44 protein-coding genes, 1 tRNA gene, 1 pseudogene and 1 riboswitch (1 of these 47 cut by a window edge) are annotated in these 57,671 nt (G+C 48.2%); of the genes and pseudogenes, 32 read left to right on the top strand and 14 right to left on the bottom strand.

Annotation, left to right across the window (positions count from 1 at the left end; genetic code table 11):
• From pgmB to RTV33_RS01230, 3 genes are all read left to right on the top strand, one after another.
• A protein-coding gene (pgmB, locus tag RTV33_RS01240) for a beta-phosphoglucomutase (RefSeq protein WP_312640693.1) crosses the window boundary here: on the top strand, positions 1-600 show its 3' portion. It extends 54 nt beyond the left edge of the window; 600 of the gene's 654 nt are visible here — the last part of the coding sequence; its start codon lies beyond the left edge, outside the window; the stop codon is at positions 598-600.
• Positions 597-2,273 carry an alpha-glucosidase gene (locus RTV33_RS01235; protein ID WP_312640691.1) on the top strand — a complete coding sequence of 559 codons (1,677 nt, stop codon included), beginning with the start codon at positions 597-599 and terminating at the stop codon, positions 2,271-2,273. The genes pgmB and RTV33_RS01235 overlap by 4 nt, the downstream gene beginning before the upstream one ends.
• 474 nt (positions 2,274-2,747) lie before the next feature.
• Positions 2,748-5,168, top strand: a complete 2,421-nt coding sequence (locus RTV33_RS01230) for a methyl-accepting chemotaxis protein (RefSeq protein ID WP_312640689.1) — start codon at positions 2,748-2,750, stop codon at positions 5,166-5,168.
• 186 nt (positions 5,169-5,354) lie between these two features.
• Here RTV33_RS01230 and RTV33_RS15610 read toward each other — a convergent pair whose 3' ends face one another.
• Positions 5,355-5,729: a CAP domain-containing protein gene (locus RTV33_RS15610; protein ID WP_396327201.1), complete on the bottom strand. Its 375-nt coding sequence runs from the start codon at positions 5,727-5,729 to the stop codon at positions 5,355-5,357.
• Positions 5,730-5,815: 86 nt separating this feature from the next.
• Between RTV33_RS15610 and RTV33_RS15605 the strand changes: the two are divergent.
• From RTV33_RS15605 to RTV33_RS01195, 7 genes and pseudogenes are all read left to right on the top strand, one after another.
• Positions 5,816-6,025: pseudogene (locus RTV33_RS15605) on the top strand (hypothetical protein); the annotation flags it as partial.
• Between the two features lie 1,024 nt (positions 6,026-7,049).
• Complete coding sequence (locus tag RTV33_RS01220) at positions 7,050-8,702, top strand: hypothetical protein (RefSeq protein ID WP_312640685.1); 1,653 nt, start codon at positions 7,050-7,052, stop codon at positions 8,700-8,702.
• 119 nt (positions 8,703-8,821) lie between these two features.
• A complete protein-coding gene (gene proC / locus RTV33_RS01215; RefSeq protein ID WP_312640683.1) occupies positions 8,822-9,658 on the top strand; it encodes a pyrroline-5-carboxylate reductase in 837 nt (278 codons plus the stop codon).
• 58 nt (positions 9,659-9,716) lie between these two features.
• Positions 9,717-9,818: riboswitch (purine riboswitch) on the top strand.
• Positions 9,819-9,940: 122 nt separating this feature from the next.
• Positions 9,941-10,726 carry an FAD binding domain-containing protein gene (locus RTV33_RS01210; protein ID WP_312640681.1) on the top strand — a complete coding sequence of 262 codons (786 nt, stop codon included), beginning with the start codon at positions 9,941-9,943 and terminating at the stop codon, positions 10,724-10,726.
• Between the two features lie 2 nt (positions 10,727-10,728).
• Positions 10,729-11,184 (top strand): 2Fe-2S iron-sulfur cluster-binding protein, encoded by a 456-nt coding sequence (locus tag RTV33_RS01205; RefSeq protein ID WP_312640679.1) that lies wholly within the window; start codon positions 10,729-10,731, stop codon positions 11,182-11,184.
• Positions 11,181-13,487 (top strand): molybdopterin cofactor-binding domain-containing protein, encoded by a 2,307-nt coding sequence (locus RTV33_RS01200; RefSeq protein WP_312640677.1) that lies wholly within the window; start codon positions 11,181-11,183, stop codon positions 13,485-13,487. Before RTV33_RS01205 ends, RTV33_RS01200 begins: the two co-directional genes overlap by 4 nt.
• Before the next feature lie 105 nt (positions 13,488-13,592).
• Positions 13,593-14,228 carry a DedA family protein gene (locus RTV33_RS01195; RefSeq protein ID WP_312640676.1) on the top strand — a complete coding sequence of 212 codons (636 nt, stop codon included), beginning with the start codon at positions 13,593-13,595 and terminating at the stop codon, positions 14,226-14,228.
• A 51-nt stretch (positions 14,229-14,279) separates the two neighbouring features.
• On the opposite strand, the gene RTV33_RS01190 is transcribed toward RTV33_RS01195, so the two are convergent.
• From RTV33_RS01190 to RTV33_RS01155, 8 genes are all read right to left on the bottom strand, one after another.
• On the bottom strand, positions 14,280-15,089 hold the full coding sequence (locus RTV33_RS01190) for an RnfABCDGE type electron transport complex subunit B (RefSeq protein ID WP_312640674.1): 810 nt from the start codon (positions 15,087-15,089) through the stop codon (positions 14,280-14,282).
• A gap of 19 nt (positions 15,090-15,108) precedes the next feature.
• Entirely contained in the window at positions 15,109-15,708 is a 600-nt protein-coding gene (locus RTV33_RS01185) for an RnfABCDGE type electron transport complex subunit A (RefSeq protein WP_312640672.1), read from the bottom strand.
• Between the two features lie 2 nt (positions 15,709-15,710).
• Positions 15,711-16,379 (bottom strand): electron transport complex subunit RsxE, encoded by a 669-nt coding sequence (gene rsxE, locus RTV33_RS01180; RefSeq protein WP_396327200.1) that lies wholly within the window; start codon positions 16,377-16,379, stop codon positions 15,711-15,713.
• A gap of 29 nt (positions 16,380-16,408) precedes the next feature.
• The gene (locus RTV33_RS01175) at positions 16,409-16,972 is read right to left on the bottom strand and encodes an RnfABCDGE type electron transport complex subunit G (RefSeq protein ID WP_312640669.1); all 564 of its coding nucleotides are present in this window, start codon (positions 16,970-16,972) and stop codon (positions 16,409-16,411) included.
• Positions 16,969-17,904, bottom strand: coding sequence for an RnfABCDGE type electron transport complex subunit D (locus RTV33_RS01170; protein ID WP_312640667.1), 936 nt, complete (start codon positions 17,902-17,904; stop codon positions 16,969-16,971). The genes RTV33_RS01175 and RTV33_RS01170 overlap by 4 nt, the downstream gene beginning before the upstream one ends.
• Positions 17,905-17,915: 11 nt before the next feature.
• Complete coding sequence (gene rsxC, locus RTV33_RS01165) at positions 17,916-19,226, bottom strand: electron transport complex subunit RsxC (RefSeq protein ID WP_312640665.1); 1,311 nt, start codon at positions 19,224-19,226, stop codon at positions 17,916-17,918.
• A 19-nt stretch (positions 19,227-19,245) separates the two neighbouring features.
• Positions 19,246-19,767, bottom strand: a complete 522-nt coding sequence (locus tag RTV33_RS01160; protein ID WP_312640663.1) for a Gx transporter family protein — start codon at positions 19,765-19,767, stop codon at positions 19,246-19,248.
• 68 nt (positions 19,768-19,835) lie between these two features.
• Positions 19,836-20,915: an FAD:protein FMN transferase gene (locus tag RTV33_RS01155; RefSeq protein ID WP_312640661.1), complete on the bottom strand. Its 1,080-nt coding sequence runs from the start codon at positions 20,913-20,915 to the stop codon at positions 19,836-19,838.
• A gap of 216 nt (positions 20,916-21,131) precedes the next feature.
• Between RTV33_RS01155 and RTV33_RS01150 the strand changes: the two genes are divergently transcribed.
• The 8 genes from RTV33_RS01150 to RTV33_RS01115 all read left to right on the top strand — a co-directional run bounded on the left by RTV33_RS01150 (position 21,132) and on the right by RTV33_RS01115 (position 30,768).
• Positions 21,132-21,566, top strand: a complete 435-nt coding sequence (locus tag RTV33_RS01150; RefSeq protein WP_312640659.1) for an FMN-binding protein — start codon at positions 21,132-21,134, stop codon at positions 21,564-21,566.
• 88 nt (positions 21,567-21,654) lie between these two features.
• Entirely contained in the window at positions 21,655-21,996 is a 342-nt protein-coding gene (locus RTV33_RS01145) for a DUF1622 domain-containing protein (RefSeq protein WP_312640658.1), read from the top strand.
• 178 nt (positions 21,997-22,174) lie between these two features.
• Positions 22,175-24,388: a formate C-acetyltransferase gene (gene pflB / locus RTV33_RS01140; protein ID WP_312640656.1), complete on the top strand. Its 2,214-nt coding sequence runs from the start codon at positions 22,175-22,177 to the stop codon at positions 24,386-24,388.
• 69 nt (positions 24,389-24,457) lie between these two features.
• Positions 24,458-25,189 carry a pyruvate formate-lyase-activating protein gene (gene pflA / locus RTV33_RS01135; RefSeq protein WP_312640654.1) on the top strand — a complete coding sequence of 244 codons (732 nt, stop codon included), beginning with the start codon at positions 24,458-24,460 and terminating at the stop codon, positions 25,187-25,189.
• Between the two features lie 395 nt (positions 25,190-25,584).
• Positions 25,585-26,748, top strand: coding sequence for a DUF3798 domain-containing protein (locus RTV33_RS01130; protein ID WP_312640652.1), 1,164 nt, complete (start codon positions 25,585-25,587; stop codon positions 26,746-26,748).
• A 120-nt stretch (positions 26,749-26,868) separates the two neighbouring features.
• Positions 26,869-28,464 (top strand): sugar ABC transporter ATP-binding protein, encoded by a 1,596-nt coding sequence (locus RTV33_RS01125; protein ID WP_312640650.1) that lies wholly within the window; start codon positions 26,869-26,871, stop codon positions 28,462-28,464.
• Positions 28,461-29,513: an ABC transporter permease subunit gene (locus tag RTV33_RS01120; RefSeq protein WP_312640648.1), complete on the top strand. Its 1,053-nt coding sequence runs from the start codon at positions 28,461-28,463 to the stop codon at positions 29,511-29,513. Before RTV33_RS01125 ends, RTV33_RS01120 begins: the two co-directional genes overlap by 4 nt.
• Positions 29,506-30,768, top strand: a complete 1,263-nt coding sequence (locus tag RTV33_RS01115) for an ABC transporter permease subunit (protein WP_312640646.1) — start codon at positions 29,506-29,508, stop codon at positions 30,766-30,768. The genes RTV33_RS01120 and RTV33_RS01115 overlap by 8 nt, the downstream gene beginning before the upstream one ends.
• Before the next feature lie 63 nt (positions 30,769-30,831).
• Here the strand turns inward: RTV33_RS01115 and RTV33_RS01110 are convergent, their stop codons facing one another.
• The 3 genes from RTV33_RS01110 to RTV33_RS01100 all read right to left on the bottom strand — a co-directional run bounded on the left by RTV33_RS01110 (position 30,832) and on the right by RTV33_RS01100 (position 34,201).
• On the bottom strand, positions 30,832-32,157 hold the full coding sequence (locus RTV33_RS01110; protein ID WP_312640644.1) for an MATE family efflux transporter: 1,326 nt from the start codon (positions 32,155-32,157) through the stop codon (positions 30,832-30,834).
• A 144-nt stretch (positions 32,158-32,301) separates the two neighbouring features.
• Positions 32,302-32,994, bottom strand: a complete 693-nt coding sequence (locus tag RTV33_RS01105) for a sugar transferase (RefSeq protein WP_312640642.1) — start codon at positions 32,992-32,994, stop codon at positions 32,302-32,304.
• The gene (locus RTV33_RS01100; RefSeq protein ID WP_312640640.1) at positions 32,927-34,201 is read right to left on the bottom strand and encodes a DegT/DnrJ/EryC1/StrS family aminotransferase; all 1,275 of its coding nucleotides are present in this window, start codon (positions 34,199-34,201) and stop codon (positions 32,927-32,929) included. Before RTV33_RS01100 ends, RTV33_RS01105 begins: the two co-directional genes overlap by 68 nt.
• Before the next feature lie 270 nt (positions 34,202-34,471).
• Between RTV33_RS01100 and RTV33_RS01095 the strand changes: the two genes are divergently transcribed.
• The 8 genes from RTV33_RS01095 (at position 34,472) to RTV33_RS01060 (ending at position 42,984) form a co-directional block, all read left to right on the top strand.
• Positions 34,472-35,938, top strand: a complete 1,467-nt coding sequence (locus RTV33_RS01095; protein ID WP_312640638.1) for an aminoacyl-histidine dipeptidase — start codon at positions 34,472-34,474, stop codon at positions 35,936-35,938.
• Between the two features lie 118 nt (positions 35,939-36,056).
• Positions 36,057-37,973, top strand: coding sequence for an OPT family oligopeptide transporter (locus RTV33_RS01090; RefSeq protein ID WP_312640636.1), 1,917 nt, complete (start codon positions 36,057-36,059; stop codon positions 37,971-37,973).
• 5 nt (positions 37,974-37,978) lie between these two features.
• A complete protein-coding gene (locus RTV33_RS01085) occupies positions 37,979-38,323 on the top strand; it encodes a PqqD family protein (protein WP_312640634.1) in 345 nt (114 codons plus the stop codon).
• 184 nt (positions 38,324-38,507) lie between these two features.
• Entirely contained in the window at positions 38,508-39,362 is an 855-nt protein-coding gene (locus tag RTV33_RS01080) for an S-adenosyl-l-methionine hydroxide adenosyltransferase family protein (RefSeq protein WP_312640632.1), read from the top strand.
• 54 nt (positions 39,363-39,416) lie between these two features.
• Positions 39,417-39,962: an ECF-type riboflavin transporter substrate-binding protein gene (locus RTV33_RS01075; RefSeq protein ID WP_312640630.1), complete on the top strand. Its 546-nt coding sequence runs from the start codon at positions 39,417-39,419 to the stop codon at positions 39,960-39,962.
• A gap of 118 nt (positions 39,963-40,080) precedes the next feature.
• Positions 40,081-41,787: an ABC transporter ATP-binding protein gene (locus tag RTV33_RS01070; protein ID WP_312640628.1), complete on the top strand. Its 1,707-nt coding sequence runs from the start codon at positions 40,081-40,083 to the stop codon at positions 41,785-41,787.
• A 5-nt stretch (positions 41,788-41,792) separates the two neighbouring features.
• The gene (locus tag RTV33_RS01065) at positions 41,793-42,620 is read left to right on the top strand and encodes an energy-coupling factor transporter transmembrane component T family protein (RefSeq protein ID WP_396327199.1); all 828 of its coding nucleotides are present in this window, start codon (positions 41,793-41,795) and stop codon (positions 42,618-42,620) included.
• A gap of 288 nt (positions 42,621-42,908) precedes the next feature.
• Positions 42,909-42,984, top strand: a tRNA-Ala gene (locus tag RTV33_RS01060).
• Positions 42,985-43,199: 215 nt separating this feature from the next.
• Here the strand turns inward: RTV33_RS01060 and RTV33_RS01055 are convergent.
• Both RTV33_RS01055 and RTV33_RS01050 read right to left on the bottom strand, forming a co-directional pair.
• A complete protein-coding gene (locus tag RTV33_RS01055) occupies positions 43,200-43,580 on the bottom strand; it encodes a DUF4363 family protein (protein ID WP_312640624.1) in 381 nt (126 codons plus the stop codon).
• Complete coding sequence (locus RTV33_RS01050) at positions 43,577-44,287, bottom strand: DUF421 domain-containing protein (protein ID WP_312640623.1); 711 nt, start codon at positions 44,285-44,287, stop codon at positions 43,577-43,579. Before RTV33_RS01050 ends, RTV33_RS01055 begins: the two co-directional genes overlap by 4 nt.
• A 148-nt stretch (positions 44,288-44,435) precedes the next feature.
• Between RTV33_RS01050 and RTV33_RS01045 the strand changes: the two genes are divergently transcribed.
• From RTV33_RS01045 to yfmH, 6 genes are all read left to right on the top strand, one after another.
• Positions 44,436-45,986, top strand: a complete 1,551-nt coding sequence (locus RTV33_RS01045; RefSeq protein WP_312640621.1) for a spore germination protein — start codon at positions 44,436-44,438, stop codon at positions 45,984-45,986.
• Positions 45,987-47,069, top strand: a complete 1,083-nt coding sequence (locus RTV33_RS01040; RefSeq protein ID WP_312640619.1) for a GerAB/ArcD/ProY family transporter — start codon at positions 45,987-45,989, stop codon at positions 47,067-47,069.
• Complete coding sequence (locus RTV33_RS01035; RefSeq protein ID WP_312640617.1) at positions 47,066-48,199, top strand: Ger(x)C family spore germination protein; 1,134 nt, start codon at positions 47,066-47,068, stop codon at positions 48,197-48,199. Before RTV33_RS01040 ends, RTV33_RS01035 begins: the two co-directional genes overlap by 4 nt.
• 36 nt (positions 48,200-48,235) lie before the next feature.
• A complete protein-coding gene (locus tag RTV33_RS01030) occupies positions 48,236-55,600 on the top strand; it encodes a GH36-type glycosyl hydrolase domain-containing protein (protein WP_312640615.1) in 7,365 nt (2,454 codons plus the stop codon).
• A 109-nt stretch (positions 55,601-55,709) separates the two neighbouring features.
• Positions 55,710-56,999 (top strand): EF-P 5-aminopentanol modification-associated protein YfmF, encoded by a 1,290-nt coding sequence (gene yfmF / locus RTV33_RS01025; protein ID WP_312640613.1) that lies wholly within the window; start codon positions 55,710-55,712, stop codon positions 56,997-56,999.
• Positions 56,992-57,671 (top strand): EF-P 5-aminopentanol modification-associated protein YfmH (gene yfmH, locus RTV33_RS01020; protein ID WP_312640611.1); only part of this gene is annotated, 680 nt, incomplete at its 3' end. The genes yfmF and yfmH, both read left to right, overlap by 8 nt.

The raw sequence follows: 57,671 nt of genomic DNA, 5'->3' as shown, positions 1-57,671 counted from the left end.
GAATATCATTATTTGGCGTGGAAGCAGATTGCGGATGAAAACGACATCCCGTTTGATAGAGAGATTAACAACCGCCTGCGCGGGGTGAGCCGCATGGAAAGCTTAGAGATCATACTGGAGTGCAGTGCGCAGCACTTCTCGCAGGAACAAAAGGAACAACTTGCCGGGCAAAAAAATGGGTACTACCAGAAGTATCTGATGCAGATGACCACCGCCGACCTCACCGATGAGATATGCCAAACGCTAGAGCATCTTCGGGCGGCTGGGGCTTTGCTCGCCATCGGCTCTTCCAGTAAAAATGCGGGTCTGATTTTACAACAGATTGGCCTTGAGAGTTTTTTTGATGCAGTATGTGACGGCAACAGCATAGCCTGTTCTAAGCCCAACCCCGAAGTGTTCTTGAAAGCGGCGGCGGCATTGGGGCTTCCCCCGCGCAGCTGCCTTGTGGTAGAGGACGCTCCCTCGGGTGTGGATGCCGCGATGAGAGGCGGGTTTGATTGTGCAGGTGTCGGATTTGCATACGACTACGCGCCCGTTACTTATCCACTCACGTCCTTTGCGCAGCTTATATCAATTGTGAACGGAGATGATTTGGAATGAAGCAACAGTGGTGGAAAAGCAGTGTGGTTTACCAGATTTACCCCCGCAGTTTTATGGATTCTGACGGTGATGGCATAGGGGATCTTGCGGGAATCACACAAAAGCTGGATTATCTCACAGAGCTGGGTGTGGATATGGTTTGGATCTCGCCGATTTTTCAGTCTCCGAATGATGATAACGGGTATGACATCAGCGATTACCGCGCGATTATGCCTGAGTTCGGCACAATGGAGGACTTCGACCTGTTGCTTGCAAAGGCACATGAGCGGGGGCTGAAAATTGTGCTTGATCTCGTAGTCAACCACACCTCGGACGAACACCCGTGGTTTGCGGAAAGCCGTAAATCCAAAGACAACCCTTACCGCGACTATTATATTTGGCGCGAAGGCAAAGACGGGGCGCCGCCGAATAATTGGGGCAGCGAATTTTCGGGCTCTGCTTGGGAGTACGATGCAGCCACAGAAATGTATTACTTGCACCTGTTTACTAAAAAGCAGCCGGATTTAAACTGGGATAACCCTGCTATGCGTGAAGAAGTTTACGCGCTGATGACATGGTGGCTGGATAAAGGCATTGATGGATTTCGCATGGACGTGATCAGCAATATCTCTAAACCCGATGGCCTGCCTGATGGAGTCATCCGGGAGGGGGAGCTGTACGCAGGCGGAGTAGATGCGTCTGCTCAGGGCCCCCGTGTCCACAAATATTTGCAGGAGATGAACCGCCGTACGCTGGCCGGACGTGATCTCATCACTATTGGTGAAACCGCCCGGGTAACCCCGGAAGATGCCAGACGCTACGCTAATTTGGATGGCAGCGAGCTGAGCATGGTGTTTCACTTTGAGCATGTGGGGCTGGAGGCTGTTGGCGGCGGGCGCTGGCATGATAACCGCTACCGCCTCAGTGACCTAAAAGCAGTGTTTAACAAATGGCAGACCGAGCTGGAGGGTGTTGCATGGAATAGCCTTTACTGGGAAAACCACGACCAGCCCCGTTCGGTGTCGCGTTACGGCAACGACAAAAAATACTGGTTAGAGAGCGCAAAGATGCTGGCGACCTGCCTGCACTTTCAGCAGGGAACCCCCTATATTTATCAGGGTGAAGAGTTGGGGATGACCAATACCCGTTTTGAAACTCTGGACGATTGCCGTGATGTGGAGGTGTTCAACGGTTACCGCCAGATGGTGGAGGAACAGGGTGTTTCGCCGCAACAGATGTTCCGCTATATCAACCATATCAGCCGCGATCATGCCCGTACCCCTATGCAGTGGAACGACAGCCCGAACGCAGGCTTTTCCACCGGCACACCGTGGATACCGGTCAACCCCAATTATACAAAAATCAATGCGGCAGCGCAGAGGAACGACGAAAACTCTGTTTTTAGTTACTATCAAAAGCTAATCCGGCTTCGCCGTGAATATCAGGTCATCATTGACGGGCATTTTGAACTGCTCGACCCAAGTAATGAGGAACTGTTCTGCTACACGCGCAGCAGCCAAGATGAAACGCTTCTGATTATTTGCAGTTTTGCAGACCATGGCGTGACATACCACATTCCGCAGGGCTTTCTGGCAGGCAGCTCCCAGCTTTTAATTGCAAATTATTCGGATTGCAGCTTAACCCAGCAAATTACACTGCGTCCATACGAATGCCGCGTCTACAGCAAAAGGTAAACGAAGTTTTTTACGATTATTGGAATCTACTATAGCAATAAAGGGAATGGGTGCCGCTGCTGCGGTCACCCATTCCCTTTATTGCTGCGCAAAAATTTGTTTATTCGACATATTTTTTTACCTAATATTTTCTTAATTCTATTAAAACAATAAAGAAATCGCGAAATATGTCGAAATATTATATAAAGACATATTTTGTTCAAGATTTTAAAGTAGAAGAGTAGCAGGCGTTTGTTTATAATGCTAAATTTATAGCTTGGAGAAGTGCCGATAACCCCCAAATTACTCTTACCAGCGGAGGTGAGGATCTAAGGAAGATCACTGTTAGGGGTGGTGACGTAATAAAAAATGTATTTATTCATTGCTGAATCAAGTCATTCTGAGGTGTATTCAGCCACAAGCATCTTACATACATTCCGGAGATAAAAGTGCATGAAGCAATGATATAAACAACAAAGTAAGGAAGGACTAAAAATGAAAATTTTTTCAAAAAAAATGAAAGCTCCTAAGAAGATGAAGGCTCCCAAAAAAATCAAAGCGCCGAAAAAAGTAAAGTCAATGAAAAAGATTAATATTTTATCAGGAATAAAATTATCAAAGATGAAGTTAGCAACAAAAATTGCATATACCATTACCGCTCTGTTAACGGTAATTTTTGTTGTACTGATTGGCTTCACGGTGCTTTCTGCACAAGACGTTATTGGTGAAACCATTTCGGCAGAGTTTAATGCAATATCCAAATCGAATGGTTTTCAGGTACAGCAGATTTTTGATATTGCTGAGACTACAACCCAAAATATGCAAGAGTACTTGACCAAGGTATATAAGCTTGAAGCCCAGCAGAAAGCCGATGCTGAACAAGCAGCATTAGAAGCTGAGGCCGAGGCTGCAGCTGCCAAAAGTAAGACCAAAGCTTCTTCAGCTAAAAATAAAGCTCAACCAATACCTGAAAAAGAGAAGTATTACAGCAGCATTTATAATATAGAGATCAGCCAGATCAAATCCGATGCTGAAAAATTTATTACAGAAACGGCAAGAAATACAGCGATCAATAACGACGATATCGTAGCCGTGGGTGCTATGTTTGAACCTTACAAATTTGATGAAAACATAAAAAGCTACGCTTTCTATGTTTCAGAGTCAGATACCAACTCTGCAATTCGCCCATTTGGAGTGTATTCGGAATACTCCAAAGAAAAATACTATGTAAGCGCGGCACAGAGCAAGGAAACTGTATTCACAGAGCCATATAAATTTAATGGTGTCACCATGGTTTCGGTTTCGTCACCCATTATGCTTAACAACGAGCTGCAAGGTATTATCTTATCGGATATTAATGTTACAAACTTTGCAAAGGTTGAGTCCGAAAATGAACGCTACCCGAGCATGTTTGCCACTATTTACGATAACAAAGGAGTTATCATATACGACAGTGAGGACATCAACAATGTAGGCAAAAACATGTCAGAGTTCTTTGCCAAAGAAAATGAGCTCACGGCTGTTCAAGCATCTTTTGAAAAAGGTGAAGCATTCTCAATTGAAACAACCCGTGAGGACGGCAGAAAAATAACACGCTTCTATAACCCGATCAAAGCCGGAAGCACCAATTGGTGGACTTTAACCGCGCTGGAAACTGACGATATGAACGAAGCTATAAAATCCACTACACTTGGGATGATAGTGATGGCGGTAGCGGCCCTTGTTATAATCGTTGGAACTGTTGCTTTCGCACTCAAGAAAATGCTCAGCCCAATTCAGGGTGTTGTAAAAGCCGCCGAAGAAATTTCCAACGGTAACTTTGATATTCACCTGGAGACCAAATCAGAGGATGAAATCGGCACTTTGATGAAAGCCTTTAGTAACACAGCGCAAACGTTAAAGTCAGTGATTGGCGATATTTCAACCGTACTGAACAGCGTAGCCGATAAAAACCTGGATATAAAAACCTCTGTAAACTATGTAGGAGAACTGGAACAGATTGAGAGCTCTCTGAAGAATATCATACACAACCTAAACGAAGTTATGGGTGATATCAATCAATCGTCTGATCAGGTTGCGAACGGGGCGGGTCAGGTATCGAATGGCGCGCAGGCACTGTCGCAGGGTGCAACCGAACAGGCTAGCTCAATTGAAGAGCTTTCAGCCACAATTACAGAAATTTCTGCACAGATTAAAAAGAATGCAGAAAATGCAAGAACAGCTCGCGAAGAATCTACACTTGCTGTAAAAGAGGTTGAGGCAAGCAACGAAAAGATGCGGGAAATGATTGTTGCAATCGATGAAATCAGCGACAAATCCGGTAAAATCGGCAAAATCATTAAAACCATCGAAGATATTGCGTTCCAAACCAATATCCTTGCACTAAACGCAGCGGTAGAGGCTGCAAGAGCAGGAGTAGCGGGAAAAGGCTTTGCCGTGGTAGCAGATGAAGTTCGGAACCTCGCCAGCAAATCGGCTGAAGCAGCCAAGAACACTACATCCCTGATTGAAGAGACCGTTAAGGCGGTTGAAAACGGTACAAAAATTGCAAATGTAACCGCAAACTCTATGATGGCTGTAGTAAACGGTGTTGGAAAAGTAACGGGGCTTGTGGATGATATTGCCTATGCTTCGAGCGAGCAGGCAGATGCAATTGCACAGGTAACCCAGGGCGTCGAGCAGATTTCAAACGTGGTGCAAACCAACTCTGCCACCGCCGAGGAAAGTGCTGCAGCATCCGAAGAGCTTACCGGACAGGCTCAACTACTCAAAGAGGTTGTCAGCCAGTTTAAACTAAAAGGTGAAGCGGAAAACCTAACAGGTTCATCATTTTCTGATTCCGAATCTACATGGAACTATAAAGAGGGGAACGCGAGTAAAGAGGCTGCTTTCGATTTACTCGAAAGCAAGTACTGAGTCGACCCATCCAAAGCAACCTCCAGCAATCAGTAATCCCAGCTGAACAATAAGTAGCTCAGTTTACCCTCCTTAAGCTGAGTAAAAATAAAGAGGTCGGACATGTTGATGTCCGACCTCTTTGTTTTTAGGTAAGTTTAGAAATAGCAAGGCCTTTCAGAGCCTGCCACCAAGCATAAGATTATCTTATTTAATGAACATTTGTGTCCAGATGTACTGCCCGTTGCTATTCTTAACAACGCCGACACCAATCTGCGTAAAGCTGGAACTTAGGATGTTTTTTCTGTGTCCGTCAGAATTCATCCATCCCTCCATGACCTTTTCGGGGGTGGGTTGTCCCATAGCAATGTTTTCGCCTGCTGCGGTGTAAGAAATACCAAACTGTTTCATCATATCAAAGGGGGAACCATAGGTGGGGGAGGTATGATCAAAATAGTTCAGGTCAGCCATATCCTGTGATTTTAAAGTGGCAACATCGCTGAGCTTGCTGTTTGCGGTTAAGGCGCTGAGCCCTCTTGAGGTTCTTTCTTTGTTGACAAGCTCTACAACACGGTTTTGCAGTTCGCTGAGGCTGGAGTTACTACCGTTGGAGCCATTGCCATTGGAACCGTTGCCGTTGGAACCGTTGCCGTTGGAACCATTGCCGTTGGAGCCATTGCCGTTGGAACCATTGCCGTTGGAACCATTGCCGTTGGAGCCATTGCCGTTGGAGCCATTGCCGTTGGAACCATTGCCGTTGGAGCCATTGCCATTGGAACCATTGCCGTTGGAGCCATTGCCATTGGAGCCGTTGCCATTGGAACCATTGCCGGAGCAGTTGTTATTGGAGTTGGGCTTGCTGGGGCAATTGTTGTTAAAACCAGGTTTGAAGCAGTTGTTGTTAGAACCGAAAATTTTAAAGCAATTGTTATTGGAGCCTAAATTGCTAAAGCAGTTATTGCCGGAATTAGAATTACCGGAACAGCTGTTGTCGGTACCAAAGTGGATGAGACAATTGTTGTTGGAACCAGAATTGCCGATACAATTATTATCGGAATTGGTTTTGTTGGAGGAGCTGTCATTCGTATCAGGCTTGCCCGAGGATGCCTGAACGTCTGAATTGCTTGCCCTGCTTGCATCTTTACTTGGAGCTTTGCTCGTAGGTTTCGAGCTTGCAGTAGAACTACGGGAGACTGACTCTGTTTGAGAGGACTGTGGCGCAGAATTGGATCTCGCCTCGCTGCTCGCAAGGCTTTCTGTATCCGACTCTACCTCAGTTTCACTTTGGTCTTGCACATCACGCGACGTTTCCTCATTACGCAGCACTTCCTCATCACGCTCAAACGAGCTTTGGCTACTGCTTGCTTCCCCCGGTGGAAGTACACCGTTGTTGTTGGTGAGTGCAAATATTCCCGATACCAGTAAGGCTAGTACACAAGGAATCACAATCAAAAGTTTCTTCTTCATTTTCGAATTCTCCTGTTCTAAGATTTGTAAATATAATTTACATACGTATCATCATAACACTAAACATGTAGTACGGCACACCCCAATATCTGGTGCGGTAAGAAGGTTCTGCCTCCTTATCCAATCTTTTAATAGATACCGCAATTTATTTTTTAGGTTTGTATAAATTTTTTTAAATAATCTGTCTATTTGGTATAATATCTGCGTGATATATTTTGTGGGAAATATTTACCTTTGGAGAAAATAATTGATTCGGTTGATTGACCCTGACTATAATGTTAAAATTAGTACAATAGCAGTGGAATAAACTGAGATTGCTTCTGCCATGTGCTGTCTGTTCCGCTGCCAGACAGTATCCAACACAACAAATGACATCCTGTAAGTGACATTTTTATATTTCAACCCAGACAGAAAGGCTACAGGTGTTATTTTGTTATGAAAAAATGTGTCGTTCTCATCGCTTTGCTTGCTGCTATGTTAAGCGGCTGTTCTTCGGCTTTGCAAAATCTGCCGCAATCATCCGATTCATCCCTATCGGTGGAGGAAATGCATTCGCAGGAAGAGGCCCCTGCTTCCTCCGAATCTGCTTCACCGCAGGAAGTGCAATCGTCAGAATCATCGTCTGCCGTATCTTCTTTACCGGCAGAGCAAAAGCCTGCCATACCGCCTGCCACAGAGCCGGAGGTATCCTCTGCACCCGAACCGGTTGTAGAGCCACAGCCCCCGGCAGACCCCGTGAATGAAAAGCTGAAAGCGCAAATCTACAAAGAATTCGGTGCAGGTACACCGCAGAAAAAGTTTATCTACCCTGTCACTTCCGATTGGACAACCTCAGTCACGAACTACTCTTACGATACTCCCCTGCAAGCGCACCTAAGCTGGAAGATCAGCTGGATTTTAGAGGGGATGTATTACGCGTATAAAGCGACGGGGGATGACATGTTTTTGCAGGAATCGGTGCAAATGTACGATACACTTTTGAAAAAACGTGACGACGTCATCGGCCGCCCCGCATTTGACGGCAATGTCTACCCGCTATGGGGCTCTACATCGCGATACAATGGGTCTTTCTACACGTTAACCGATGCCGACGGAAATCGGCTGGCAACCCTGCAGTTTCACTCACAAGGCAACGACCAAACCTATGTAGCGGTAAAAACAGACCATGTCGCAGGTACATTCACCTTGAATATCCGCCATAAGGATACTACCTATACCCTCGCAGGGTTGACGCTTGCAAATTTTGAGCAAAGGGTAGAAAAGGAGATTCCGTGGAGCTTTTATGGCTCACCCAGAAAGGACAAGCATGTCGTTGAGGTAATTTGGTTGAGCGAAGATGCGCCGACGCTACCAAAAGCTCAAGATTATACATTGGTGGAAAACACCAATGTGCCCACCCCAATCCATACCGCGCTTATTTTAGAGCCGATGACACAAACCTACATAGAACTGAAAAAACAGGGTCACCCCGATGCAAAGCGCTATCAAAAGGAAATTAAGCGTATGTTTGACGCATTGCTGGCAACACACTGGGATGAACGTGGGTTCTTTAAGGAAATGGATGATTCCCCCACCTTTTTAAATGGTGGGGGGGTCATACCATGGAACCAGCAGCTGCCCTTGGTGTCGGCCATGGCGCTGTATGCAAAAGAAGAGAACGACGCACAGCTAAAGCAGATTGTGAACAAAGCCTGCAGCTATTTTATGACGAAGGTGACCGCCACCAAAACAGGGTATTTGTGGCGTTACTGGGAAGACCCCTCCAACACCGTAACCTACTGGGAAACCACCAACTACGCTGCACTTGATTTAAACAGCATTCAGCTCATTCACAGCGCGGGGCTGGGTTTTTCCGACGCGGATATGGCGATGTTTGCAAAAACGATTGAAAACCGTATTTTAAAAAATCCCTCTGCCCCCGCAACACGAATCGATGGGTCATCACCAAGCAGCCAAAACTTAGTGCTGATGCAAAAATATCTTCCGTTTTCGCCTTTGGTTCCGCAAATTGCTTCTTTGGTAGAAAAGCAAACACTTCCTTGGGATATTGCTGCAAAACTGCTTTACTTTAGAAATATTAAAATGTAAAACTTGACAGATGCGGCCGTTTCGCATAACCTAGAAGTAATAGTAATTTTTCTAAATTTGATTGCAAATATCTTATAGCTTTTAATCTTACAGGGCAACACAATAAAATGGAGGAAAAAATGATGTTAGAGAATAAAAAGATCGGGTTTATCGGCGGTGGGCAGATGTGTGAAGCCATTTTCAGCGGTATTGTCGCAAGCGGGCTGGTACCTCCCCAAAACATCAGCATCACCGATGTGAATGCCGATAGGCTGCACTGCCTTGCGGAAAAATACCATGTAAATACGGTGGTAAATAAACCGGATGCCGCAGGTGCGAAGCAGGTGATTGAGCAAAGCGATATTGTTGTTTTTGCAATAAAACCGCAGTATGCTCGCCCGGTTCTCAATGATGTAAGCAGCGCATTCCGGGAGAATCAACTGGTGATTTCGATTATGGGCGGCATCACGCTCGATTACCTCGAGGAGTTTCTTCCATTTAACCCTGTGCTTCGCGTTATGCCCAATACCCCTATGCTGGTACGCAAGGGCATAGCGGGTATCGCCGCGGGTAAAAATGCCACCCAAGAACACTGTGACCTCGGTATGGAGCTTTTTAATCTGGTGGGTATCTCCTACCTGCTGCCCGAAAATCTGATTGACCCTCTCACCAGTGTGAGCGGCTGCAGCCCCGCTTTTGCCTATATGTTTATTGAGGCGCTCGCAGACGGCGGTGTGGAAAAAGGCTTACCGCGCGAAATGGCAATTAAACTGGCGGCTCAGGCGCTGGCTGGCTCGGCTGAAATGGTGCTGCAAACAGGTACTCATCCCGCCGTGTTAAAAGACAGTGTTTGCTCGCCGGGCGGCGGAACCATTGCGGGTGTTCGCGCTTTGGAAAAAGGCGGATTCCGCGCTGCAGTAATTGATGCGGTGGATGCAAGCTGTGCGCGTATGATTGAGGTTGGGAAAAAAGCCTGAATTTACCTTTCAGCAAAAAACGATATTTTTTGACACAGAGTGTTTACAGTAGAACAGCTTTAAGATATAATAAACTTGTCGTATAAATTTGGAGATATGGTCCAAAAGTTTCTACCTGTCAGCCGTAAATTGACAGACTACGAGGTTTTATAACAAAAAATCGGCTCCATTGCAAGAGGACATCCATTGCAAGGAGTCTGTTTTTCTGTGATGAACTCCTCGTTTTTTAGGGGAGTTTTTTATTTTTGTAAAAAGCCTGTTTGATATAAAAGGAGGATGAAAGTGTATACGATTAAAAGCTATCAGTTTGCACAGTCGCTGGATGAAGCATGCGAATTGCTGCAAAAAGATTCTAAGAATGCGGTATTGGGCGGCTGCTGCTGGCTAAAAATGGGGCATAAAAAAATCCGCACAGCAATTGACCTTTCTCGTTTGGATCTAAGCTATATCACAGAAGGGGACGGCAAAATCTATATTGGAGCCACTACCACACTGCGCGAGCTTGAAACCAGCCCTTTGCTGCAAAAACGTTTCGGTGGTATTTTACCGCAGTGCGTACATAACATTGTAGGCGTTCAGTTCCGCAACATGGCGACGGTGGGTGCAAGCGTATTTTCGCGCTACGGTTTTTCCGATATTATAACCGCTCTGCTTGCGCTCGACACCAGCGTAGAGCTGCACCTCGGCGGCGTGATGCCGCTAGAGGAGTTTATTGCGCTCCCGCCGCAACGCGATATTTTAAAGCAGCTTATCATTGCAGATGACGGACGCACCGCTGCATACCAAAGCATGCGCAATACCGCCACCGATTTCCCGGTGCTTGCAGTGGCTGCCGGCTGCCTAGAGGATGATTGGAAGATCTCGGTTGGTGCAAGACCGGCGTGTGCTGCGCTTGCGGTAAATGCGGCAAAGCTGCTCTCGCAGGGCGCATCAGCAGAACAAGCCGCAGAGGCTGCCGCCAAAGAACTCACCTTCGGAGATAATCTTCGTGCATCGGCAGAGTACCGCAGGCTGCTGGCGGAGGTGCTGGTAAAACGCGCGGTTCAGCAGTGCAGGGAGGAGGCATAAGCATGAAAGTAAAGATTACGGTAAACGATAAATTATTCGATAAGCACATCCCAAACGATATGATGCTGATCGATTTTCTGCGCAAATACGGCTTTGTCAGTGTAAAACGCGGCTGTGAAACCGACAATTGTGGACTTTGCACCGTCTGGGTAGATGGCAAGCCCATACTCTCCTGCTCTTACCCCGCCGCAAGGGCAGACGGCAGGCAGGTGACCACGCTGGAGGGGTTGCAGGACGAAGCCAAGGAGTTTGGACAGTTTATGGTGAACCAGGGGGCGGAGCAGTGCGGCTTTTGCAGCCCCGGGTTTATTATGAATGTGCTCGCTATGAAGCGTGAACTGAAAAACCCCACCGAACAGCAAATCAAAGAATACCTTGCGGGGAACCTCTGCCGCTGTACAGGCTACACCAGCCATATCAGAGCAATTCAGGAATACATGGAGGATAAGTGCAAATGAAGCCGGTGAATCAACTCAAACAGGTCAATCAGCGAATTCCAAAACTGGACGGCATGGCACTTACCACCGGCAAGGGTGTTTACACCGATGACATTGTCCCGCAGGGGTGTTTGGTTGTTAAGGTGCTGCGCAGTCCCCATGCGTTTGCTAAAATTAAATCCATCAAAACAGATACCGCACTTCGGGTAAACGGTATTGAGTGTGTGCTAACCTATGAGGATGTTCCGAAAATCCGACATACACTCGCGGGTCAGTCGTACCCCGAGCCAAGCCCCTACGACCGTTACATTCTGGAGCGGGTGGTGCGCTATGTTGGCGACCCGGTCGCCATTGTGGCGGGCAGAGACGAAAAAGCCGTCGACAAAGCGCTGGGTATGATCCGGGTAAAGTATGACGTTCGTGAGCCTGTGCTCGATTTTGAAGCAGCAAAAGACAATGCAATCGTCATCCATGAGGAAGACGACTATTTCAACAACTTTGATATCGGTGGAAACCGCCTGCACAATGTGGTTGCAAGCGGCTCTGAAATCCACGGCGATGTGGATGAGGAGTTCGCAAAATGCGATGTAGTGCTGGAAGAAACCTATTACACCAAAGCAAATGCGCAGGCGATGATGGAGACCTTCCGCACCTACACTTATCTGGACTGCAATGGCCGTCTGAACGTGGTGAGCTCCACGCAAATTCCGTTCCACTGCCGTAGAACCATTGCGCGTGCATTGGGGCTGCCGCAATCAGCGGTGCGTGTTTCAAAGCCCCGTATCGGTGGCGGCTTTGGCGCGAAACAAACGATGGTGAGCGAGCTGTTCCCGTCGCTTGTAACCCTCCGAACAGGCAAGCCTGCCAAAATGGTTTACACCCGTCAGGAATCCTTTGCGGCCTCCAATAGCCGTCATCAAATGCGCATTACCGTCAAGCTGGGTGCTACCAAGGATGGCATCATCAAAGCAATCTCATTGCATACGCTTTCAAACGCAGGTGCATACGGCGAGCATGCCTCCACCACGGTTGGGCTCACCGCGCACAAGACTATTCCGCTTTACAGCAAAGCAAATGCGTTTAAATTCACCTACGACGTCGTATACACGAATACCATGGCGGCGGGTGCATTCCGCGGTTATGGCGCAACGCAGGGCTGTTTTGCGGTGGAATCGATTGTAAACCAGCTGGCACACAAGCTGAACATCGATCCCGCTGAGCTGCGTCTTAAAAACATACCGCAGCAGGGCGAAAAGATGCCTGCCTATTACAACGAAGCGCTCAGCAGTACGATGCTGCAAAACTGCATCAACAAGGGCAAAGAGATGATAGGATGGGACAAAAAATACCCGAGCGTACAGGTGGACGACCACCGTGTTCGGGGCGTTGGGATGTCCATTACCATGCAGGGCTCGGGAATTTCGAACATAGACGTTGCCAGTGCTGCAATTCGCCTCAACGACAGCGGGTTTTACACCTTGATGATTGGTGCGACCGATATGGGGACGGGCTGCGACACCATTCTTGCACAGATGGCGGCAGAGCTACTGCATTGCCCCATCGAGCGTATTACGGTGGACAGTGTGGATACCGACCATTCCCCGTATGACACCGGCTCCTATGCGTCCAGTACTACCTACGTTACCGGAATGGCGGTGGTAAAAGCCTGTGCTCAGCTCATTTCCATGATTAAGGAGGAAGGCTCCAAACTGCTTGGAATTCCGACTGTGCTGGTGGAATTTGACGGTGACAGGGTTTACAGCTCTGCCGATGCAAACCATTTTATTACGCTTGACAAGTTGGCACAGAAGCTGGTGGGTGGCAAGCCCGGAAACTGGCTGTGCGCCAATGCAAGCCACTGCAGCCCCACCTCGCCGCCGCCGCTGATGGCAGGCTTTGCCGAGGTAGAGGTGGATACCGAGACCGGTGAGATCAAGCTGATTGACTACGTGGGCGTAGTGGATTGCGGAACCGTTGTGAACCCCAACCTTGCCACCGTGCAGGCCGAGGGAGGCATTGCACAGGGCATTGGTATGGCAATGTATGAGGATATTCAGTACAACAAAAACGGTAAGATGATGAACGATTCGTTTTTGCAATATAAAATTCCGTCCCGCTTGGATGTACCGGACATACGTGTTGCCTTTGAAAGCAGCTACGAGCCGACCGGCCCGTTTGGTGCAAAATCCATCGGCGAAATCGTCATCAACTCACCAAGCCCTGCCATTGCGGGTGCTGTTTACAATGCTGCAGGGGTCAATATCCGGTCGCTGCCCATTGCCGCAGAAAAAATTAAACTTGCAATGCTGCAAAAAAACGGATAAAAATGAATGTACAGGAGAGCCTTACTAAAGGTAAGGCTCTTTTGCATGATAGTTGCGTATTACCTGCTTGGGGCGCGTAGGGTGCGCTGTGGGAGAAGTGAAACATTGCAAGACTGGATTATAGAGGTTATGAACCAATTTGGCTACATTGGTATTTTTTTGCTGATAGCCATTGAAAATATTTTTCCGCCGATTCCATCGGAGGTAATACTCACCTTCGGCGGCTTTATGACAACCTATAGCGATATGAGTGTTTGGGGTGTCATCCTGTCGGCTACGGCTGGCTCGGTGCTGGGTGCACTTGTGCTTTACGGCGTTGGCAGGGTGCTTTCTCCACAACGGTTGGAGCATTGGCTGGAGGGGAAAATAGGGCGCTTGCTGCACTTTAAAAAAGGTGATGTTACCAAAGCGTGCAGTTGGTTTGAAAAGCGCGGCAAAAGTACGGTTTTGTTTTGCCGGTGTGTCCCCATTGTACGCAGCCTCATCTCCATTCCTGCGGGCATGGCGAAAATGAACATGGGGCTATTCCTGTCGCTTACAACGCTTGGGTCGTTTACCTGGAACATCATACTTGTGTATTTTGGCGTATTTGCAGGCGAGTCTTGGGAGAGTATTCTCGGCTACATGAGCACCTATTCCCATATCACTTTGGCGGTGCTTGCGGCAATTGCACTGATTTTGGTATTCGTATTCTTTCGAAAACGTTTTTCAAAAAAAGGTACCTCTCCGCCACAACAATAAAATAAAGAAAAGAAAAACCCGGCTGCTTTGCAGCCGGGTTTTTAACATTGTTTATGCCTCACAGGTGGGGTGGAATCTTTCAATAACGTTTACCGGGCATACCTCAATGCACTTACCACAGGTAATACACTTTTCTACGTCGATAAACGCAAGGTTTTCTTCCACGGTGATTGCGTCGGTAGGGCAAACATTGGCACATTTTTTACATGCGATGCAGCCGTTTGCGCACACCTTGCGTGTTTTTGCGCCCTTGTCCTTGTTGCGGCACTCCACATGAATCGGCTTGTTCAGCGGATACATGGAGATCAGTGCCTTCGGGCAGGTTGTTACACAAAGTGAACAGCCTGTACAAACTTCGGGGCGAACTACTGCAATACCGTTGACCAAATCAATTGCACCGAACGGACAGGATTTCGCACAATCCCCATAGCCTAGGCAGCCGTAACTACAGCTGGAATCTCCGCCGTAAAGCAGGCTTGACGCATAGCAAGAATCAATTCCTTTATAATCAAGCTTCTTCTTGTCCTCTCCGGGAACACCCTTACAGGCAACGTATGCTACCATCTCGTCTATGCCGCCGTCTGTGGTCCCCATCAGCTCGCTGAGAAGCTTTGAGGTATTGTCGCCGCCCGGAATGCAGCGGCTGGTAGAAGCACCTTCCTCAACAATGGCTTTGGCATACTGGTCACAGCCGGCGTAGCCGCATGCACCGCAGTTGATACCGGGAAGTGCCTCGCGCACCTCCTCAAGCCTTGCGTCTACCGGAATCGCCATAAATTTAGATGCCAGTGAAAGCATAACGCCTGCGGCAACGCCGACTCCTGTCAAAATCAAGACAGGGACTAAAATTGCATTCAACATAATATTACCCTGCCTTTCTTTACTTAAATATACCGTCGATTACGCCGCCAAAACCAAGGAAGGACAAAGCGACGATTGAAGCGGAAACAAGAGTGATTGGCAGACCCTCAAAGGATCTGAGAATACGGCTGTCTTCCAGACGAGAGCGAACCCCTGCAAACAATACCATTGCAAGCATAAAACCAAGGCCGCCGCCCAGTGCATTTACCAGAGAAACCGCATAGCCGTAACCCTCTTTGATGTTCAGAAGTGTAACGCCCAGTATTGCACAGTTGGTGGTGATAAGCGGGAGATAAACACCCAGTGTTTTATGCAGCGAGGGGATATAGCGCTTAAGAACAATTTCAACCAACTGTACAAATGCCGCAATAACAAGGATAAAGGTAATCGTGTCGAGATAGCCAAGACCGTTTGGCAAGAGCAGGTAGGTATACAGCGGATGAGTAACCGCGGTTGCCATTACCATAACAAAAGTGACCGCGCAGCTCATTCCAAATGCAGAGTTTAAGTTTTTTGATACACCGAGAAACGGGCAGATACCCATAAACTTGGCAAGTACAAAGTTGTCCACCAGAATGGCGCTGAACAACACAATGCATAAGCTTTTTACAAACTCCATGATCAGCACTCCTCCTGTTTATTATGGCAGCTGCCTGCCGACGGGCAGGAAGAACAGCCAAATGATTTTCTTGGGGTTTTGCCGGCTTTTTTCATCAGTACGCCAACAAGCGCAATCAGAATACCGTATACAAAGAAGCCACCTGCCGGTGCAGCAAAAATGCCCATCGGCTCAATCAGATCAGCGGTAACGGTAATACCCATCCAGGTGCCGCTGCCAAGCAGCTCTCGAATACTGCCGATGACGAACAGCGACAGGGTAAAGCCGAGGCCCATGCCCAGCCCATCAAAAAAAGCATAGCTTACTTTGTTTTTGCTTGCAAATACCTCTGCACGTCCCAAGAGGATGCAGTTTACAACAATTAGATCAAGGAATACGCCAAGTGCCAGATAAAGCGGCTGTACATAAGCCATCATCAGCTGTTTGATAATCGTTACAAACCCTGCAATAACAACAATGTAACAGGGAATACGTACAGTCGGTGGAATAAGCTTTTTAATCAACGCAATTACAACGTTAGAGCCAATCAGAACAAAAGTGGTAGCAAGCCCCATACCGATAGAGTTGCTTACCATTGTGGTCACTGCCAGAGAAGGGCAGGTACCCAGCAGCATCACCATAACGGGGTTTTCCTTGATGATACCGTTTAAAAGAACAGACAGGTATGTCATACCGCCTTTGGTTGTTTTTTTACTCATCGTTACGCCCCCTTCGCCATTTCAAATACAGCCAACGCGGAGTTCGCGGCGGTTGTCATTGCTTTGGAGGATATGGTAGCGCCCGCCAATGCAACAATATCATTATCGTTATTTTTTGAGCCTGACACGGTGTTTAAAGTACCGCTTAGGCCAATAAACTGGCTCTGCCACTCGGCACCGGTAATACGATCACCCAGTCCCTGAGTCTCGCTGTGGTTAATCACAGTCAGGCCAACAATTTTACCCTCGGTGTCAATACCGAACATTGCAGTAATTTCACCATGGTAGCCAACAGTTACGGTGGTTATGGTAAAGCCCGCGCCGTTTTCGGCCTTGTAAACCTCGGTAACACCTTTTGCAGTAAGTTCTTCAGCAGGCAGGTCAACCTTAACAAATGTATCACCTTCAGGCAGTACAATGATACGAGAAGCATCCGATTTTGAGCCTTCGTTAGCAGCGATAATGGGGGCAGTGTAATAGTTCGTAACCGCCAGCAGCGATGTAACGATCAAACATACAGCACCCAGTACCAAAACAGGCATCAGTATTTCTTTTACTTTGCTCATTGTTTTGCACCTCCTAACACCTTGGGAAGTGTTGCTTTTTCAATATACGGGGTAAGAATATTCATAATCAGAATGGAGAACGAAACGCCCTCGGTGTAAGAGCCGAACAGACGAATAACAATAGTTAGAATACCGCAGCCTGCTGCGAAAATAACCTTGCCCCAGTTTGTGGTGGGGGAGGTAGTATAGTCGGTTGCCATGAAAATGGCGCCGAGCATCAAACCGCCGCTAAGTACATGGAACAGCATATCCTCGCCGCCCAAGACAGCACCAAGAGCAACCGTACCAATGTAAACGAGAGGAATAATTGGGTTAATTACCTTACGAATTACAAGGTAGATACCGCCGATAATGAGCGCAAGCGCACAGGTCTCACCAAGACATCCGCCGACGGTACCAAAAAACAGGTCGCTGTACTCAGTCCATTTACCGGCACGCATCAAATCCAGCGGGGTAGCCGTGGTCATAACATCGGCAGTAGGGTATTGGTATGCAAACGGTTTTGCCCATGTGGTCATAGCGGAAGAGAACGAAACGAACAGCACGATACGCCCCACCAGCGCAGGGTTGGCAAAGTTTTGTCCAATACCCCCAAACAATCCTTTTACAATCACAATCGCGGCAAACGAGCCGATTACCGCCATCCAAACAGGCAGCTCAGCGGGCAGGTTGTACGCTAAAATGATACCGGTTACCACTGCGCTTAGGTCGGAGATTGAATTTTCTTGTTTGGTAATTTTACATAGCGTCCATTCAAAAAAGACGCAGGAAACAACGCAGACAGCTGTGAGAATCAATGCCTTGCTGCCAAAGATAATAGTTGCCGCAACCAGTGTCGGCAGCAGTGCGATCACAACATCCAGCATAATGCTTTGGGTTGTTCTTCTGCTGTGAATATGCGGCGATGACGATACGATTAGTTTTTTAGTCAAAGCAAACACCTCTACTTCTTAGTTTCTCTCAGCAGCTTTTTGGAAGCTCTGTTTGTTTGAACCAGCGGCCGTTTTGCTGGGCAGATATAAGAACAGCAGCCGCACTCAATACATAGGTTTACCTTCAAAGCTGCAAGGCGCTCGGTATCCTTCGATTCAAAAGCGCGTTCGATGGAAACAGGCATCAAACGAACAGGGCAGGCATAACCGCATTTTCCGCAACGGATGCACAATGTCGTTTTTTGCTCTTTTGCCTGCTTTTCATCAAAAAACAGCACTGCATTGTTGTTTTTGATTACAGGCGTGTCCATATTATAAAGAGCAAGTCCCATCATTGGGCCACCCATAAGCACTTTGCCTACCTCACCTTTAATACCGCCGCAGTACTCAGCGATGTGGGTGATGGAAGTACCAATAGCAACCATCAGGTTTTGTGCTTTGGCAATAGCGCCGCCGTCTACCGTAATGCGTTTTTGAGTCAGCGGCATGCCGGTTCTGAGATAAGTACCCACAAAGCCAACGGAGGCTACGTTCATTACAATGGTGCCGACATCAATCGGCAGCTTGCCTTCCGGTACGGTTCTGCCAATGGTATCGTAGATGATTACCTTTTCAGCACCCTTGGGGTATTTGCTTTGCAGCACATACACCTCAAAAGCCTTGGTTTCAGCAGCAAGCTTTTGAAACATCTCAATTGCCTTGGGCTTGTTCTTTTCAATGCTGATAATCACCTTATCGATGCCGATATATTTCTTGACGGCAGCCATTCCCGCCAAAATATCTTCGGTATTTTCCAGCATTTCGCGGTAATCCGAAGTGATATACGGCTCGCATTCAGCAGCGTTGATAATCAGGTACTCCGCCTTTTGTGTGGGCTTGATGTTAAGCTTTACCCAAGCAGGAAAGCCTGCACCGCCCAGCCCGACAAGGCCGGAATTTTTAATTGCTTCAATAAAGCTTTCTTTAGAATTGACAACGGGAGCTTTTACATCGCTGCTAACCTCCTGTGTGCCGTCTGTTTCAATAACAACCACCTCGCAGCTGTCACCCGATGTGGTAACCATTGAATCGATTGCCTTTACAGTGCCCGAAACACTTGAGTGAATGGGTGCGCAAAAAGTGCCTGCACATTCACCAATCAGCTGTCCTACCAGAACGCGGTCCCCCGGCTTAACAATGCTTTTGCAGGGCGCCCCCAGGTGCTGCAGCATAGGAATAGACACGCGAGACGGAACAGGCATTGGTATGGTTTGTGTATTTTCGGTACTTTTTGCGTGAGCAACATGAATACCTTTTAACAACCTTGCCTTTGTAATACTCAATCTCAACAACCTCCAACTTCTATTTGTATTTGTTGCTTAACTTATTAAAATGGGGTACTAACTGGCCAAAGGTGATCCCCGTCAGTATCCCCATTACCGCGCCGGACAGCATTAAGACAATGCTGTAATAAAGGGTAAATACAGAACGAATCAAAACAGATGCCGCAAGAATTTGACCGATGTTATGAAAAATCGCACCGATCACACTGATACCAACGTACGAAAACCCAAAGTTGCGAAACCGCTTGAGCAACATCAGCACCAGGATGGACATCAGCCCGCCCGAAAGGCTCAGAAAAAACCCCGTGAAACCTCTCGTCAGCCCCACAAATGTGGATTTTAGCAGAACAAGAATAACAGCGGGGACATTGCCGGCAAAAAACAATGTGTACATGGTTGCCAAATTGGCAAGGCCAAGTTTGATTCCCGGCGGGAGCGCAAGAAAAGCGCACAAAGTGCTTTCAAAAAAAGAAAGAACAAGTGCGACAGCAAGCATCATCCCGAGAAATGCAACCTGATAAGTACTGATTTTTCTTTTCATGGTCGCACCTCCAATTAATTTAAGCAATTTATTATACCACAAATCAAAATTTTTTCCAATGGCAATATTCACAGGGCAATGTGATATTCATTTGCCTTTTCCCCCATAAGCTCAACCTTATCTTTTATGGAAGGGGAAATATAAATATTGTGCTCCTTATCAATGGCAATCAGCGCAAACAGGGGTGCTTCACCTTTTGCAAGCACCGCCTGCTCCTGTTTGATTGCCTCCATAACGGCGTCTTTACCTAAAATATAAAACGTGGTAGAGAGAAAATCCGACAAAGCTCCATCCGGGGTAATAATGGATGCCGATAACAGGTCACTTTCCGCAGGAAATCCAGTTTTTTTATCAATAATATGATGATAAGATACACCCTCATACTCAAAAAAACGCTCGTAAGCGCCCGAAGTAGCGATTACCTGTTCGGTTATCAGCAGAGAAAGCAGTGGTTCGGCGCTGTCTCCGATTGGGTCGCGTATTCCAACGCGGTACCCTTCTTTGCCACGCGGTGTACCATAGGTATAAACATTGCCGCCAATCGAAATTAAAGCGGTGGAGATGTCCGATTTTTTATAAATATCGCGCACAATATCACAGGCGTAGCCCTTTGCAACACCGCCTAAATCAATTGCCATATCTTTTTCGGCAAGCATAACCGAATGCTCTTCGTCGTTAAACAGCACCTTTGTGTAATCTACAAATGCCAGCTGCTGTGCAATCTGCTCTGCGGTAGGCGGAACCCCTGCCTCTTTTGCCTCATGCCACAGCATGGTGACCGGGGCAATGGTGAAATCGAATGAATTGTACGAAGTGGCACAAAGCTCTTCGGAACGCTTGAGCAGGGCATAGGTTTCCTCCGACACCTTGACGTACGAAACCCCAGCGGCGGCGTTGATTTTAGCAATCTCCGATTCAGAGTTGTAAAGCGAAAGAGAATGGTCAAATTCTTTGAGTGCCTCATAAACCTTTTCACCGGTCTCTACTGCTTTTTTTCCTGTAATTTGTTGCTGAATAAAAGTATCCATCAAGAAATCAATACGGTCTTCGTGTTCCTCCTTAGAAAATATAAGAAAGAGTGCAAGCAGTGCAAAAACTGCTGCAATAATTGTTACAAGGAATATTTTTCGTTTTTCAAGTTGTTTCATTAACGGCCTCCGGAAGAGAAAAATTTGCATCCTTAAAAGGATAATGTCTTACTAAAAACAATATATTTCCAAAAAAATACATTACGTATAATTTTATATTTTTGACACATACTTTTTACAGAAAAGACAGAAGTCGAAAAATTATCATTGACGGGCAGACAAAAAAATTATATAATAAAAACGAAATAAATACAACACCTTGGAGGTATTCTAGAAATGAAAAAATTTAGCATCGCACTGGTAGCAGCACTTTTATGCGCGTCCCTTTTGACAGGCTGCAGTTCTGGGATGAAGGACGGCACATACAAAGCAGAGTACAAAAATGCCGACGACCACGGCTGGAAAGATTATGTACAAGTTACTGTTTCGGGCGGAAAGATTTCTGAAGTTGATTTCGATTCCATCAATGCAGACGGCGTTTTAAAATCTGCTGACCCAAGCTACAGAGAGGCAATGGAGCCTGTTTCCGGTACCTACCCTGAGAAGTTTATGAAAGAACTCGAAGACCAGCTGATCAGCAAACAGGAAGTTAAAAAAGTCGACACTCTTGCAGGTGCAACACTTTCAACCGATTCGTTCAAAGTGCTTGTAACGGAAGCTCTTTCTAAGGGTGCGCAAAAAGGTAATACCGCAACTATCATTGTAGAGTAAGCACTTTAAGTGTTAAAAGCGGCGGGAAACATGGTGTTTCCTGCCGTCTTTCTTTGTTTGAAAGTGTAATATAACGGAGGTACAGAGTATGGATTTTATGCATGAGCTGTTAATCGAAGTGGTAGATATTGCGATACTGTTGTTTGAATTTGTTGGTGTCATTGTCGTAGTCGTTTCAGGGGCTCGTGGTACATACAGCTACATAAAGCGAGACCCACTAACCCGCTTAAATCTTGCAAGAGGTTTGGCGATGGGCTTGGAGTTTAAACTTGGAAGTGAGATTTTACGTACTGTTATAGTGCGGGACATCCAAGAAATTTTTACCGTCGCAGGTATTATCATTCTGCGCGCCTCGCTTACCCTTTTGATTCACTGGGAGATTAAAAATCATGAGGAAGCGTCTCATCAAGGGCTTCCATCTGAAAAATAAGCAAAAAGCTCTGCCAATATTTGGCAGAGCTTTTTGCTGCAATTGGAAATACAAACTGTACAAACAATTGCCATTGGTTTTGTAGAATATTGACTACGAATGAAAGACATGATATGATTTAGATGGCGAAAACTAATGATAAGCTTATACGTAAAGATATAAAACAGGAGGAACAGAATTGGATTTTGAAAAAGGAATCTGGGAAGATGAAATAAATGTCAGAGACTTCATTATCAACAATTATACACCTTATGACGGTGACAAGAGCTTTTTGAGCGCCCCCACCGAGCGCACAACGCAGCTGTGGCAGCAGCTTTGTAAGCAGATGGAGATTGAGCGTGAGCGTCAGGGCGTTTATGACATAGATGAAAAGACCATTTCAACCATTGTATCGCACGATGCCGGCTACATCAACAAAGACCTTGAGCAGATTGTCGGTCTGCAGACTGATGAGCCGCTGAAACGTGCCATTATGCCCTTTGGTGGCATCCGTCTTGTTTATACCGAGCTCGAAGCCTACGGCAAGCAGATGGATGAGAATGTAGCAAACGTATTTAAATATAGAAAAACACACAACGACGGTGTTTTTGACGCTTATACCGATGACATGAAGAAAGCTCGTCACACCGGTATTATCACAGGCCTGCCCGATGCTTACGGCCGCGGCCGTATCATCGGTGACTACCGCCGTGTTCCGCTTTATGGCGTGGATTATCTGATTGAGCAAAAGCAGGCGGCGAAAAAACATCTGGTCTTTGATATTATGGATAGCCCCACCATTCGCCTGCGTGAGGAGATTTCAGAGCAGACCCGTGCTTTGAAAGAGCTCAAAGAGATGGCTACGAAATACGGCTTTGACATCTCAAAACCCGCAACCGACACCAAGGAGGCCATTCAGTGGTTATACTTTGGTTATTTGGCGGCGGTAAAAGAGCAGAACGGCGCTGCCATGTCACTCGGCAGAGTTTCTACCTTCCTCGATTGTTACGCACAGCGCGACTTGGAAGCAGGCAAATACACCGAGCAGCAGATTCAGGAGTTTGTTGACCACTTTATTATGAAGCTGCGCATCGTCCGTTTCCTGCGTACTCCCGCTTACGACGAACTGTTCTCGGGCGACCCCACCTGGGTAACCGAGGCAATCGGTGGTATGGCGATGGACGGCAGGCACATGGTCACCAAAATGTCTTATCGCTTCCTGCATACCCTTGTTAATCTGGGCCCTGCACCCGAGCCAAACCTTACGGTGCTTTGGAGCCAGAACCTGCCTGAAAACTTTAAAAAATTCTGCGCCGATATTTCGATTGAGACATCTTCGATTCAGTACGAGAACGATGATTTGATGCGTGAAAAATTTGGCGATGATTACGGCATTGCCTGCTGTGTATCCGCTATGAAAATCGGTAAGCAGATGCAGTTCTTCGGCGCGCGTGCAAACCTTGCAAAAGCACTGCTGTATGCAATCAACGGTGGTAAGGATGAACGCTACGGCGAGCAGGTAGGCCCTGAGATCGCACCCATTACCTCGGAATACCTCGAGTACGACGAGGTTATGAGGAAATTTGATGAAATCTCCGAGTGGCTGTCCAAGCTATACATCAACACGCTCAACATCATCCACTATATGCACGATAAATATTGCTACGAGCGCATTGAAATGGCGCTGCACGATGAGGACATCATCCGTACCTCCGCATGCGGTATGGCGGGGCTTTCGGTAATTGTCGACAGCCTGTCTGCAATCAAATATGCAAAGGTAAAGCCCATCCGCAACGAGGAAGGGTTAACGGTTGACTTTGAAATTGAGGGAGACTTTCCGAAATTCGGCAACAACGACCCTGCTGCTGATCAAATTGCGATCGATGTGGTCAAGTCGTTTATGAACAAGCTGTCGCGCCACCGCACCTATCGTGATTCCAAGCCCACCATGTCCATCCTCACCATTACTTCCAATGTTGTGTACGGCAAAAAAACCGGTGCTACACCCGACGGCAGAAAAGCCGGTGAGCCTTTTGCACCCGGTGCAAACCCTATGCATGGGCGTGATACCCATGGCTGCGTGGCATCCATGAAATCGGTTGCAAAGCTCCCTTACGACTACTCCGAGGACGGCATCTCCTACACCTTCTCAATCGTTCCTTCCGCTTTAGGCAAAGAGCAAGAGCAGAAGATTGAGAACCTTGTCAGCTTGATGGACGGCTATTTCGGCGATAAAGGACACCATATTAACGTGAACGTCCTAAACCGTGAGGTACTGCTGGACGCAATGGATCACCCCGAACTGTACCCGCAGCTCACCATTCGTGTGTCGGGCTATGCGGTTAACTTTGTCAAGCTCACCCGCGAGCAGCAGCTTGATGTTATCCACCGTACCTTCCATGAGAGATTCTAGAAAAGAAATAAGCTTACAATGGGGGAACCGATAGGATCGGTTCCCCGCTGTGTTACAGAAGGGGGATAAATGATGGAGCAAGCTGTAACAGGCAGAATACATTCGATTGAAACTTTTGGTGCGGTAGACGGGCCGGGCGTGCGCTATGTGCTGTTTTTGCAGGGCTGCCGGATGAAGTGCCTGTTTTGCCACAACCCCGATACATGGGAGTGTGGAGGGGGCAGGCTGATTTCTTCTGAAGAAGTGATAGAGGACATCAAAAGCTATCGGAATTTTATCAAAAACGGCGGGGTTACCATCTCGGGCGGAGAGCCGCTTTTGCAGCCGGAATTTGTTCTTGATATTATAAACCGATGCAAAGGCCTGGGTTTTCACACGGCGATAGATACTGCGGGCTCGCAGGATCTTGCTGTTTCCCAACCGGTGATTGATGCGGCAGATTTGATTTTGCTGGATATCAAGGCACTGGAGCCTCAGGTGTGTGTGGAGCTGACGGGAATGGATAACCGGCACGAGCTGAAGACGTTGGATTACTGCCAGCGTACTGCAAAACCGGTATGGATTCGGCACGTACTGTTGCCCGGCTATACACTGGACCGTGATAGATTGACGAAACTGGCGGATTTTTTAAAGCCGTATTCCTGCATTGAAAAGGTTGAACTCTTACCTTTTCATAAGATGGGGGAATTTAAATGGAAGGAACTCGGAATGGAGTATCAGCTGTATGATACTCCCGTGCCTACCCGTGAAGAAATCCAAATGGCAACCGAGATTTTTAAATCCCGCGGTTTGCCGTTATAATTTTAGGTATGTCAAAAGCCATCGGCCACACCGATGGCTTTTTTTGCTTGGCAAACCCAATCGTGGGTAGTTATGGCTTGGTTGCAGTTGCACCGCTCACCGCACTTGCCATCGGGCTGTTTTGACAAAATGTGCAAAAGAATAAATATTTATAAAAACAAAATAAAATGTACATATTTATAAATGAGGTAGTAATTTATGGTAATATTATATTAATATAAGTTACTACAAATTTTATTTGTTATGATTTCTGTCAAATTAAAATGGAGAAAAGGGAATGAATTTATAGATAGAATAAGAAAATATTAAGAATACATATATTTTCTTGATAGTTGTGTAAATATATGCTATAATTTTTGAACATATCGTAAATATATAAAAAACAGGAGGAAATTATGAAAAAGTTTTTAGCACTTGTTTTGGCATTAACCATGGTGCTGAGCCTTGCAGCATGCGGAAGCAAGCCTGCACCCGAGGCACCCTCAGGCAGCACACCAGATGGTGGCGCTGCACCCGCAAACTACAAAATTGCAATCATCACCGGTACTGTCTCTCAGGGTGAAGAGGAGTTTAGAGCGGCAGAGCAAATGAAAGCCGCTTACCCCGATATGGTTGTAACTGCAACCTATCCCGACAACTTCGCAAAAGAGCAGGAGACCACTATCTCCAACGTTTTGAACCTCGTTTCTGACGAAAGTGTAAAGGCTCTCGTATTCCTGCAGGCTGTTCCGGGTGCTTCTGCTGCAATTGCAAAAGCAAAGGAACTCAAACCCGACCTGCTGGTTATTGCTGGCGTAACAGGCGAGGATCCGGCTGTTATCGCTCCTGCTGCTGATATTGTTCTCAATGCTGACGAACTCGGCATGGGTAAATCTATCATGGAGCAGGCAAAAGCTCTGGGCGCTAAAACTTTTGTGCACTACTCCTTCCCAAGACATATGTCCGTTGCTCTTCTTTCGGGCAGACGTGACCTGCTCAAGGCAACCGCTGAAGAGATGGGTATTGAGTTTGTAGAAGCAACTGCTCCCGACCCACTGGGCGATTCCGGTGTTCCCGGTGCACAGCAGTTCATTCTTGAAGACGTTCCCAAGATGATCGAGAAATACGGCAAAGACACAGCATTCTTTGCTACCAACTGCTCCATGCAGGAGCCTCTGATCAAAACAATCCTTGCTGGCGGAGCAATCTTCCCGCAGCAGTGCTGCCCCAGCCCGTACCACGGCTACCCGGGTGCTCTCGGCATCGCTATCCCCGATGATAAAGCAGGCGATGTAGACTTCATTCTCGGAGAAACCACCAAAAAAATCACAGATGGCGGAAACCCCGGCCGTATGTCCACTTGGACTGTTCCCATCAACATGCTGTTTGTAAAAGCTGGCGTAGAGTACGCAAAACAGTGGTGTGAGGGTACAATTACATCTAAGAACGACATGGAAGCTATGACAGCGATCTGCTCCGAATTGGCTGGCGGACCTGTTACTATGACAAAACTGTCTGAAAACGGTGTTGATTACGAAAACTTCTTTACACTGCTTGGTAACTTCTACACCTTTGGTTAAACAAAATAAGTTAAAGCAGAGTTTATAAGCAACATGTGCGCCACAGGCAATACTCTATTCCTGTGGCGCATTGTGTTACCTCAAAAGCTAAAAAATGATAATGCTAGGCGGCGATACATCTTGAAAGAAAAAACCCCCATCCTTCAAATGAAAGACATTAAAAAGGAATATTACGGCAACAAGGTGCTAAAGGGAGTTTCTCTGGAGGTTATGCCCGGAGAGATCCATGCATTATGTGGTGAAAATGGCGCGGGTAAATCCACATTGATGAACATTTTGTTCGGTATGTCGGTAATACATACTACGGGTGGATACGAGGGCGATGTCGCAATTAACGGCGAAGCAGTAAAAATCACCCATCCCTCCGATGCAATGCGCCTTGGCATCGGCATGGTTCATCAGGAATTTATGCTGATTCCCGGTTTTTCTATTGCTGAAAATATTAAATTAAACCGCGAACCCTTAAAGAAAGGCGCACTCAGCTATGCCTTTGGCAAAAAACTCCAAAACCTTGACACCAAAAAAATTAAAGGCGACTCCAGAAAAGCACTCGATAAGCTGGGAATGGATGTCGACGAAGATCTTCCTGTTGCCGGATTACCGGTAGGCTACATGCAATTTATTGAAATTGCACGTGAAATTGATAAAGAGAATATTAAACTGCTTGTATTTGATGAACCTACAGCAGTTTTGGCCGAAAGCGAAGCAGCAAGCCTGCTCAAGGTAATGAAAAAGCTTGCTTCCGAAGGCGTTGGCATACTGTTTATTACCCATCGCTTGGATGAGGTAATTGATGCCGCAGACAAAATTACCGTTATGCGTGATGGTACATGGATTCAAACACTTGACAAAAAAGATACGAACATTGAACAGCTTGCAGAGCTGATGGTTGGGCGTAAAATTGATATGTCCCAGAAGCAGGCAAACGACAAAATTGACAAGAGTAAAATTGCAATTTCTATCCGTGACCTTAAAGTGGAGATGCCGGGTGAAGTGGTGCGCGGCGTTGACCTTGATGTATACAAGGGTGAAATTTTAGGCCTGGGCGGCTTGGCAGGGCAGGGCAAAATTGGTATTGCCAACGGCTTAATGGGCGTTTACCCCACCTATGGCGAAGTTTTAATCAATGGCGAAAAGCTTACGCTCAACAACCCCAAGGCTTCCATTCATTCAAAGCTCAGCTTTGTTTCGGAAGATCGCCGCGGAGTTGGTTTGGTTCCCGATACCTCGATCGAACTGAACATGGTGATTCCCGCCATTATGAACCAGGATCGTTTTATCCATAAATTTGGTCCGTTTACCCAAATGAACCAGTCGGAAGTCCGTAAAAATGCACAGAACTACATCAAAGAGTTGGACATCCGTTGCACCGGCCCGACACAGCCCGTTAAAAGGCTCTCGGGTGGTAACCAGCAGAAGGTTTGTATTGCACGCGCGTTGATTCTGAAACCGGACGTGCTGCTGATTTCAGAGCCCACCCGCGGAATTGACGTTGGTGCAAAAAGCATTGTGCTTGACACTATTGTTAAGCTCAACCGTGAGTTCGGTCTGACCGTTATTATGACTTCATCTGAGCTTGCGGAGCTAAGACTGATTTGCGACCGTATCGCCATTGTTACCGGCGGTAAAATCTTCAATATTCTAAACCCTGACGCTCCTGATTCTCAATTTGGTCTGGCAATGGCAGGGAGTACAGGAAAGGATGGTGCGGAATGAATCGTATTAAAGCAGGCGTAAAGCAGATGGGCCTTCCGCGTCTTATCATTATCGTATTTTTATTGGTGCTCGTTGTAACTGCAGTTTTTCAGCAGCAGAATATGGGCACACTTGCTTCTGACATACTGGTTCGCTTTGGTATGAACATGGTATTTGCACTGGCAATGGTGCCGGCGATTATGTCCGGTACCGGTATGAACTTTGGTTTACCCGTGGGTCTGCTATGCGGTATTCTCGCAGGCTTAATCAGCATTGAGATCGGCTTTAAAGGCTGGATGGGTATTTTCATGGCTATCGTAATTTCCATCCCTTTCGGTGTTGTTGCAGGCTACCTTTATGGCAAGCTGCTGAACGCTGTAAAAGGCTCTGAGATGATGGTTGGTACTTATGTAGGCTACGCAATCGTATCCTTAATGTGCATTGGTTGGCTCATTATGCCGTTTAAAGACCCCACTATGGTTTGGCCGATCGGCGGCTCCGGTTCCGGTTTGCGTTCTACCATTACATTAACCGACAACTACGATGCCATTCTTAACAATTTCTTATCTTTTAAATTGTTTGGCATTACAATCCCCACCGGTTTGATTTTGTTTGCTTTGTTCGCATGCTTCTTAATGTGGCTGTTTTCCAGAAGTAAAATCGGTGTTGGTATGAAGGCTGTGGGTGATAACCCGCGCTTTGCAGTTGCGTCCGGTATCAGCGTAGACAAAAGCCGCACCATTGGTACTGTGCTTTCCACCGTAATCGGTGCTGTCGGTATCATCTTTTATGCACAGAGCTTTGGCTTCTACCAGCTATACAACGCACCGCTAAATATGGCGATTGCTCCCGTTGCAGCAGTATTGCTGGGCGGTGCAACGGCAAAAAGCTGTAAAATCTCGCACGTAATCCTCGGTACATTCCTCTACCAGGCTCTTTTGACAATCGCTCTGCCTGTTGCCAACCAGCTCTTGCCTGAGGGCGGCTTATCTGAGGTTATTCGACTAATTGTGTCGAACGGTATTATTCTGTATGCACTCTCTCAGACAGGAGGCAGCGACAATGGTTAATCAAAACTCTATTTTGGACAAACTTAGAAGATTTGTCATTGCAAATATCGTACCGATTGTGTTCATCATAGTTTGCTTTTTGGGTGTTGTCTATTCCGGTTCATCACCCGCAATTATTTTGATGGACGTAATCTCCCGCTTTGACCGAAATGCGTTTCTGGTTATTTCGCTGATTATTCCAATTCTTGCCGGCTTGGGCCTCAACTTCGGTATTGTATTGGGCGCAATGGCCGGTCAGATGGCGCTGTTTATTGTTTGCGTTATGAAGCTGCAGGGGCTTACAGCCGTTGTGGTTGCGGCGCTTATTTCGATTCCCCTTGCTATTGTGTTTGGATGGCTTACCGGTATGCTGCTCAACCGTACAAAGGGGCAGGAAATGATCGCCGGTATGATTCTAGGCTTCTTTGCTTCGGGTGTGTATCAGTTTATTTTCCTGTTTGCACTTGGCGGAATCATTCCCATAGATGCTCCCGGCATCATGATTGGTAAATCGGGAATTGGTGTGCGCAACACCATTGACCTTACCAACATGAAATATGCTCTGGACAACATCTGGAAGCTTGATATTTTCTCTGCAATTATTTTCTTTGGGGCTATTTTCCTCGCTGTTTTTGTTGTAAAGCTGTTGTGGAAAAAAGATAAAACCAAAAAGAATCTGATTAACATTGGTGTTTCTGCCGCTGCTATTATCTTTGGCTTTGCTGCGGGCAACATGGCACTCTTCAAGCAGTACAAAGCATTGGTGAAGGTTCCCATGGTTCCATTCCTCTTAATTGCACTGCTGTGCCTGCTTGTTCCGGCTTTCCTTAAAACAAAGCTTGGACAAGATATGAGAGCGGTAGGACAGGATATGGGAGTGGCTTCTGTTGCGGGTATCAATGTAAACAGAACCAGAAACATTGCTGTTTGTATCTCCACTGTTCTGGCAGCACTGGGTCAGATTATCTTCCTGCAAAATCTCGGCAATATGAGTACCTACAACGCACATGAAAACGTTGGTATGTTCTCGGCTGCGGCTTTGCTCATCGGCGGTGCGTCTGTATCCAAGGCTACGGTCGGCCAGGCGATTATGGGTACTGTGCTGTTCCACCTGCTGTTCAACGTTTCTCCTATGGCAGGCAAGAACATCTTTGGCAGTGCTGAAATCGGCGAATACTTCCGTGTATTTATCGCATACGGCATCATTGCTGTTACCCTCGCACTCTATGCCTGGAAGAAGGTTATGCAGGCAAAAGAAAAGAACAAGATTAAATAAAAATCTTATTAAAAAAGCCCTGGATGCATTGCATCCAGGGCTTTTTTGTAACAATATATGTAGTTAGATAAGTCGCTTGTTCTGCCACTTTCCGCTTAGGAAACGTGTAACAAACACAATGGCACGGAACAGCCAGTCGATGCTCATTGCAACCCAGACACCCAATACTCCCCAGCCCATCCACTGAGCGATGATGTAGCTGAAACCGATGCGGAATACCCACATGGAAAACACGGAGGTAATCATCGTAAAGCGCACGTCGTTTGCGGCTCGTAAGCCGTTGGGCAGTGCGAAGGACGGTGTCCAGATCAGCATAGAACAAACGCCATGGTAAACGATGAGCTGTTTTGCAATTTCGGCCGTTTGGGGTGATACCGAATACCACCCGATGATTGGAGAAAGACCGAGTAAAACCAGAAGATTTGTTACTGTAATCAATACGTATGCGGCACCCCCCAGTTTTAAAACGTATTTCTTCGCCTGTCCGTACTCCTGTGCACCCACACACTGGCCAACTACTGTTACCATTGCAAGCCCAATTGCCGAGCCGGGTATCTGTGCCAGTGCGGCAACACCGTTGGCAACTGCGTTTGCGGTAATTGCAACTGTGCCAAAAGAGGCAATCAGCCCCTGCACCAAAATTTTTCCGATGTTAAACATACCGTTCTCCAATCCGGTAGGAACACCGATTTGCAAAATATTTTTGATCATTGCCGGATGGAAGCCCAATTTGAATATGTTATCGAGCCGGATAAAATTGTGCGGATTGCGCAGAAACACCAGCATAATGACCGCACCCAATATACGCGAAAGAAGAGAAGCCAGTGCAGCACCTGCAGCGCCCATATTAAAGCCGAATATAAAGATTGCGTTGCCTCCAATGTTGACGGCATTCATTAAAATTGATGCAAACATTGAGATTTTTGAGTTTCCCATCGCACGGAACAATGCGGCACAAGCGTTGTAGATGGCGATGAACGGGTAGGATAGTGCGGAAAGCAGAAAATAAATCAGCGCATTTTCCAGCACAAGCGGTTCTGCTGCACCGAACAATCCATGAATGATTGAGGTTCGCCAAATGAGACAAACAGCCATAATTACCATGGAAAGCCCTGTGGTTACAAGCAAAAGCTGCTTTGCCGCAACGTTGGCGTTTGGGTGATCCTCACGCCCCAAATACTGAGCCGAAACAATAGCGCCGCCGGTTGCCAGCGCAGCAAAGATACTAATGAGCAATAAATTGATAGAATCTACCAGCGATACACCCGAAACAGCGGCCTCACCGCACCCCGAAACCATCAGAGTATCTGCCATACCAATGGTTGCGGCAAGCAGCTGTTCAACAATCAATGGCACAATTAGCCGAACCAGTTGTTTTCTTGTAAACATTTCATTACCACACTTTTTTCATATTTCTATACCTATATTTTGCACTTTTTTTATAAAGTTAGCAAGCAAAATTTGTATTTTTGGCTAATATGATAGATATTTGAAATGTTGTGGCGAAAACAAGTGATAATTGTCACCATAGCTTTATGGATGTACTACTTCAAACACAGTTCGAATTATAATTTTAAGGTCGTTCCAGAAGCTGAAATGAGCAAGCTCGTCCAGATTATAACGCATTTTTGCAGGCAAAATTTGCTGTATATAAGTTTGATCGGCATTATTTGCCGAACGCAGCAGTTTTTCTTCATCCTTGTACGTAATGCTTGCGGTGGAGGTGATGCCTGCGGGCAGCAACAGTGTTGCCCACATATCCTTAGTGTAGTACGCTACGTATTTCGGTACCTCCGGGCGTGTGCCAACAAAGCTCATATCTCCCGCTAAAATATTCCATAGCTGTGGAAGCTCATCGAGACGGTATTTGCGCAAAAAATGCCCCGCGCGTGTCACACGGCTGTCACCAAGCGTGGTAACCTGTGTGCCGAGGCGGTCGGCACCGCAGATCATGGTGCGAAACTTGCAGATACGAAACTCTCTGCCGTATTGTGTGATGCGAATCTGCCGAAACAGAGCAGGCTCACGCGGCTCCTCCGCTTTAATCGAGAGGTATACAGCAAGCAGTACGGGCGAGAGCACTGCCAGCAACAGCAAAGCAGCAGTAAAATCAAAGATGCGTTTTGCTGTAAGAGCGGCAGATCGCCTGCGCAGGCTTTCATAGTAAGGGCGCACCTGGTCGTTTTTCATCTGTTCGGGCAGCTTGTCCCAGCTTTTTAGCCGCATGGGTTCGCATCCCCTCCCTTAAAATAGTGCGAAAAGCGTGTATCACATGTTCCTGCTGCGGGTCTGTCATGGCCGAAAACAACGGCAAGGTAATTTCATTGCAGTACATAGCATACGCGTTTGGGTATTCTGCAATACGAAACCCGAGGCGCTGATAGGCGGTATGCATAGGCAGCGGCTTGTAATGCACGTTGGTTGCAATACCCGCCTCCGCCAGTTTTATAATCACCTCATTGCGGTAGGCCTCGTCTTTACCGAGCATGCGCACCAAATACAAATGCCCGCTGGAACAAAAACGATCGCCGAAGTGCTGTAAAATTTGCACGTTGCAATCAGAAAAAGCGCGGTCATAGCGCTCAATCAGCTCTCTGCGCCGCTGCAGCAGCCCCGAGTAACGGCGCAGCTGCGCCAAACCAAGGGAGGACATGATGTCGGTCATGTTGCACTTGTAGGCAGGTGAAATGATATCATATTCCCATGCCCCTGCCTTGCTTTTTGCAAGCGCATCCTTTGATTGACCATGTAAGGACAAAAGCTGATACTCTTGGTAAAGCTGCTTGCTGTTAACGCCGTTATGTTCGCGCCATGTCACCGCACCGCCCTCGCCTGTGGTAAGGTTTTTTACAGCGTGGAACGAAAAGCACGTAAAATCGGCAAGCTCCCCGCTTTGCCTGCCGCCCTGTGTGGCGCCAAAACTGTGCGCTGCATCTGCCAGCACCACGACGCGCCCATACAATGCCTGCAAAGCACCCCGCGGGGTAAACTTGCCGCTGCATCGCCGCACTATCTCAAAAATGCGCTCGTAATCACATAGTACGCCGCCCACATCTACCGGAATAATCACCTTGGTCTTGGGTGTGATTGCACGCTCCAGCGCATCGTAATCCATTTCGTAAGAATCGGGCGCGGTATCAATGAGAACGGGCGTTGCGCCCACGTGGCAGATGACACTTGCCGAGGCGGTATAGGTATAAACGCTGGTGATCACCTCATCGCCGGGGCCAACGCCTAGAACATGCAGGGTAAGCTCAAGCGCAGCCGTGGCCGAGTTCAGGCACACCGCCTGTTTGGTATGGCAGTAGGCGGCAATTTGCTGTTCAAACAGCTTGGTTTTAGGGCCGGTCGTCAGCCACCCCGATTTTAGCGTGTCAACTACTTCTTTTATTTCAAGGTTGGTAATATCGGGCGGAGAAAAAGGAACATTCATAGCAATAAGGTCACCTCGAATTTTTCTTAGATGATTTTAGTTTCCGTCAGTGGTGCAGATTTATACTTTGCCAATGTTGCCCGTTGCAGCACTTTTGCCTCATTTCACATACAAAACGGAACAGCAACAAACTCATTTTACTTAAAAGATAAATTACGTGACAGACCGGCTGCAGATTTTTCCGCTTTTTCATGAAAAAAGCTATAGTTGATTTTGTTACCACTATGGTATAGAATAAAATAAAATATAATTTTTTAGGAGATGTAAGAAATGGAATATATCGTAAAGGGTTATGAACCAAAAGCGATTTTTCAATATTTTGAAGAAATTTCCGCAATTCCACGCTCCTCCGGCAATGAGAAGGGGATGGCGGATTATCTTGAAGTGTTTGCAAAAAAACATAATCTTTTCTGCTACCGTGACGAGATACACAATGTTATCATCAAAAAGGCGGGCAGCGCGGGCTGCGAGGGTTTGCCTGCGGTGATGCTGCAGGGACATACCGATATGGTGTGTGAAAAAAATGCGGGAACTGCCCATGATTTTGAAAAAGAGGGTATCAAGCTTGAGGTAAAAGACGGCTACCTCTGTGCAAAGGGGACTACCCTCGGAGCGGATAACGGCATTGCCGTGGCACTGATGCTTGCTGTTTTGGCGGATGATTCGCTCAAACACCCACCGCTTGAGTGTGTATTCACAGTACAGGAGGAAACGGGGCTGTTTGGCGCAGTAGCGTTGGACGGCGGCGTGCTCAGTGCCAGAACCATGATCAACCTCGATTCTGAGGAAGAGGGCATTGCAACAGTAAGCTGCGCGGGGGGCATGAGAATCCGCCTGCACAAAACTATTGACTGGGTAGAAACGGAAGGGGCTTACGGGCTGCAGGTTGCGGTTCGTGGTTTGCTTGGCGGCCATTCAGGCGCGGATATTCATTTGGAGCATGCCAACGCAAACAAGGTGATGGGCAGAATTTTGTACAGTGTATTACTTGAGGTGGATGCAAACCTTGTTACTATCACCGGCGGCAGCAAAGACAACGCCATTGCACGCGAATGCGACTGCACTCTTGCTTTCCATAGCGAAGAAGATTTGGCAAAGGCAAAAGCTATCATCACCGCCGCCGCAGAGGATATCCATGCGGAGCTTGCCGCAGCAGAACCGGACTTCCGTGTGGAGCTTGCACAAACTGCGCTGCCGCAGCAAATGATGAGCAAGGATACCACCGACGCAATTGTAAAACTTGTATTTTTAGCGCCTAACGGTATGAGAAAAAGAAATGTGCTTGCAGGCAATTTTGTCGTATGCTCGGTAAACCTTGGTGTTATTACAACCGACGATACCAAGACCGTAGTGTATTTCTCCCCCAGAAGCTCGGTGGCATCACTACAGCAGGAGACCAAAAAAGAGCTTACGCTACTGTCTGATTTGTTTGGCTGCAAACTTACCTGCGACAGCGAATACCCCGGCTGGAGCTATGCGGAAAATTCGCATATTCGCGATGTGCTCTGCGAAAGCTACCGTAAGCTGTTTGGTGGCGAGATGAAAATTGAAGCAATTCATGCAGGTCTTGAGTGCGGTTTGTTTATCGATAAGCTGCCGGGGCTTGATGCGATTGCAATAGGTCCTACTATGTACGGCTGCCACACCCCCGACGAGCGTCTTGAGCTTGCCTCATGCGAACGTTTTTGGAAGCTGCTGATTGGGGTGCTGGAGGATTTGACGAAAAAACAAGCATAAGTAAAAACAAAAAACAATATTTTGGGCGGCATTCGCATACGTGAATGCCGCTTTTTGCATAGAGTAGTACATTTTTTCGCATACTAGCTGCGTATAAGAAGTGAAAGGATGCGTCTAAATGGCAAACTCAAAAGATGATTTCAAACCATTTATCCCAGCCGGAAAAGTAATGCCTGAGTTTACGTTCACATCTATCATACTGGGTATTTTGCTGGCAGTGCTGTTTGGTGCGGCAAACGCCTATCTCGGTCTGCGTGTGGGCATGACGGTGTCGGCTTCCATTCCGGCGGCTGTCATATCTATGGGTATTATTCGACTAATTCTTCGAAAAGATTCTATTCTCGAAAATAATATGGTGCAAACCATTGGTTCAGCGGGCGAATCGGTTGCCGCCGGCGCCATCTTCACATTGCCCGCAATGTTTATGTGGATGGCAGAATGGGGGCAGGGCGCTCCGTCTCTGACTGAAATATCGCTCATTGCACTGGTGGGCGGTTTGCTGGGTGTTTTGTTTATGATACCGCTGCGCAAAGCACTCATTGTAAAAGAGCATGGAGTTCTGCCCTACCCCGAGGGCACTGCCTGTGCCGAGGTTCTGCTTGCAGGGGAAGAGGGCGGAACAAAAGCATCTGCTGTATTCGGTGGGCTTGGAATTGCTGCCCTTTACAAATTTATAGCCGATGGACTCAAGCTGTTCCCCAGCGAAGTGCATTATGAGGTAAAAGCTTACAAGGGCTCGGGCGTGGGTGTGGATGTACTGCCCGCACTGGTGGGTGTCGGTTATATCTGCGGGCCGCGTATTGCAGGCTATATGCTGGCAGGTGGTATTGTCAGCTGGCTGGTGCTCATGCCGGTAATCAGCTTGTTTGGCGGCAGTGCGGTTATGTTCCCGGCCACCGAGCCAATCAGCGCGCTCGGCTCGTTCGATATTTGGAGCAACTATGTTCGTTATATCGGCGCGGGTGCTGTAGCTGCCGGCGGTATTATGAGCCTGATTAAATCACTGCCGCTTATCGTCAAAACCTTTAGCCAGGCGCTAAAAGGCTTATCGAGCAACCGGGAGGAGGATACCGGGCTGAGAACCGATGAGGACATCAATATCAAAATTATTCTGGGTGCTGTCATCATCATCATCATCGCTATTTGGCTGCTGCCTGTGTTTCCTGTGCCTTTATACGGCGCGGTTATTATCGCTGTATTCGGTTTCTTTTTTGCTACAGTATCCGCACGCCTGGTAGGGCTGGTGGGCAGCAGCAACAACCCTGTTTCGGGTATGGCAATTGCAACGCTTCTTATTTCCACCCTGCTGCTCAAAGCAACCGGCCTCGTCGGGCGCGAGGGTATGCTGGGCGCAATCGCCATAGGCTCCATCATCTGTATTGTTGCGGCAATTGCAGGCGATACCTCGCAGGATCTTAAAACAGGGTATATTTTGGGGGCAACTCCCAAAAAGCAGCAATATGGTGAGATGATTGGTGTTATTGCAGCCTCACTTGCCATTGGCGGTGTGCTTTATTTGCTCAACGCCGCATGGGGTTATGGTTCTACCGAGCTGCCCGCACCACAGGCAATTTTGATGAAGATGGTAGTAGAGGGTGTTATGGGCGGTAACCTTCCGTGGAATTTGGTGTTTGCAGGTGCAGGCATTGCAATTGCGGTAGAGATACTCGGTATCCCCGTGCTGCCATTTGCAGTTGGGCTTTATCTGCCCATTCATTTAAGCGCGGGCATTATGGTTGGCGGCTTAGTTCGTTTGTTTTTTGAGAAAAAGAAAAACATTTCGGATGAAAAACGCAAGGATGCCATTGATCGCGGTGTGCTTTACACCTCGGGTATGATTGCGGGAGAAGGGCTGGTCGGAATTCTGCTTGCCGTGTTTGCCATCGTTCCGTTTGGTGTCGGTACGTTTGGCGAGGCGATTGATCTTACGCAGCGGGGAATTTCGCTGGGCAATATCGGCTCCCTCATTTTCTTTATCATTCTTATCTTTACCCTGTTTAAAGCGTCGCTCCTTCACAAAGAACGGTCGAGGTAGTGCGAATGAAACACTACAAGAGGTCTACCGCAAACTACCTTGACTATATACCAAAGCGTAACCCCTGTTATTTTTGGGAGCAAAGGGATGACGGCAGCATAGTGGTGAAAATACCGCACACAGGATTTTACGATAGGATTGCACAGCATGCTTTCCGTAAACCCGAGAGCAGTCGTATCCAGCTGGATGAACTGGGCAGCTTTATTTGGGAACGAATTGACGGAACGCGCAGTGTTTACGAGATTGCGCAGGAGGTAAAAGAGCGCTTTGGCGAAAATGCCGAGCCGCTGTACAACCGGATTATCACATTTTTTGGAATATTAAGTAATTATAAATTTATAAGTTTTTAGCCTGATTGCTGCAAATAAAAATACAGGCAAAAATCTGCTGTGTGAAAACATGGAACACAGCAGATTTTTTACACCCTGAAACTTTAGAACATGGCAAAACGTGGTTGACACACCTTGTCCGAAAAGCTATACTTACTTTGTAAGTATTAACAAAAATTGTTATATCAAGAGGTGCTTAATACAAATGAAACCGCTTATTATACAGACCGATTTTGGTACCTGCGACGGTGCGGTGAGCGCGATGTACGGCGTTGCTTATTCGGTAAGCCCCGAGCTGCATGTCAGCGACCTCACCCATGAGATTCCGCAATATAACATTTGGGAGGCGTCTTACCGCCTGATTCAAACCCTTGCCTATTGGCCCGAGGGTTCGGTGTTTGTTTCGGTGGTTGATCCGGGCGTTGGCTCCAACCGCCGCAGCATCGTTGTGAAAACAGTCACCGGCCAGTATATTATCACACCCGATAACGGTACGCTCACCCATGTAAAGCGGATGTGTGGGCTTACCGCGGCGCGCGTGATTGATGAACAAATCAACCGTTTGCCGAATTCCGGTGAAAGCTACACCTTCCACGGGCGTGACATTTATGCCTATACCGGGGCGCGTCTGGCATCCGGCGTGATTGAATTTGAGGGTGTCGGCCCTGAGGTTGATTTAGAAAATGTGGTCGAGCTTCCGGTTGTGGAAGCAATTCTCGAAAATGATGCGGTTTCCGGCACCATTGATGTGCTGGATGTACGCTTCGGCAGCCTGTGGACCAATATCAGCCGCGAAATGTTCTTAAAGCTGGGTGTGAAGCACGGCGGCAGGGTGGAAATCACCATTGAAAACGATACCCGCGCACTCTATAAGAATATCCTCACTTTTGTAAAAAGCTTTGCTGATGTCAATGTGGGCGAGCCTATGATGTATGTCAACAGCCTCGACTGTCTGGCAGTTGCCATCAATCAGGGCAGCTTTGCAAAGGCATACAACATCGGAACCGGTACAAGCTGGCGCATTACCATTCGTAAAGCACCCAGGGTGGTATACGAATAAATTGTGTTTTGGCGGAGTATGTCCGCTGAATATAGAGTTTGAGGAGGAAGTATCATGAAAAAAACACCCATCAAAACCATTGTTGCCATCGGTATTGGCGCGGCGATTTTCTTTGTACTCGGCCGCTTTGTCGCTATTCCCAGCCCGATTCCCAATACCACCATTAACATTCAGTATGCGGTTCTTGCATTGTTTGCGGTGATGTATGGTCCGGTTGCAGGTTTGCTGATCGGTTTAATCGGTCACACCCTTATTGACCTGTCATGGGGCTCCCCGTGGTGGAGCTGGATTATCGCATCTGCTGTCGTTGGCTTAGTCATCGGCTTTGCGGCGAAGAAGATCGATTTGGAATCTGGTAACTTCGGTAAAAAAGAAATCATTACGTTCAACGTTGTACAGATAATTGCAAATGCGGTAGCATTTTTGCTCGTTGCCCCCGGGCTCGATATTTTGATCTACGCTGAGCCGGCTGATAAAGTGTTTGCACAGGGCATTTTTGCAGGCATTATGAACGCAGTCAGCGTTGCAATCGTCGGCACTCTACTGATGATTGCTTATGCAAAAACCAGAACGAAAAAGGGTTCTTTGTCCAAAGAATAGCCCTACATATCATCCAGGCGGTTGATGCACAGCCGGAGATTTTTATCTCCGGCTGTGTTTCTAACTGCATATGCTTACTCCTCCCAACACACCATTTCCTTCTTGAAAGGAGAATTCTATGAAAAAACCCGTTATTACCTTTGAAAATTTTGGATTTCAGTACAATGCTCAGGCAGAGCCTACGCTGTACGATATAAACCTTACGATATATGAGGGAGAAAAGGTGCTCGTTGCAGGCCCCTCCGGATCGGGCAAAAGTACCTTGGCGCACTGCATCAACGGGCTTATCCCATTTTCTTACCCCGGTGAAAGCACCGGTAGGCTTACCATTCTGGATAAAGTTGCCAAAGAGCAAAGCATCTTTGAACTGTCCAAGCTGGTTGGCACGGTATTGCAGGACCCTGACGGCCAGTTTATTGGATTGACTGTTGGTGAAGATATCGCCTTTGCGCTGGAAAACGACTGTATGCCGCATGACGAACTGGTTGAGCGCACCGCAGAGGTGGCAAAGCTGGTGGACATCCACAACCACCTTGCCTACGCCCCGCATGAGCTTTCGGGCGGGCAGAAACAGCGCGTTTCGCTCGCCGGTGTGATGGTAGACAATGTGGAAATTCTGTTGTTCGATGAACCGCTCGCAAACCTTGACCCTGCTACCGGAAAGCAAACCATAGACTTGATTGACCGCATCCAAAAAAAGACGAACACCACCATTGTAATCATTGAACACCGCCTAGAAGACGTACTCTACCGCGATATTGACCGCGTGATTTTGATGAATGAGGGCAGAATTGTTGCTGACCTGCACCCCGATGAGCTACTTTCGGGCAATCTGCTCATCGAAAGCGGAATTCGTGAACCGCTTTATATCACGGCGCTTAAATATACGGGCTGTACCATCACGCCTGATATGAAAGCCGGACACATCGATACCATCCGGCTTGACGAGAGTTGTGTAGATAAGGTACAGCAGTGGTTCCGTTCCACACCTCCCGCAGTACCCGAAAAACTGGGCGAGCCATTGCTTGAGGTAGAACATGTTTCGTTTGGCTATACCGAACAGCACCAAATTTTACACGATAATTCTTTTTGCGTGCATAAGGGCGAAATGGTGAGCATTGTCGGCAGAAACGGGGCGGGCAAAAGCACCATGTCTAAGCTGATTTGTGGCTTTGAAAAGCAGAACAAAGGCCGTATTTTACTCGGCGGAAAAGACCTTGCGGGGGATACCATCAAAGAGCGTGCTCAGCACATTGGCTATGTCATGCAAAACCCCAACCAGATGATTTCAAAAAACATGATCTTTGACGAGGTTGCCATGGGGCTTGCCTCGCAAAATCTGCCGCCTGAGGAGATCGCACGCCGCGTAGAGGAGACACTGAAGATTTGCGGGCTGCACCAGTTCCGCAAATGGCCGATATCCGCCCTCAGCTTTGGGCAGAAAAAGCGCGTTACCATTGCGTCTGTGCTTGTGATGTCTCCAGAGATCATCATTTTGGATGAGCCCACCGCAGGCCAGGATTTTCGCCATTATACCGAGATTATGGAGTTTTTACGCACCCTCAATGCACAAGGTGTGACCGTGATTATGATTACCCACGACATGCACCTGATGCAGGAGTATACACCGCGGGCCATAGTGTTTGCCGACGGCGAAATTGTTGCCGATGATACCGCCGCCGCGGTGCTCACGAGCCCACAGATTATTGAGCAGGCGTCGCTAAAGGAAACGTCGCTGTTTACGCTTGCCGAACGGTGCGGTATTGCCGAGCCGCGTGAATTTGTGCAGCGCTTTATTGATTACGACAGGCAGGTGAGAGGCTAATGGCAGTGAAAGCATCCCTTTCGTACATTAACCGCCGTTCGGTGATACACAGCCTTACCGGCACAACCAAGCTGATTGGCTTCTTTTTTTGGAGCATCGGTGCAATGTTTACCTACGATACTCGTGTGCTTTTGGCAATGTTCGCGATGAGTGTGGGTATCTTTTTGCTCTCTAAAATTAAGTTTCATGAGGTATCTTTTGCGCTTGCGTTTATGCTTACGTTCCTTATTCTCAACAACCTCGCCATCTTCTTTTTTGCCCCTGAGGAGGGCGTACGCATCTACGGCACAAGGCACCTGCTGTTTCATCTGGTAGGGCCTTATCATGTCACGCTTGAGCAGCTTTTTTATATGTTCAATGTATCACTCAAATATTTTACGGTTATCCCCATTGCGCTGCTGTTCATCGTCGCCACCGACCCCAGTGAGTTTGCGTCGTCGCTCAGCTCCATCGGTGTGAGCTACCGTGTAGGCTATTCGGTGTCAATCGCGCTGCGCTATGTACCGGATATACAGCGAGACTTCCACAACATTTCGCAGGCACAGCAGGCGAGGGGAATCGACCTCTCCAAAAAAGAGAAGCTGAGCACACGCTTGAAAAACGCGGCAGCCATCCTGATGCCGCTCATTCTTTCCAGCCTCACACGAATTGAGGTTATCTCTAATGCAATGGAACTGCGCGGCTTCGGCAAGCACAACAAGCGCACCTGGTACAATCAGCGCCCGTTTAGAGCACGCGACTTTATTGCCATTGCGTTTGTTACTGTTGTTATGGTCAGTTCGCTGGTGATTACGTTTTACGATGGTAACCGTTTTTACAACCCGTTTCTTTGAAAATAGGTTGCGCGCCAATAGCGAGGCGGCGAATCCGTCGCGTTGTTTTCCTATTAATTGTTGACAAACTTGCTGCAGTATTTTTAGTGCAGATTGTACTAGATTTGTGCGGAGGTGTAAAAGTGGGCAAACATAATGTGGTAGTGCAAAATTACGCAAGTGAACAGGCTCTGTATGGTGTCTGGGTTAATAATGAGCAAGTAAAAATTTTATAAAATAGTTCCAGTTACGTCTTGCTTTTTATGCATAAAAGGATTATAATAATTTTCGTTGTTATAATCTGGTTTTGGGCCCATAGCGCAGCTGGGAGCGCGTACGGTTCGCATCCGTAAGGTCGGGAGTTCGATCCTCCTTGGGTCCACCAATCGTTGTTAAAAGCTGTCAAATGTCCGTGAGGGCACTCGGCAGCTTTTATCTTTTCTTTACGGAAAATAGAATGATAATGGCGGCACAATCAAAAAGCTCCCTAAAGTACAATGGCTTTCAGAGAGCTGCTGATAACCTGTTTCTGTTTTTTAAAAGAAGCATCAGTGTCATAGAACTTCCTATAACTTTTGAACCTAATAGGATAGGATGAAATTAAAAAACAGTGCGAAAACGGGGGATTTGCGTCTCCCAGAGGTGGTCCACCTGCAGTTGTATCCGTTTGATCTCTGCAGCTAGCTCGGCAATATCACCGTATTTGGCGAGTTCCGGCAGCCGTGCAGAGTCCCATGTAATCTGCTCCAGGTCCGAATGCCGGATGAACCGTACTAGCTTTTCTTCGCGGTCGTGCCACAGTTCTTTAAACTTCTGCGCATCTTCCATAACCTCCTGCATAGACCCACTTTCCAATTTTTGCGACATACCTTCAAGATAGTCGGAAAGCTCAATTCGAATTTTATAAAGCGTTATGGAATTAATAATGCTGAATGTAATAATCAGTGCAACCATCAAAAGCGAGATAATCAGCCGCTTCATGCACCGCCACCGCCTTTTTTGGCAGGGCTTTTTTTATCACGTAAAACTAAGTGGTAATTTGCTGCACGGTTACAGGTCATAATAAAAACATCTTTTTGCTCCACACCCTGCTCCCTTAGCGTTTTTTCCAGCCACTCCTTGCGTAGGTTGCAATAGTTAAGCGTATCCACAATCAATTCCCCGTCGCTGATGAGCACCATTGGCGGGGAGTCTGCGCAGCGTGGCTCGGGAACGTTTAAATCTTGGTTTGTGGTGATACGTGACGGAAATTTTTGAAAAACGCTTAGCTGCCCCGTGGTTTCCACAATTGCATACGCAACCTCCGAGATGTCAAATACATCCTTGCTGCGCAGCTGCTCCATCAAATCGTCAATGCTGTAACGCAGCTCGCGCATCTTTTCTTGATCAATCACTCCGTCACGGATAAGGATAATAGGGTTGCCCGAAATAAGCTTGCGCACCATCTTACACTTTAGTCCAATGGATGACATAATCACCTCAAAACTCACCAGTGTGAGGATGGGGACAATTCCGGCAACGAGCGGAATGTTGGTATCCTCTATGGGTAGTGTGGCAATGTTGGATATCATGATTGCAATCACAAATTCCGAAGGTTGCAACTCACCGAGGTGGCGTTTACCCATAATGCGCAGGGAGAAGACAATGACGACGTATAGAATGATGGTACGCAGAAAAAATATCGACACAATGCCGCCTCCTAACCAAAAATAAAACGATAAAACATCACGACTAGTATTTGAGCGTGATGTTTTTTTATGCCTATGAAACATAAATGGCCGGAAATTGGCAATGATTAGGGTATGCAAAATGTAATTTTGCCGGAGGTGCAAACAAATGTTTTTTAAAAAACTCGATAAAATCGTAGAACGTGCAGCATCCGCAGCGTATGTAAAAAACTCGCCACCGAGTGGTGATGACGAAAGGCTTGTCAAAGATTTATCCCAAAATATGATCAATATACGAGAAAAACTGCACAATACAGCCGATTTTACCAACAAAGAGGTGCTCATCTGCGGGCAGAAGGTACAGATACTCACCTTTGAGGGAATGGTAAGTACAATTAATATGGCTGAGTCGCTGGTGGAGCCGCTTACCAGCCTGCAGCTCGAAAATCCTACGCCGCAGAGTCTCCTCTATTGGGTTCGCTACGAATCGGTGCTTGCTCCCGAGCAAAGAGAGGTGTACACCCTCGGAGATTTGTTTAAAGCACTCATGTCCGGCTTTGTCGGCATTTTAATTGATGGTATTGACGTTGCGGTGGTTGCGGGAATACAGGGCTTTGCGTCGCGTTCCGTTTCCGAACCGGATTCCGAAGTAAATGTGCGCGGCTCGCGTGAGGGGTTGGTTGAGCCGATTCGTACGAACATGGCGCTTATTCGCCGCCGCATTAAATCATCGCGGCTGGTGTTTGAGTTTACAGGCGCAGGGCAAACCAGCAAAACCGACCTTTGTCTGTGCTATATCTCCAATATGGTTTCTCCCGAAATTTTGGAGGACGTACGCAGCCGCATCTCTAAAATCGATCTGGACATCGTGCTGGATTCCGGTTACATCCAGCCGTTTCTGGATACCAACATTTCGTCTATTTTCTCGAACGTTGGTGTTACCGAGCGCCCTGATACTGTTTGCGCCAAAATAGCCGAGGGCAGGGTGGTGGTGTTGGTGGACGGCACGCCGTTTGCGCTCATTGTGCCCTATCTGTTCAGCGAGAACTTTCAGACACTCGACGATTATGCCCACCGTCCGTTCTACTCCAGCTTTATCCGCATCATGAAATATGTTTCGTTCTTTTTTACCATCCTGCTTCCGGGTGCCTATGTTGCAATTGCCACTTTTCACCCCGAGCTTTTTCCGGAATCGCTGCTGTTTAACATTGCCGCTTCGGAGGAGACCACTCCGTTCCCCCTTATGTTTGAGGCACTGCTCATTCACCTTATTTATGAGATTATGCGCGAAGCGGGCTTGCGCTTGCCGCGCCCTATTGGGCATGCCGTGGGCATTGTCGGCGGCCTTGTAATTGGCGACGCGGCAGTAACGGCAGGGCTGATTGGTGCACCTATGGTTATGGTAGTGGCGCTTACCGCTATCAGCTCGTTTGTGGTGCCCTCGCTTTACGAGCCGGTTACAATTTTGCGCTTTATATTTATTATAGTTGGTGGCTTATTCGGTATGTACGGCATCACGCTGATGCTGTGTGTTGTATCGGTCAACCTTTGTGCGCTCAATGCTTACGGTGTACCTGCCACTGCATCCGCCTCGCCCTATAAGCTGTTTAATCTTCGTGATGTGCTGATTCGCGCATCTTGGAAAACCCTTGGCAAACGCACGCTCAAGGTTCAAGACCTGCCCGGCAGCGAGGTCGGCGGTAAGGGAGGAAGCCTGTAAATGATTCGAAATACGCTGATAGACGGCAAACAAATTGTCATGCTGCTGGTGATGTTCCGTGTATTCAATATGCTTACGTTTGTACCGCAGATGCAGGGCGTGCAAAATGCAGCCACTGTTATGCTCGCATTGCCGTTTGCCTATCTGCTGCTTATACTGATATTGCTGCCCGCTGCACTGCTGCTCAATCGCCACAGAGAAAGCAACATTATTGATTGTGCATTAAAACTAAGCAAACCGGCGGGTAAGGTACTGGGCGTACTGCTGTTTCTTTATGCCGTACTGATTGCCGCCGATACCGTCAGCAATTTTGAGTTTTTGCTCACATCGGTGGTATATCCCGAAACAAAGTCTATTTTCTTCATTCTTACCTTTACAGCGGTATGTGTTTATGGGGCATACATGGGGCTGGAGCCTGTTACCCGTGTCAATACCATTTTGTTTTTTATTTCGTTGTTTTCCATTATTTTTATTTCGGTGGCGGTTCTTCCCGATGCCGAGTTTGTCTACCTGCAAAACCCGCTGTACGGCGGTGTGGCACCGGTGGCAAAGCATGCATTGAGTGCCTGTTTTGCCAACTTTGATGTAGTGCTGTGGCTGCTGCTGGCACCCGATCTCAAAGGGAACCTGAACAAGAACTTTGTATACTGGACTATTTTAAGCCTGTTTGCAGTGGAGTACCTTGTAATGCTGCTTACGGTTGGTTTGGGCGATTACGCCAAATCACAGATGTTTCCGTTCTTCTCGCTCACAGTTATTGCAGAAATTTCGATTTTTCAGCGTCTGGACATTTTGCACATCACATTGTGGACATTTATTGCTTTTGTAAAGGTAACGGTTTATCTCTACCTCGCATCGCAATGCCTCGGTTATATCATTCCTAAGCGTCTCAAAAAAACGAGGCTGATCATCTGTGGAGCTGCAACGGTAGGTGGCGCAGTAATTATTTCATCAAGGCTGTACTATCTTACCTGGATGCAGGGTGCATTGCAGGCGGGCATTCCGGTTGCGCTTCTGGCGGTGCTCATCCCGTTTGTACTGCTTATTTGGTCACTGGTCAGCAAAAGGGGGAAGGCATCTTGAAAACAGTAAAGTCGGTTGCTGTTATATTAGGGCTCACACTGCTGCTTACAGGTTGCATGAAGCCTGTACGTGTAAGTCAGAGGGCAATCGTGCAAGGAGTAGGGATAGATTTTAACGGCGATCAGTATCAGCTTACACTGCAAATTTTTGATGCAAAGGGCGGTGGAGCGCAAACCTCCATTGACGCGAGCAAACCGAACTGTATGATATTGCAAGCAGAGGGAACAACCATTTCGGAAGCGCTTGAGGAAGCAACGCTGAAGCAGGGTAAACAGATTTTTTACGGGCAGAATAAGATGATTGTTGTCGGGGAACAGGTGGCAAAGCAAGGGCTCGATATCGCGGTTAACTACTTTAACTCAAACCATCAGTCCCGTCCAAATGTAGATGTCGTAATGGCCAACGGCAGGGCCTCGGATGTTGTTTCTGCCGAGCTGGGTCAGTCCATCCTGCCCATTCTTTCGATTCGAAATATGCTGGAAAACACCGAGGTCAACGGTAAAATTTTGCGTGGACAGGTGCTGCACATTGTCGATGCCAAAGAAAATGGGTATACCGGTACTTTTATGCCAATTGTTGCGAGGAGCAAAAACGGTGAAAAAGAAGAGGGTATGGAGGTTGTGGGCACAGCAATTTACCGCCACAATAAATTAGCAGGAAAGGTTGACCCCACCTATACGCGCGGTATTTTGTGGCTGCGCAATCAGGTTAAGGGAACACATATGGTTGTAAACCATGAGAAGCTGGGCAAAATGTCGCTTGAGGTGGTAAGTGCAAAAACAAAAATAAAAACATCGATCGTAAATGGTGTGCCTCATTTTACAATTGATTGTAAAGTGAAGAGCCACATTGAAGAAAGCATTATGCCAAGCGGCGGAACGACGCTGCTTTCGCACATCGGTGAAATTGAAAAGCTGCAATCGGCGACCATTTACAGCGAAATGGAAGGCGCGCTGTCCTCCTGCTTAAGCACTTATCGCAGCGATGTTTTTGATTTTGCAAATCTATTGGAAAAATATGAACCCAAGTGGTTTAACGAAAATAAAGCCCGCTACGACGAGCTGTTACCGCAGTTCACCTATCAAATCAACATGCACACCACGATTACACGTTACGGCTTGCAGAGTTAAGCGCCATAGTGGGATAAAGATAAAGGAATCGATACTATGAATGAATCGCAGATAAAACAATCGATTGCACAGGTGATGAAGCAAGAGCCTGTTACTGCCCAAAAACGCCCAAAGCCGTTACGCAGGCAGCTGTTGGGCAACCTGCGGCGGATGAAACGGCTCTACCGCAATCAGTTGAATACTTCTACAAAAAGCCCTGTGGTGTTATGGCTCTGCGACAATTTTTACGTATTGGAAAAAGAAGCAAAGCAAACCGCGCGCGAGTTGCAAACCACCGCTAAGCTGCCTGTAAACGGTAAACTGCCACAGCTCAGCCTTATTTGCGATGCGGTTCTCGGTGGGCGACCTGCTATTTCACAGCAGCTTGCCGAGGATATTATCTGTGAAGTGCAGCAATATCGCGACCTTACGATTACGGAGTTTGGATATTTTCCGCTTGCACTAAGAATAACACTACTCAGTATGGCATGCAGTGCCTGCATCGACAACGAAGATGAGCGGGGAATATCCTATGCCATTACCTCGCTCACAAAGCTTGCGGCGCTCGATTTTGACGCCCTTGTTTGCAAATACAGTATCGTTGAAGCAACACTGCTGAGCGACCCCGCCGGAGTCTATCCTAATATGGAGAAGGAAAGTCGCGGCTGTTACCGCGTTTTGGTAGGGCTCATTGCGGAGAAAGAGAGGCAGACTGAACGAGCCTGTGCTGACCAGCTGATTCGTCTTGCTAAGGCGGGTACCGATACGCGTACCCGTCATGTAGGACTTTATATTTTAAACAACGAGGTTTTAGACAAAGGGAATCGTTGGCGCAGGCGGCTTTATATGGTGGGCACACCGGTCATCACATATTTGCTGGCACATGGCGTCGGCTACCTTACGGGTAGCTTTATTGTGGGGCTTCTCAGCTATCTTCCTCTGCGGGAGGTGGTTCGCCCTGCCCTAGAGTATATTGTTATGGCAGGGGCACGTATTGAGCATATTCCGCGTATGGACAAGGCTCACACAGAACAGACTGCCAGCCAAACGGTTGTGGCGGTGTCTATTCTTATGCCGCGTGCAGGCGATGCCCCTGCCGCTGCGAGAAGGCTGGAGCAGCTTTATTGGAACAACGCGGCGGATGACTTATGCTTTTGCCTGCTGGCTGACTTTAAAGAGAGCGACCGGCCCGCCTGTGCTGAAGACGACCGACAGGTGCAGGCATTGGAAGAGGAGATACGGCGGCTGAATGCTGAGCACGGCGAACGTTTTATGCTGTTTGTGCGCGGACGTGTTTATAACAAAACACAGGGACGCTTTAGCGGGTGGGAACGTAAACGCGGGGCAATCACCGAGTTTATTCGTTATGCCAAGGGGGATACCACCAGCGTACACACCTTTGTGGGTAACAAACACCGTCTGCGTGCAATGCGCTATTTGCTTGCGCTCGATTCCGACACAAACCTGCTGTTCGATACCGCGGGGCGTATGATCTCCGCTGCAGCGCATCCTTTAAACAGGGCGGTCATCGACCATAACAAAGGAATTGTAACACAGGGGTATGGTATTTTTGTGCCGCGTATATCCACCACGCTCGAAAGTCAGGGTAAAACCCCTTTTTCCCGTATCATGGCAGGCATCGGTGGTATCACTGCCTACGATGAAGCGGCGAGAGACCTCTATCAGGATTTGTTCCATGAGGCGATTTTTGCGGGCAAGGGCCTGCTGGATACCGACTGCTTTTATATGCTGCTCAACACCCGTTTTCCCGAAAACCAGATTCTTAGTCACGATATTTTGGAAAGCGCCTATCTGCGCACCGCCCTGCTTTCCGATGTCGAGCTGTCCGACAGCTTTCCGTCCTCTATCTCGGCGTGGCTTGCACGTTTGCACCGCTGGATTCGGGGAGATTGGCAGAATTTGCGTTATATTTTCGGTATGCGCAACCCTATCAACGCGCTCAGTCGCTTTAAGCTGTACGACAACCTGCGCCGTTCGCTTACACCGGTGATTAATCTTATTTGCGTACTCGCTGCCATGCTGCTGCCACAGCCCGCGGCGTTGGCTTTGTTCTGGGTGGTGCTGCTTTCTGTCGGCTATCAACCGCTGATCGGTGCACTTACAGGCGCGGCAGCAAACGGAATGTCGGTGTTTTCGCGTAAATTCTTTACCCGCGTTGTTCCGCAGGCAATCGAGCAGCTCGCCATAGGTGTGTTTACACTGGTTATGCTGCCGCAAACCGCGCTGCGCAGCCTGCATGCCATTGTGTTGGCACTTTATCGCCAGTTTATCAGCCATAAAAACTTGCTGCAATGGGTAACAGCCGCAGACAGCGAGGGAACAGGGCGTTTTTTTGATCTTCTGCGTCACTACTGGCTTGCAGAACTGATTGGTATTATAGTTTTGTTTTTTTCGCCCCATGCGTTTTTGCATTTCTATGGGCTGGCTTTTTCTGCAATCTTGCCGTTTGTAATGTATACAAGCAGGGCAAAGCCGCACCCGCTGCCAACACTGGATGAACCCAGCAGAGAGCAGCTTGTAGGCTACCTTGCTGCAATGTGGCGTTTTTTTGAGACCTATGCTACCGAGCAGGAGAACTTTTTGCCGCCCGATAACATTCAGCAGTCGCCTGTTTATGCAGTGGCGCACCGTACCTCGCCAACAAATATCGGGCTGCTGCTGCTCAGCACGCTTGCCGCGCGCGACCTCGATTTTATTTCGACCGATGAGCTTTGCCTACGCATCGAACGTATACTTGATACGGTGCAGCGGCTTCCGAAATGGCATGGTAACCTCTACAATTGGTACGATACCGCCAGCCTTGCATTGCTGGAACCACGTTTTGTTTCCTCGGTGGACAGCGGAAACTTTGTTTGCAGCCTTGTAACACTCAAGGAGGGTTTGCACGATTATTCCACAGAGTGTGCCGGTCTTAAGCCGATTATCACCCGTGTTAAAGCGCTGATTGCCGACACCGACCTCAGCGTGTTTTACGATAAGCGCCGCAATTTGTTTTCAATAGGTTACAACGAAACAACCGGTGAAATGATGGACAACTACTACGACTTTTTTATGAGCGAGGCGCGCATGACCGGTTTTTATGCCATTGCGTCTCGCCAGGTAAGCAAACGCCACTGGGGTGCCATGAACCGCACAATGTCGCAGCAGGGGGCGTATGCCGGCCCCGTTTCATGGACAGGTACCATGTTCGAATATTTTATGCCGCACCTGCTGCTGCCTGTTTACGACGGCTCGTTGCTCTCAGAAGCGTTGGGCTATTGCGTTTACTGCCAGCGCCGTCGCGTACACGATGAAAAGGTTCCATGGGGAATCAGCGAGAGTGCCTTTTATCTGTTTGACGGCCAGCTCAACTACCAGTACAAGGCGCATGGCGTGCAAAAGCTGGGTGTAAAGCGCGGGTTAAACCATGAGCTTGTCGTTTCACCGTACTCTACCTTTCTCACACTGCCATTCTTTCCGGTTGCCGCCATGAAAAACCTGCGCCGTATGGAGCAGATGGGGTTTTACGGTACCTACGGCTTTTTTGAGGCAATCGATTTCACCAAGAGCCGTGTACCGTTCGATTACGGCGTGTGTCGCAGCTTTATGTCGCATCACATCGGTATGAGCATGGTTGCCGCGTGCAATGCTCTGTTTGAGAACAAAATGCAGAATCGCTTTATCCGAGACCGCCGCATGAACGCCGCAAAGGAGTTGCTGCAGGAAAAGGTATGCCGCGATACTGTGGTGTACGATAATATCAAGTTTAAAGACCTAAAGGAGCGTGAGCCCGTGAAAACAGTAATTGCCGAGGAATACGATACGATCCGCCCGCAGAGCCCGCAGGCCATGCTGCTTTCCAACGGGGCGATTTCCGACACGCTGACCGATACAGGAGCGGGGTTTCTCAGCTACAGCGGCGTAGATCTTACACGCCGCCCGGTTGATTTGCTGCGCGGCGCATGCGGTGTTTATGCATTTGTGAACACGGGCAAACACACCTTTTCGCTCACCGCTGCTCCCGTTTACGACAGTGATGTGCGTTACCGCGTCGAATTTCTTGCGGGCGGAATGCTTTACAAAGCAAAGTACGACAGCGTAAAAACCGGAATGCGTGTGATGCTGCACCCGACAATGCCTTGTGAACAGCGGGAATATCAGATTAAGAATCTCTCACAGCAGCGTATTTCTGCAAGCCTGCTGCTCTATTTTGAACCGACTTTGGCAGCTGATGCTGATTACGCCGCACACCCTGCCTTTTCTAAGCTATTTGTTACCGCTGAATACGATGAAAAAAGCAGGGTTCTCATCTTCACCCGCCGTGAGCGCAGCAGTAAAAAACAGCTTTACTTTGCCACCGGGTTTTTAGAGGATATACCGTTTGAATATGAAGCCCAGCGCGAAAACCTAATGCAGGCACCGAACGGGCTTGCCGACCTGCTCAATTTCACCCAGCGTGAGTTTACAGGTGGCACAGGCACTCCCGATGCAGCCGGTGCCCTGCGGCTCTCACTTGATATTCCCGCAGGTGCGCGTGCCTATCTCACTCAAATTTTATCGGCAGGGCAGACGCGGGAAGAGGCGGTTTCCGCCATCACCCGCCTGCGCGGGAAGGGTAAGATTACACCCGATGCTGCGGCTACTAACCCGCTGCTGGGCGACACAATCGAGGGTAGGCTGGCATTCACACTGCTGCCACAGCTGATGTTCCCCAAACGTGACAGCCGCGAAAACGATGCCGCGCGTGCCGAAAACAACCTTGGCAAGCCCGATTTATGGGGCATGTCCATCTCGGGTGACCGCCCCATTGTGTCAATGCCTACCGAATACGGGTTTGACCGCGAACGTGCCGCGGCTTATATCAGCCTGTACAGAAAGTGCAAGCTGGCGGGCGTACCGTTTGATCTCGTGTTCACCCATGATGCATCCGAGCCGACGGCACTTACCGAATGCATCAACCGTCTTAGCTGTACCGACCAGATTGGGGCAGGGCTGTATCTCATCAACACCGTGCAGCATGGTGAGCAGGCAGTGCAGCTGCTGCAGGCGGCAGCGGTACACATTGCGCCAAAATCCGGTGCGCGGGTGCAGCTACCCGTCCGTGAATATAACCCTGTCCGTTTCAATCCAGTTGCACCTCTTCTTCTGAGCGAGCATACCCCAAGCGTTACCGTAATGGGCGGTGTGTTTGCAGACGACCGATTTTATGTGGAACGTGAAACCCCGCTTCCGTTTTCTCATATCCTAGCAAACCCCGCGTTTGGCACGTTGGTAAGCGACACATCGCTTGGATTTACATGGGCGGTGAATGCGCGCGAGAACAAACTAACCCCATGGCAGAACGACATAGCAACCGGTAACAATGGGGAAATGCTCATTCTGCGCAGTGAAGGGTGCTTTTACAATCTTGTGCATGGTGCGCGTTGTTCCTTTTCGCAGACAGATGCGCGCTACGAAGGTGCAGCGGATGATATTTCATGCAAAACCGTTGTGACGGTACCCGAACGCGGCAGTGTCAAACAGGTTGCGGTTACCCTCACCAATCATTCGGTTACTCAGCGCAAGGTGACGCTCGCTTATTACACTGAGCCGGTACTCGGCGTCAGCCGTACCGATGCGCGCCATATCTCCGCAACCTTTGAGGGAGGCAAGCTGATGGTGCGTAACCCATTTCAAACCGCAGTGCGCGGGGTGAGCTGCCTTTGTAGTGATACGGAAAGCCCACGCTGCATGTGCGACCGTGTGGAGTTCTTCAGCGGGCGCTGGGAGAATGGCGACACACAAAACGGCGTAGACCCCTGTGCAGCACTGCTTACCGACCTTACACTACCACCCAAACAAGATGTAACGGTTCTATTTCGGCTAATCTGGGCGGCGAATGCACAGGCTGCGCTTCGGCTTTCTGAGCTTACGCTGCCCACGGCACCGCCGATCGGCAATCTTTTGATTACAACGCCCGACCGCGCACTGGATGTTTTTATCAATCATTTTGTGCCGCACCAGATTCTTCAGTGCCGTATCTGGGGGCGTACCGCGTTTTATCAGTGTGGCGGCGCGTATGGCTTCCGCGACCAACTGCAGGACATCACCGCCTGCCTGCTATTCCGGCCAAAAACCGCCAAATATCAGATATTGCGTGCAGCAGCGGCACAGTTCCCTGAGGGCGATGTGCTGCACTGGTGGCACAATTTGCCCAAAAGTGGCGGCGGCTTGCGTGGGGTGCGCACCAAATACAGCGACGACCTGCTCTGGCTGCCTTATGCCGTCAGTGAATACGTGCGAGCGACAGGGGACAGTGCACTTCTGGATACAGCAGTCCCGTTTGTGCAGGGTGAGCCACTCGGAACCAATGAAAAGGAGCGATACTTTGAGGTGCAGCGCGGATTGGATGCCGTAAGTGTTTACGAGCACTGCCTGCGTGCCATTGAAAAAGCGTACAATCTGGGCGAATATGGCTTGCCGCTCATCGGGTGCGGCGATTGGAATGACGGCTTTAACGGTGTTGGCAACGAGGGAAGAGGGCAGAGCGTCTGGCTTGCCATGTTCCTTGTTCTTGTGCTGCAGCGCTTTTTACCGCTTGTGCGCAAACGGGGTGATACTGAGCTTGCAATGCGATACGAAGAACGCATTGCGCTGCTGAAAACCGCGATTGATGAGCATTGCTGGGACGGGGCATGGTATCTGCGCGCATTTTATGACAACGGCAGTGCAATGGGAAGCAAGAAAAACGACGAGTGCAGCATCGATTCACTGCCCCAAAGCTTTTCGGTACTGTGCGAAATGCCCGACCAAAGCCGCGTAAGCACTGCGCTCGACAGTGCCCTGCATTACCTTGCCGACCCTGAACTGCGTATTGTCAAGCTGTTTGACAAGCCGTTTGCCAACTCGCACCAACAACCCGGTTATGTTAAGGCTTACCCTCCGGGTATTCGCGAAAACGGCGGGCAGTACACCCATGCCGGAGTTTGGCTTGCGCTTGCGCTTTTAGAAGAGGGCAGAGCAGACGACGGCTATCGCCTGCTCGACTGGCTGAACCCTGTTTCCCGCTGCCAAAACCGCGATTTGGCTTTGCGCTATAAACAAGAGCCCTATTACCTTGCCGCCGACATTTACACCAACCCCAATGTGCGCGGTAGGGGCGGCTGGAGCATGTACACGGGTGCGTCAAGCTGGTACTATAAAACGGTTACCGAACATCTGCTCGGCATTTGGCTTGAAGAAAGCCAGGTTAGATTTGAGCCTTGCATGCCTTCAAGCTGGCAGGGGTTTGAGCTAAACCTTACCTTGCTAGGCACCCCGTTGCACCTCACCGCCCGCCGCGGCGACAAAACAGAGATGACACAAAACGGTACCGCATGCAGCAGCATTTTGCTGGATGGTGTGCCAAAAGAGATCCTGCTGACCATTGCCCCAAATTCATAAAATGTTCAGCATTGCGTAAAACACTGTATGGCTATAGCCGGCGGTTTGTGGTATAATATTCCTCGTATGAATTCGCGCACAACGTGCGCAACGATTGGGAGATGACCGAATGAGTAACAACATGGTTCGCAAGCAGCTGTGTGAGGGCGTGTTCTGGAGCACGGTCACCGATGCTAAGTTTAAATCCAACAGGATTTCTTGCAATCTGGTGCTACCGCTTGATGAAAATACTGTTTCCGATACCGCGGTTGTGCCGTTTATTTTAAGAAAACGCTTTCAGCAGTGCCCCGATTTCACCCGCCTTAACGAGCGTTTGTGTGAACTTTACGGTGCGGCGCTGGATGCCGATGTGCGGAAATACGGCGCATATCAGATTCTCAATGTATCCATTCAAAGTTTGGATGACCGCTATACGATTGATAATGACCCCATTACTCAAGAATGCGCCAAGCTAGTGAGCAGCCTTTTGCTCGAACCATATTTGGTGGATGGTGTGTTTGATGCGCAGGATTTTGAACTGGAAAAACAGTATCTGATCGATACCATCGAATCTGAAATAAACGATAAGCGCGACTATGCCGTCAGCCGCTGCCAGTCGCTGCTGTTTGCGGGTGAGCCGTTTGCCGTAAAGAGATACGGTACCAAGGAGCAGGCGGAAAAAATCACCCCGCAAAGTGCGGTCAAGGCTTACCACGAGGCAATCAAAAATGCAGTGGTTGAAATTATGTTTATCGGCTGCGGCAACCCCGCCGGTGCCGAGAAAATATTTGCGGAAAGCTTTTCAAGGGTACAGCGCAGCCCCATACAATACAAAGAGAATGTAACGAAAAAAGCTGCCCAAAAAGTAACCGAGCAGACCGACCGCATGGATGTCAGCCAGAGCAAACTGGTGATGGGCTTTCGCATTGGTGAGCTTAACAGCCTTGAGGAAGCAAATGCTTCCAAGCTGATGTGCGCCCTTTACGGCGGTACACCGTTTTCGCGCCTGTTTTTGAATGTTCGCGAGAAGCACAGCCTGTGCTACTACTGCGCGGCACGCTTTGACAAAGCAACCGGCAGTATGCTGGTGGATAGCGGCGTTGAAGGTAAAAACAAACAAAAGGCACAGGAAGAAATTTTAAAGCAGCTTGAGGTTTTGAAAAACGGAGAATTTGAGCAGGAAGAGCTCGATAATACTATCCTCGCGCTGGTGAGCGCCCTCAAATCCGCAACCGATACACTTGGCGGTTTGGAAGGCTGGTACCTCACCCAGATTCTCGGCGGCACCAACCAGTCGCCCGTTGAAAACGCAGAACAGGTTGCACAGATTACCAAACAGCAGATTATGCAGGCGGCGCAGAAGGTTACGCTCGACACCGTCTATTTCTTAACCGGCAGGGAGGGTGAAGCAGATGAATAAAACCGTAATCTCCTCCGAGAGGCTCGGTGAAAACTATGTTAAAATTAAGCACAGCTCGGGGCTTACCATGCTGCTGTGCCCCAAACCGCAGTTCAGCTCCGCCTACGCGCTGTTTGGCGCGGAGATAGGCTCGATTGACACCACCTTTAAAACAAGCAAAGACAACGATTTCGTCACCGTGCCGGCGGGTATTGCACATTATCTTGAGCACAAACTGTTTGAAAGCGAAGACGGAGACGCATTTGAGCGTTACGCCAAAACCGGTGCTTCCGCCAATGCGTACACCAGCTTTGACAAAACAGCGTATCTGTTCAGCTGTGCCGATAACTTTAAAGAATCCATCGAGATTCTGCTCGATTTCGTCACACATCCGTATTTCACCGAGGAAACTGTGCGCAAAGAGCAGGGCATCATCGGGCAGGAAATCAAGATGTACGACGACAACCCCGACTGGCGCGTTCTGTTTAATCTGCTCGGCGCGCTGTATGTGAACAACCCTGTGCGTGTTGATATTGCGGGCACAGTGGAATCGATTGCTGAAATTGATGCTGACCTGCTTTACCGCTGCTACAACACCTTTTACAATTTGAATAATATGGTGCTCGTCGTTGCGGGCAATTTTGAGATCGATACCGTGCTTGAAGCCGCCGATCGCATCCTAAAGCCTGCCGA

It is taken from the genome of Hydrogenoanaerobacterium sp. (assembly GCF_032017025.1).
GTDB lineage: Bacteria > Bacillota > Clostridia > Oscillospirales > Ruminococcaceae > Hydrogenoanaerobacterium.
The sequence above is the reverse complement of the archived record's forward strand: the minus strand, read 5'-3'. Positions and strand labels throughout refer to the sequence as shown.

What these genes read in the sequence shown, in the direction of transcription:
- RTV33_RS01130 (WP_312640652.1), top strand. Translation starts at nt 25,585, where the DNA reads ATGAAAAAGTTTTTAGCACTTGTTTTGGCATTAACCATGGTGCTGAGC.
- RTV33_RS01030 (WP_312640615.1), top strand. Translation starts at nt 48,236, where the DNA reads ATGAATGAATCGCAGATAAAACAATCGATTGCACAGGTGATGAAGCAA.
- RTV33_RS01190 (WP_312640674.1), bottom strand. Translation starts at nt 15,089, where the DNA reads ATGTTGAATGCAATTTTAGTCCCTGTCTTGATTTTGACAGGAGTCGGC.
- RTV33_RS01105 (WP_312640642.1), bottom strand. Translation starts at nt 32,994, where the DNA reads ATGCGGCTAAAAAGCTGGGACAAGCTGCCCGAACAGATGAAAAACGAC.
- RTV33_RS01040 (WP_312640619.1), top strand. Translation starts at nt 45,987, where the DNA reads ATGATTCGAAATACGCTGATAGACGGCAAACAAATTGTCATGCTGCTG.
- RTV33_RS01205 (WP_312640679.1), top strand. Translation starts at nt 10,729, where the DNA reads ATGAAAGTAAAGATTACGGTAAACGATAAATTATTCGATAAGCACATC.
- RTV33_RS01055 (WP_312640624.1), bottom strand. Translation starts at nt 43,580, where the DNA reads ATGAAGCGGCTGATTATCTCGCTTTTGATGGTTGCACTGATTATTACA.
- RTV33_RS01120 (WP_312640648.1), top strand. Translation starts at nt 28,461, where the DNA reads ATGAATCGTATTAAAGCAGGCGTAAAGCAGATGGGCCTTCCGCGTCTT.
- RTV33_RS01145 (WP_312640658.1), top strand. Translation starts at nt 21,655, where the DNA reads ATGGATTTTATGCATGAGCTGTTAATCGAAGTGGTAGATATTGCGATA.
- RTV33_RS01080 (WP_312640632.1), top strand. Translation starts at nt 38,508, where the DNA reads ATGAAACCGCTTATTATACAGACCGATTTTGGTACCTGCGACGGTGCG.
- RTV33_RS01150 (WP_312640659.1), top strand. Translation starts at nt 21,132, where the DNA reads ATGAAAAAATTTAGCATCGCACTGGTAGCAGCACTTTTATGCGCGTCC.
- RTV33_RS01235 (WP_312640691.1), top strand. Translation starts at nt 597, where the DNA reads ATGAAGCAACAGTGGTGGAAAAGCAGTGTGGTTTACCAGATTTACCCC.
- RTV33_RS01100 (WP_312640640.1), bottom strand. Translation starts at nt 34,201, where the DNA reads ATGAATGTTCCTTTTTCTCCGCCCGATATTACCAACCTTGAAATAAAA.
- RTV33_RS01070 (WP_312640628.1), top strand. Translation starts at nt 40,081, where the DNA reads ATGAAAAAACCCGTTATTACCTTTGAAAATTTTGGATTTCAGTACAAT.
- RTV33_RS01155 (WP_312640661.1), bottom strand. Translation starts at nt 20,915, where the DNA reads ATGAAACAACTTGAAAAACGAAAAATATTCCTTGTAACAATTATTGCA.
- RTV33_RS01090 (WP_312640636.1), top strand. Translation starts at nt 36,057, where the DNA reads ATGGCAAACTCAAAAGATGATTTCAAACCATTTATCCCAGCCGGAAAA.
- RTV33_RS01230 (WP_312640689.1), top strand. Translation starts at nt 2,748, where the DNA reads ATGAAAATTTTTTCAAAAAAAATGAAAGCTCCTAAGAAGATGAAGGCT.
- RTV33_RS01110 (WP_312640644.1), bottom strand. Translation starts at nt 32,157, where the DNA reads ATGTTTACAAGAAAACAACTGGTTCGGCTAATTGTGCCATTGATTGTT.
- RTV33_RS01175 (WP_312640669.1), bottom strand. Translation starts at nt 16,972, where the DNA reads ATGAGCAAAGTAAAAGAAATACTGATGCCTGTTTTGGTACTGGGTGCT.
- RTV33_RS01200 (WP_312640677.1), top strand. Translation starts at nt 11,181, where the DNA reads ATGAAGCCGGTGAATCAACTCAAACAGGTCAATCAGCGAATTCCAAAA.
- RTV33_RS01115 (WP_312640646.1), top strand. Translation starts at nt 29,506, where the DNA reads ATGGTTAATCAAAACTCTATTTTGGACAAACTTAGAAGATTTGTCATT.
- rsxE (WP_396327200.1), bottom strand. Translation starts at nt 16,379, where the DNA reads ATGACATACCTGTCTGTTCTTTTAAACGGTATCATCAAGGAAAACCCC.
- proC (WP_312640683.1), top strand. Translation starts at nt 8,822, where the DNA reads ATGATGTTAGAGAATAAAAAGATCGGGTTTATCGGCGGTGGGCAGATG.
- RTV33_RS01085 (WP_312640634.1), top strand. Translation starts at nt 37,979, where the DNA reads ATGAAACACTACAAGAGGTCTACCGCAAACTACCTTGACTATATACCA.
- RTV33_RS01075 (WP_312640630.1), top strand. Translation starts at nt 39,417, where the DNA reads ATGAAAAAAACACCCATCAAAACCATTGTTGCCATCGGTATTGGCGCG.
- pflA (WP_312640654.1), top strand. Translation starts at nt 24,458, where the DNA reads ATGATGGAGCAAGCTGTAACAGGCAGAATACATTCGATTGAAACTTTT.
- RTV33_RS01045 (WP_312640621.1), top strand. Translation starts at nt 44,436, where the DNA reads ATGTTTTTTAAAAAACTCGATAAAATCGTAGAACGTGCAGCATCCGCA.
- yfmF (WP_312640613.1), top strand. Translation starts at nt 55,710, where the DNA reads ATGAGTAACAACATGGTTCGCAAGCAGCTGTGTGAGGGCGTGTTCTGG.
- RTV33_RS01220 (WP_312640685.1), top strand. Translation starts at nt 7,050, where the DNA reads ATGAAAAAATGTGTCGTTCTCATCGCTTTGCTTGCTGCTATGTTAAGC.
- RTV33_RS01095 (WP_312640638.1), top strand. Translation starts at nt 34,472, where the DNA reads ATGGAATATATCGTAAAGGGTTATGAACCAAAAGCGATTTTTCAATAT.
- RTV33_RS01185 (WP_312640672.1), bottom strand. Translation starts at nt 15,708, where the DNA reads ATGGAGTTTGTAAAAAGCTTATGCATTGTGTTGTTCAGCGCCATTCTG.
- RTV33_RS01160 (WP_312640663.1), bottom strand. Translation starts at nt 19,767, where the DNA reads ATGAAAAGAAAAATCAGTACTTATCAGGTTGCATTTCTCGGGATGATG.